At 64.2% G+C, this 55,628-nt stretch carries 55 protein-coding genes, 1 tRNA gene, 1 pseudogene and 1 riboswitch (2 of these 58 running past the window's edge); of the genes and pseudogenes, 24 read left to right on the plus strand and 33 right to left on the minus strand.

What is annotated here, in order from left to right; all coding sequences use genetic code 11:
* From A4R29_RS16965 to A4R29_RS17035, 15 genes are all read right to left on the minus strand, one after another.
* Positions 1-530: the 5' portion of an NADH-quinone oxidoreductase subunit M gene (locus tag A4R29_RS16965; protein ID WP_024501357.1), read on the minus strand. 976 nt of this gene lie to the left of the window's left edge; the window shows 530 of its 1,506 coding nt (coding positions 1-530); its start codon is at positions 528-530; its stop codon lies beyond the left edge, outside the window.
* Positions 530-2,503 (minus strand): NADH-quinone oxidoreductase subunit L, encoded by a 1,974-nt coding sequence (gene nuoL / locus A4R29_RS16970; protein WP_063172415.1) that lies wholly within the window; start codon positions 2,501-2,503, stop codon positions 530-532. The genes A4R29_RS16965 and nuoL overlap by 1 nt, the downstream gene beginning before the upstream one ends.
* A 10-nt stretch (positions 2,504-2,513) precedes the next feature.
* On the minus strand, positions 2,514-2,822 hold the full coding sequence (gene nuoK, locus A4R29_RS16975; RefSeq protein ID WP_010910101.1) for an NADH-quinone oxidoreductase subunit NuoK: 309 nt from the start codon (positions 2,820-2,822) through the stop codon (positions 2,514-2,516).
* A gap of 1 nt (position 2,823) precedes the next feature.
* Entirely contained in the window at positions 2,824-3,444 is a 621-nt protein-coding gene (locus A4R29_RS16980) for an NADH-quinone oxidoreductase subunit J (protein ID WP_063172416.1), read from the minus strand.
* Positions 3,445-3,566: 122 nt separating this feature from the next.
* Complete coding sequence (gene nuoI / locus A4R29_RS16985) at positions 3,567-4,058, minus strand: NADH-quinone oxidoreductase subunit NuoI (RefSeq protein WP_013531098.1); 492 nt, start codon at positions 4,056-4,058, stop codon at positions 3,567-3,569.
* Complete coding sequence (gene nuoH, locus A4R29_RS16990; RefSeq protein WP_013531097.1) at positions 4,058-5,101, minus strand: NADH-quinone oxidoreductase subunit NuoH; 1,044 nt, start codon at positions 5,099-5,101, stop codon at positions 4,058-4,060. The genes nuoI and nuoH overlap by 1 nt, the downstream gene beginning before the upstream one ends.
* Positions 5,102-5,103: 2 nt before the next feature.
* Positions 5,104-7,185, minus strand: a complete 2,082-nt coding sequence (gene nuoG / locus A4R29_RS16995; protein ID WP_063172417.1) for an NADH-quinone oxidoreductase subunit NuoG — start codon at positions 7,183-7,185, stop codon at positions 5,104-5,106.
* Positions 7,186-7,258: 73 nt separating this feature from the next.
* Positions 7,259-7,948, minus strand: a complete 690-nt coding sequence (locus A4R29_RS17000; protein WP_063172418.1) for an NADH-ubiquinone dehydrogenase — start codon at positions 7,946-7,948, stop codon at positions 7,259-7,261.
* 70 nt (positions 7,949-8,018) lie between these two features.
* The gene (gene nuoF, locus A4R29_RS17005) at positions 8,019-9,323 is read right to left on the minus strand and encodes an NADH-quinone oxidoreductase subunit NuoF (protein WP_063172419.1); all 1,305 of its coding nucleotides are present in this window, start codon (positions 9,321-9,323) and stop codon (positions 8,019-8,021) included.
* A 10-nt stretch (positions 9,324-9,333) separates the two neighbouring features.
* The gene (locus A4R29_RS17010; protein WP_063172420.1) at positions 9,334-10,614 is read right to left on the minus strand and encodes an NADH-quinone oxidoreductase subunit E; all 1,281 of its coding nucleotides are present in this window, start codon (positions 10,612-10,614) and stop codon (positions 9,334-9,336) included.
* Entirely contained in the window at positions 10,615-11,805 is a 1,191-nt protein-coding gene (locus A4R29_RS17015) for an NADH-quinone oxidoreductase subunit D (RefSeq protein ID WP_024501361.1), read from the minus strand.
* Positions 11,806-12,408: an NADH-quinone oxidoreductase subunit C gene (locus tag A4R29_RS17020; protein ID WP_063172421.1), complete on the minus strand. Its 603-nt coding sequence runs from the start codon at positions 12,406-12,408 to the stop codon at positions 11,806-11,808.
* Positions 12,405-12,947 (minus strand): hypothetical protein, encoded by a 543-nt coding sequence (locus A4R29_RS17025; RefSeq protein WP_063172422.1) that lies wholly within the window; start codon positions 12,945-12,947, stop codon positions 12,405-12,407. Before A4R29_RS17025 ends, A4R29_RS17020 begins: the two co-directional genes overlap by 4 nt.
* 5 nt (positions 12,948-12,952) lie before the next feature.
* Positions 12,953-13,534, minus strand: a complete 582-nt coding sequence (locus tag A4R29_RS17030) for a NuoB/complex I 20 kDa subunit family protein (protein WP_013531090.1) — start codon at positions 13,532-13,534, stop codon at positions 12,953-12,955.
* Positions 13,525-13,890 carry an NADH-quinone oxidoreductase subunit A gene (locus tag A4R29_RS17035; protein WP_010910112.1) on the minus strand — a complete coding sequence of 122 codons (366 nt, stop codon included), beginning with the start codon at positions 13,888-13,890 and terminating at the stop codon, positions 13,525-13,527. Before A4R29_RS17035 ends, A4R29_RS17030 begins: the two co-directional genes overlap by 10 nt.
* A 331-nt stretch (positions 13,891-14,221) precedes the next feature.
* On the opposite strand from A4R29_RS17035, the gene A4R29_RS17040 reads away from it, so the two are divergent.
* From A4R29_RS17040 to A4R29_RS17075, 8 genes are all read left to right on the plus strand, one after another.
* Positions 14,222-15,421, plus strand: coding sequence for a winged helix-turn-helix domain-containing protein (locus tag A4R29_RS17040; RefSeq protein ID WP_063172423.1), 1,200 nt, complete (start codon positions 14,222-14,224; stop codon positions 15,419-15,421).
* A 30-nt stretch (positions 15,422-15,451) separates the two neighbouring features.
* A riboswitch (cobalamin riboswitch) is annotated at positions 15,452-15,655 on the plus strand.
* A gap of 39 nt (positions 15,656-15,694) precedes the next feature.
* A complete protein-coding gene (locus tag A4R29_RS17045) occupies positions 15,695-16,123 on the plus strand; it encodes a DUF1636 family protein (protein WP_013531088.1) in 429 nt (142 codons plus the stop codon).
* 2 nt (positions 16,124-16,125) lie between these two features.
* On the plus strand, positions 16,126-17,163 hold the full coding sequence (gene cobW / locus A4R29_RS17050) for a cobalamin biosynthesis protein CobW (protein WP_063172424.1): 1,038 nt from the start codon (positions 16,126-16,128) through the stop codon (positions 17,161-17,163).
* A gap of 18 nt (positions 17,164-17,181) precedes the next feature.
* Entirely contained in the window at positions 17,182-20,544 is a 3,363-nt protein-coding gene (gene cobN, locus A4R29_RS17055; protein ID WP_063172425.1) for a cobaltochelatase subunit CobN, read from the plus strand.
* On the plus strand, positions 20,541-22,034 hold the full coding sequence (gene cobG, locus A4R29_RS17060) for a precorrin-3B synthase (protein WP_063172426.1): 1,494 nt from the start codon (positions 20,541-20,543) through the stop codon (positions 22,032-22,034). The genes cobN and cobG overlap by 4 nt, the downstream gene beginning before the upstream one ends.
* Before the next feature lie 2 nt (positions 22,035-22,036).
* Entirely contained in the window at positions 22,037-22,669 is a 633-nt protein-coding gene (locus A4R29_RS17065) for a precorrin-8X methylmutase (RefSeq protein WP_063172427.1), read from the plus strand.
* Positions 22,666-23,424 (plus strand): precorrin-2 C(20)-methyltransferase, encoded by a 759-nt coding sequence (locus tag A4R29_RS17070; RefSeq protein WP_063172428.1) that lies wholly within the window; start codon positions 22,666-22,668, stop codon positions 23,422-23,424. The genes A4R29_RS17065 and A4R29_RS17070 overlap by 4 nt, the downstream gene beginning before the upstream one ends.
* Positions 23,421-24,185, plus strand: a complete 765-nt coding sequence (locus A4R29_RS17075; RefSeq protein ID WP_024501370.1) for a precorrin-3B C(17)-methyltransferase — start codon at positions 23,421-23,423, stop codon at positions 24,183-24,185. Before A4R29_RS17070 ends, A4R29_RS17075 begins: the two co-directional genes overlap by 4 nt.
* Here A4R29_RS17075 and A4R29_RS17080 read toward each other — a convergent pair.
* Positions 24,149-24,925, minus strand: a complete 777-nt coding sequence (locus A4R29_RS17080) for a cobalt-precorrin-6A reductase (protein WP_024501371.1) — start codon at positions 24,923-24,925, stop codon at positions 24,149-24,151. The two genes, A4R29_RS17075 and A4R29_RS17080, sit on opposite strands and share 37 nt — an antisense overlap.
* Position 24,926: 1 nt before the next feature.
* On the opposite strand from A4R29_RS17080, the gene A4R29_RS17085 reads away from it, so the two are divergent.
* From A4R29_RS17085 to A4R29_RS17120, 8 genes are all read left to right on the plus strand, one after another.
* Positions 24,927-26,156 (plus strand): bifunctional cobalt-precorrin-7 (C(5))-methyltransferase/cobalt-precorrin-6B (C(15))-methyltransferase, encoded by a 1,230-nt coding sequence (locus A4R29_RS17085; RefSeq protein ID WP_024501372.1) that lies wholly within the window; start codon positions 24,927-24,929, stop codon positions 26,154-26,156.
* Positions 26,153-26,539 (plus strand): cobalamin biosynthesis protein, encoded by a 387-nt coding sequence (locus A4R29_RS17090; RefSeq protein ID WP_063173713.1) that lies wholly within the window; start codon positions 26,153-26,155, stop codon positions 26,537-26,539. The genes A4R29_RS17085 and A4R29_RS17090 overlap by 4 nt, the downstream gene beginning before the upstream one ends.
* Positions 26,536-27,300 (plus strand): precorrin-4 C(11)-methyltransferase, encoded by a 765-nt coding sequence (gene cobM / locus A4R29_RS17095; protein ID WP_024501374.1) that lies wholly within the window; start codon positions 26,536-26,538, stop codon positions 27,298-27,300. Before A4R29_RS17090 ends, cobM begins: the two co-directional genes overlap by 4 nt.
* Complete coding sequence (gene cobA, locus A4R29_RS17100) at positions 27,297-28,115, plus strand: uroporphyrinogen-III C-methyltransferase (protein ID WP_024501375.1); 819 nt, start codon at positions 27,297-27,299, stop codon at positions 28,113-28,115. Before cobM ends, cobA begins: the two co-directional genes overlap by 4 nt.
* Positions 28,112-29,425: a cobyrinic acid a,c-diamide synthase CobB gene (locus A4R29_RS17105; RefSeq protein WP_024501376.1), complete on the plus strand. Its 1,314-nt coding sequence runs from the start codon at positions 28,112-28,114 to the stop codon at positions 29,423-29,425. Before cobA ends, A4R29_RS17105 begins: the two co-directional genes overlap by 4 nt.
* 3 nt (positions 29,426-29,428) lie before the next feature.
* Positions 29,429-30,205 carry an adenosylcobinamide-GDP ribazoletransferase gene (gene cobS, locus A4R29_RS17110; RefSeq protein WP_024501377.1) on the plus strand — a complete coding sequence of 259 codons (777 nt, stop codon included), beginning with the start codon at positions 29,429-29,431 and terminating at the stop codon, positions 30,203-30,205.
* 52 nt (positions 30,206-30,257) lie between these two features.
* A complete protein-coding gene (gene cobT / locus A4R29_RS17115) occupies positions 30,258-31,268 on the plus strand; it encodes a nicotinate-nucleotide--dimethylbenzimidazole phosphoribosyltransferase (protein WP_063172429.1) in 1,011 nt (336 codons plus the stop codon).
* An 89-nt stretch (positions 31,269-31,357) separates the two neighbouring features.
* A complete protein-coding gene (locus A4R29_RS17120; protein ID WP_063172430.1) occupies positions 31,358-31,618 on the plus strand; it encodes a hypothetical protein in 261 nt (86 codons plus the stop codon).
* A 112-nt stretch (positions 31,619-31,730) separates the two neighbouring features.
* Here the strand turns inward: A4R29_RS17120 and A4R29_RS17125 are convergent.
* Both A4R29_RS17125 and A4R29_RS17130 read right to left on the minus strand, forming a co-directional pair.
* Positions 31,731-31,806, minus strand: a tRNA-Lys gene (locus A4R29_RS17125).
* Between the two features lie 106 nt (positions 31,807-31,912).
* A complete protein-coding gene (locus tag A4R29_RS17130) occupies positions 31,913-32,821 on the minus strand; it encodes a PhzF family phenazine biosynthesis protein (RefSeq protein WP_027160563.1) in 909 nt (302 codons plus the stop codon).
* Positions 32,822-32,922: 101 nt separating this feature from the next.
* On the opposite strand from A4R29_RS17130, the gene A4R29_RS17135 reads away from it, so the two are divergent.
* From A4R29_RS17135 to A4R29_RS17150, 4 genes are all read left to right on the plus strand, one after another.
* On the plus strand, positions 32,923-34,215 hold the full coding sequence (locus A4R29_RS17135; RefSeq protein WP_063172431.1) for an efflux RND transporter periplasmic adaptor subunit: 1,293 nt from the start codon (positions 32,923-32,925) through the stop codon (positions 34,213-34,215).
* A 4-nt stretch (positions 34,216-34,219) separates the two neighbouring features.
* Positions 34,220-34,930: an ABC transporter ATP-binding protein gene (locus A4R29_RS17140; protein ID WP_063172432.1), complete on the plus strand. Its 711-nt coding sequence runs from the start codon at positions 34,220-34,222 to the stop codon at positions 34,928-34,930.
* Entirely contained in the window at positions 34,927-36,144 is a 1,218-nt protein-coding gene (locus A4R29_RS17145; RefSeq protein WP_063168255.1) for an ABC transporter permease, read from the plus strand. Before A4R29_RS17140 ends, A4R29_RS17145 begins: the two co-directional genes overlap by 4 nt.
* A gap of 133 nt (positions 36,145-36,277) precedes the next feature.
* Positions 36,278-36,520: a hypothetical protein gene (locus tag A4R29_RS17150; protein WP_063172433.1), complete on the plus strand. Its 243-nt coding sequence runs from the start codon at positions 36,278-36,280 to the stop codon at positions 36,518-36,520.
* On the opposite strand, the gene A4R29_RS17155 is transcribed toward A4R29_RS17150, so the two are convergent.
* A complete protein-coding gene (locus tag A4R29_RS17155; protein ID WP_063172434.1) occupies positions 36,517-37,233 on the minus strand; it encodes a hypothetical protein in 717 nt (238 codons plus the stop codon). The genes A4R29_RS17150 and A4R29_RS17155 overlap by 4 nt on opposite strands.
* A 3-nt stretch (positions 37,234-37,236) precedes the next feature.
* Positions 37,237-38,349, minus strand: a complete 1,113-nt coding sequence (locus tag A4R29_RS17160) for an endonuclease/exonuclease/phosphatase family protein (protein ID WP_013531067.1) — start codon at positions 38,347-38,349, stop codon at positions 37,237-37,239.
* A 189-nt stretch (positions 38,350-38,538) separates the two neighbouring features.
* On the opposite strand from A4R29_RS17160, the gene A4R29_RS17165 reads away from it, so the two are divergent.
* Positions 38,539-39,105: a BA14K family protein gene (locus tag A4R29_RS17165; protein ID WP_013531066.1), complete on the plus strand. Its 567-nt coding sequence runs from the start codon at positions 38,539-38,541 to the stop codon at positions 39,103-39,105.
* Positions 39,106-39,212: 107 nt separating this feature from the next.
* On the opposite strand, the gene ilvC is transcribed toward A4R29_RS17165, so the two are convergent.
* The 3 genes from ilvC to A4R29_RS17180 all read right to left on the minus strand — a co-directional run bounded on the left by ilvC (position 39,213) and on the right by A4R29_RS17180 (position 41,623).
* Positions 39,213-40,232 carry a ketol-acid reductoisomerase gene (gene ilvC / locus A4R29_RS17170; protein ID WP_013531065.1) on the minus strand — a complete coding sequence of 340 codons (1,020 nt, stop codon included), beginning with the start codon at positions 40,230-40,232 and terminating at the stop codon, positions 39,213-39,215.
* 101 nt (positions 40,233-40,333) lie between these two features.
* Positions 40,334-41,047: a TetR/AcrR family transcriptional regulator gene (locus tag A4R29_RS17175; RefSeq protein ID WP_244506834.1), complete on the minus strand. Its 714-nt coding sequence runs from the start codon at positions 41,045-41,047 to the stop codon at positions 40,334-40,336.
* 117 nt (positions 41,048-41,164) lie between these two features.
* Entirely contained in the window at positions 41,165-41,623 is a 459-nt protein-coding gene (locus A4R29_RS17180; RefSeq protein WP_063172435.1) for a MarR family winged helix-turn-helix transcriptional regulator, read from the minus strand.
* 99 nt (positions 41,624-41,722) lie between these two features.
* Between A4R29_RS17180 and A4R29_RS17185 the strand changes: the two genes are divergently transcribed.
* A complete protein-coding gene (locus A4R29_RS17185; RefSeq protein ID WP_027160572.1) occupies positions 41,723-42,469 on the plus strand; it encodes a glutathione S-transferase family protein in 747 nt (248 codons plus the stop codon).
* Here the strand turns inward: A4R29_RS17185 and A4R29_RS17190 are convergent.
* Both A4R29_RS17190 and A4R29_RS17195 read right to left on the minus strand, forming a co-directional pair.
* Complete coding sequence (locus tag A4R29_RS17190) at positions 42,417-43,712, minus strand: FAD-dependent oxidoreductase (protein ID WP_082827431.1); 1,296 nt, start codon at positions 43,710-43,712, stop codon at positions 42,417-42,419. The genes A4R29_RS17185 and A4R29_RS17190 overlap by 53 nt on opposite strands.
* Before the next feature lie 44 nt (positions 43,713-43,756).
* Positions 43,757-44,167 (minus strand): winged helix-turn-helix transcriptional regulator, encoded by a 411-nt coding sequence (locus A4R29_RS17195; RefSeq protein ID WP_013531060.1) that lies wholly within the window; start codon positions 44,165-44,167, stop codon positions 43,757-43,759.
* Between the two features lie 135 nt (positions 44,168-44,302).
* Here A4R29_RS17195 and A4R29_RS17200 point away from each other — a divergent pair, with 135 nt between their 5' ends.
* Positions 44,303-45,196, plus strand: coding sequence for an SDR family oxidoreductase (locus A4R29_RS17200; RefSeq protein ID WP_063172436.1), 894 nt, complete (start codon positions 44,303-44,305; stop codon positions 45,194-45,196).
* Positions 45,197-45,265: 69 nt separating this feature from the next.
* Here the strand turns inward: A4R29_RS17200 and A4R29_RS17205 are convergent, their stop codons facing one another.
* The gene (locus tag A4R29_RS17205) at positions 45,266-47,185 is read right to left on the minus strand and encodes a potassium transporter Kup (RefSeq protein ID WP_013531058.1); all 1,920 of its coding nucleotides are present in this window, start codon (positions 47,183-47,185) and stop codon (positions 45,266-45,268) included.
* Positions 47,186-47,288: 103 nt separating this feature from the next.
* On the minus strand, positions 47,289-48,029 hold the full coding sequence (locus tag A4R29_RS17210; RefSeq protein WP_027160575.1) for a pyridoxine 5'-phosphate synthase: 741 nt from the start codon (positions 48,027-48,029) through the stop codon (positions 47,289-47,291).
* On the opposite strand from A4R29_RS17210, the gene A4R29_RS17215 reads away from it, so the two are divergent.
* A complete protein-coding gene (locus A4R29_RS17215; protein ID WP_338039674.1) occupies positions 48,028-48,585 on the plus strand; it encodes a SpoIIAA family protein in 558 nt (185 codons plus the stop codon). The two genes, A4R29_RS17210 and A4R29_RS17215, sit on opposite strands and share 2 nt — an antisense overlap.
* Here the strand turns inward: A4R29_RS17215 and A4R29_RS17220 are convergent.
* The 6 genes and pseudogenes from A4R29_RS17220 to A4R29_RS17245 form a co-directional block, all read right to left on the minus strand.
* The gene (locus A4R29_RS17220) at positions 48,578-49,705 is read right to left on the minus strand and encodes an ATP-dependent DNA helicase (RefSeq protein ID WP_024501392.1); all 1,128 of its coding nucleotides are present in this window, start codon (positions 49,703-49,705) and stop codon (positions 48,578-48,580) included. The genes A4R29_RS17215 and A4R29_RS17220 overlap by 8 nt on opposite strands.
* 152 nt (positions 49,706-49,857) lie before the next feature.
* A pseudogene (locus A4R29_RS17225) lies at positions 49,858-50,754 on the minus strand (translation factor GTPase family protein); the annotation flags it as partial.
* A gap of 115 nt (positions 50,755-50,869) precedes the next feature.
* Positions 50,870-51,220: a nitrile hydratase accessory protein gene (locus A4R29_RS17230; protein WP_027160577.1), complete on the minus strand. Its 351-nt coding sequence runs from the start codon at positions 51,218-51,220 to the stop codon at positions 50,870-50,872.
* Complete coding sequence (gene nthB, locus A4R29_RS17235; RefSeq protein ID WP_027160578.1) at positions 51,207-51,866, minus strand: nitrile hydratase subunit beta; 660 nt, start codon at positions 51,864-51,866, stop codon at positions 51,207-51,209. Before nthB ends, A4R29_RS17230 begins: the two co-directional genes overlap by 14 nt.
* On the minus strand, positions 51,863-52,486 hold the full coding sequence (nthA, locus tag A4R29_RS17240) for a nitrile hydratase subunit alpha (RefSeq protein ID WP_063172438.1): 624 nt from the start codon (positions 52,484-52,486) through the stop codon (positions 51,863-51,865). The genes nthB and nthA overlap by 4 nt, the downstream gene beginning before the upstream one ends.
* Before the next feature lie 80 nt (positions 52,487-52,566).
* Positions 52,567-55,628, minus strand: the 3' portion of a protein-coding gene (locus A4R29_RS17245) for an efflux RND transporter permease subunit (RefSeq protein ID WP_027160580.1). Its footprint extends 100 nt past the window's final position; 3,062 of the gene's 3,162 nt are visible here — the last part of the coding sequence; the start codon falls outside the window, past its right edge — the gene reads right to left on this strand; the stop codon is at positions 52,567-52,569.

The raw sequence follows: 55,628 nt of genomic DNA on the forward strand, positions 1-55,628 counted from the left end.
GAACCGGCGAGCGTGTAGAGGAAGAACTTGAACGAGGCGTAGACGCGCCGCTTGCCGCCCCAGACGCCGATGATGATGAACATCGGGATCAGGCCGGCTTCGAAGAAGACGTAGAACAGCACGATGTCCAGCGCGCAGAACACGCCGATCATCAGCGTTTCGAGCAGCAGGAAGGCAATCATGTAGGCCTTGACGCGCTTCTCGATCGATTCCCACGAGGCCAGGATGCAGAGCGGCATCAGGAAGGTCGTCAGGATGACGAACAGCATCGAGATGCCGTCGACGCCCATATGGTAGGAAATGCCGGAATCGAGCCAGGCGACCTTCTCGACGAACTGGAAGCCGGACTGCGAATTGTCGAATCCGGTCCAGATGAACAGCGAGATGATGAACGTGAAAGTCGTCGTCAACAGCGCGATGGCGCGGATGTTGCGGCGTGCATTTTCGCTGTCGTCATTGATGAACAGGATAAGCAGCACACCAACCAGCGGCAGGAAGGTGACCAGCGAGAGGATTGGCCAGGCGGTCATCAGAGCATCATCCAGGTGACGAGTGCGGCAACGCCGATCAGCATGGCGAAGGCGTAGTGGTAGAGATAGCCGGTCTGCAGCTTGACGACGCGGTTGGTGACATCGACGACGCGCGCCGAAATACCGTCGGGGCCGAGGCCGTCGATGACGGTGCCGTCGCCGGTCTTCCACAGGAAGTGGCCGAGGCGCTTGGCGGGCCGCACGAACAGGAAGTCGTAGAGCTCGTCGAAATACCACTTGTTGAGCAGGAAGGCGTAGAGCCCGCGATGCTGCGCGGCCAGGTTGACCGGCATTTCCGGCGAGCGGATGTAGAATTTCCAGGCCAGCGCGAAGCCGATCAGCATGGCGATAAAGGGCGACAGTTCGACCCACAGCGGCAATTCGTGGATGTCGTGCAGGATGTGATTGTCAGGCAGTGTGAACAGCGATGCCTTCCAGAACTCGGCATAGCCCTCGCCGATGAAGACGTTGTGGAAGATGACGCCGGCAAACAGCGCACCCGCGGCCAGGATGAACAGCGGCACCAGCATCACCGGCGGCGATTCATGGACATGGTGCATCACCTCATGGCTCGCCCGCGGCTTGCCGTGGAAGGTCATGAAGATCAGCCGCCAGGAGTAGAAGGAGGTGAAACAGGCGGCGATGACCAAAAGCACGAAGGCCATGCCGGCAACCGAATTGTGGCCGGCAAAGGCGCTCTCGATGATGGCGTCCTTGGAAAAGAAGCCGGCGGTGCCGATGACCGTCACCGGAATGCCGACGCCGGTCAGCGCCAGCGTGCCGATCACCATCATCCAGTAGGTGGTCGGGATCAGTTTCCTGAGGCCGCCCATATTGCGCATGTCCTGCTCGTCGGACACGGCGTGGATGACCGAGCCCGAGCCGAGGAACAGCAGCGCCTTGAAGAAGGCATGCGTGAACAGGTGGAAGATCGCCGCGCCATAGGCGCCGACGCCGAGCGCCACGAACATGTAACCGAGCTGCGAGCAGGTCGAATAGGCGATGACGCGCTTGATGTCGTTCTGGACGAGACCGACGGTGGCCGCGAAGAAGGCCGTGAAGGCACCGATGAAGGTCACGACCGTCAGCGCCGAATGCGACAGTTCGAACAGCGGCGACAACCGCGCCAGCATGAACACGCCCGCCGTCACCATGGTGGCGGCATGGATCAGGGCCGAAACCGGCGTCGGGCCTTCCATGGCGTCCGGCAGCCAGGTGTGCAGCGGCACTTGCGCCGACTTGCCCATGGCGCCCATGAACAGGAGCAGGCAGACGATCGTCATGGCCGCCTGCTTGTCCAGCGCATGGCCAAGGAAAGTCAGCACCGCGGCACCCTGCGGTGCACCTTCGGCCGGGATGAACGTCGCCGCATTGGCGAAGATAGTGCCCAGATTGACCGAGCCGAACAGCACGAACACGCCGAAGATGCCGAGCGCGAAGCCGAAATCGCCGACGCGGTTGACGACAAAGGCCTTGATTGCCGCGGCATTGGCCGACGGCTTCTTGTACCAGAAGCCGATCAGCAGATAGGACGCCAGCCCCACCCCTTCCCAGCCGAAAAACATCTGCACGAGGTTGTCCGCCGTCACCAGCATCAGCATGGCGAAGGTGAACAGCGACAGATAAGCGAAGAAGCGCGGCCGGTTCGGATCGTGGTGCATGTAGCCGATCGAATAGATGTGGACCAGCGCCGACACGGTGTTGACCACCACCAGCATGACCACCGTCAGCGTGTCGATCCGGAGCGCCCAGGACGCTTCCAGCCCACCCGACTGTATCCAGCGCAGCACGGGCACGGTGAACACCTCGCCATGGCCGAAACCGACGGTGAAGAACGCGACCCACGACAGCACGGCCGCGATCACCAGGAAACCCGAGGTGATGTATTCGGACGCCTTGGCGCCGAGCGACGTGCCGAACAGGCCGACGATCAGGAAGCCGAGCAGGGGAAGGAAGACGATGGCCTGATACATGGTGGTTCCGTCAACCCTTCATCATGTTCACGTCTTCGACCGCGATCGAGCCGCGGTTGCGGAAGAAGACGACGAGAATGGCAAGTCCGATGGCGGCTTCGGCCGCCGCGACCGTCAGCACGAACAGCGCGAACACCTGGCCGACCAGATCGCCCAGTGCTGCCGAAAAGGCGACGAAATTGATGTTGACCGCCAGCAGGATCAGCTCGACCGACATCAGGATGACGATGACGTTCTTGCGGTTCAGGAAGATGCCGAACACGCCGAGCGTGAACAGAACAGCCGATACGGTCAGATAATGTGCGATGCCGACAACCATCTCAGAGTCCCTCGCCTGTCTTGACCTTGCGGATTTCCATGCCGGTCGCCGGTGTGCGGCCGACCTGGGCTGCGATCGACTGCCGCTTGACGCCTGGCTTGTGGCGCAGCGTCAGCACGATGGCGCCGATCATGGCGACCAGCAGCACGAGGCCCGAAATCTGGAAATAGTAGAGGTAGTCGGTATAGAGGATGTCGCCGAGCGCGGCGGTATTGGTCCGCGCGGCAAGATCCGGAATGGGCTTGGAGACCGTCGAAGCGAGCTGCGGCGCGAAGGTGTAGCCGCCGAGAACCACGATCAGCTCCGCCGCCAGGATCAGCCCGACCAGCGCGCCGATCGGCGCATATTGCAGGGCGCCGCTCTTCAGTTCGGCGAAATCGACGTCGAGCATCATGACGACGAACAGGAACAGAACCATCACCGCGCCGACATAGACGACGAGCAGGATCATCGCCAGGAACTCGGCGCCGGTCAGCATGAACAGGCCGGCGGCGTTGAAGAAGGTCAGGATCAGGAACAGCACCGAATGCACGGGGTTGCGCGACGAAATGACCATGAACGCCGATGCCACCGCGACAAAGGCGAAGAGGTAGAAAAAGGCCGCCTCTAGTCCACTCAACATTGGGGATCCCCCGGGTTCCTGTACAAACAGGACAACCGTCCTGTTTCGATGTTTGCCGCCTCAGGCCGCAAGTTTCGTTGTGTCCTTAGACGAGGCCCCTCGCCCCGTCCATGCGTCAAATATCAGCGGTAGGGCGAGTCCAGCGAGATGTTGCGCGCCAGCTCGCGCTCCCACCGGTCGCCATTCGCCAACAGTCTGTCCTTGTCGTAGTAGAGTTCCTCGCGCGTCTCCGTCGCGAACTCGAAATTCGGCCCCTCGACAATGGCGTCGACCGGGCAGGCTTCCTGGCAGAAGCCGCAATAGATGCACTTCACCATGTCGATGTCGTAGCGCACCGTGCGGCGGGTGCCGTCGTTGCGGCGCGGGCCGGCCTCGATGGTGATGGCCTGCGCCGGGCAGATCGCCTCGCACAATTTGCAGGCGATGCAGCGTTCCTCGCCATTGGGATAGCGGCGCAACGCATGCTCGCCGCGGAAGCGCGGGCTGGTTGGCCCCTTCTCGTGCGGATAGTTGATCGTCTCCTTCGGCGCGAAGAACTGGCGCATCGACAGGAAGAAGGCGCTGACGAAATCCTGCAGCAGCAGCGATTTGGCGGCTTGGGAAAGAGCGGACATCACGCAAACCCCGTGATCTTGAGGAAGGCCGCGGTGGCGACCACCATGAACAGCGAGATCGGCAGGAACACTTTCCAGCCAAGCCGCATCAATTGGTCGTAGCGGTAGCGCGGCACGAAGGCCTTCACCATGGAGATGCCGAAGAACACGAAGCAGACTTTCAGCACGAACCAGATGACGCCCGGCACCCAGGTGAACGGCGCGAAGTCGAACGGAGGCAGCCAGCCGCCGAGGAACAGGATGGTGGCCAGCGCGCACATCAGCACGATGGCGACATACTCGCCGAGGAAGAACAAAAGGAACGGGGTCGACGAATATTCGACCATGTGGCCGGCGACCAGTTCCGATTCGGCTTCGACCAGATCGAAGGGCGGGCGGTTCGTCTCGGCCAGCGCCGAGATGAAGAAGATGATGAACATCGGGAACAGCGCCAGCCAGTTCCAGTCGAGGAAGGTGTTGGGCAGGCCAAGCCGCGTACCAATTCCATCATGCTGCGACAGCACGATATCGGTGAGGTTGAGCGAGCCGGCGGTGAGCAGAACGGTGACGATGACGAAGCCGATCGAGACTTCGTAGGACACCATCTGCGCGGCCGAGCGCAGCGCGCCGAGGAACGGATATTTCGAGTTCGACGCCCAGCCGCCCATGATCACGCCGTAGACCTCGAGCGAGGAGATGGCGAAGACATAGAGGATGCCGACATTGACGTTGGCGATTGCCCAGCCGTGGCTGACCGGGATGACCGCCCAGGCCGAGATCGCCAGCACGGCCGACACCAGCGGCGCCAAAAGAAACACGCCCTTGTTGGCGCCGGACGGGATGACCGGCTCCTTGAAGACGAACTTCAACAGATCGGCGAAAGCCTGCAGCGTGCCCCAGGGGCCGACGACGTTCGGGCCACGGCGCAATTGCACCGCCGCCCAGATCTTGCGGTCGGCGTAGAGGATGTAGGCGACGAAGATCAAAAGAACGACGATCAGCACGACTGACTTCAACAGGATCAGCAGCGCCGGCAGCACGTAGAAGGAGAAGAAAGTGTCCATGCTTATTCCGCCGCCTGCTTGAAGCCGCTCTTGGCCAGTGCCGAGCATTCCGCCATCACGGCCGATGCCCGCGCGATCGGGTTGGTCAGGTAGAAATCCTTCACCGGCGAGGTGAAGGTGCCCTTGTTCAGCCGTCCGCCGAGCTTCGCCACCTCGGCGATATCCTCGGCGTTGCCGGCCGCGACCTGGTCGATACGGGCCAGATGCGGGTATTCGCCATAAAGCTTGGCGCGCAGCTGCGGCAGCGAATCGAACGGCAGTTTCTTGCCCAGCACATCCGACAGCGCCCGCAGGATCGCCCAGTCCTCGCGCGCCTCGCCCGGCGCGAAGCCGGCGCGGTTGGTCTGCTGCACCCGCCCTTCGGTGTTGACATAGGTGGCCGATTTTTCCGTGTAGGCGGCCGCCGGCAGGATGACATTGGCGCGGTGCGCGCCTTGGTCGCCATGCGTGCCGATATAGACGACGAAGGCGCCGCCGGTCTTGGCCATGTCGATCTCGTCGGCGCCGAGCAGGAACAAGAGCTCCATTTCGCCCAGCATGCCGGCAACGTTTCTGCCGCCCTCGCCCGGTACGAAGCCGAGATCGAGACCGCCGACGCGCCCGGCCGCATTGTGCAGCACGGCAAAGCCGTTCCAGTCTGCGCGAGCAGCGTTGACGGCGGCCGCGAGCTTGGCCGCCTGGCCGAGCACGGCCGCGCCATCGGCACGCGCCAGCGCGCCCTGTCCCACGATGATCAGCGGGTGTGTCGCCTTCTTCAGCGTCTGGAAGAACTTGCCGTTTCCGTCAGCCAAATCCTTCAGCGAATCCGGCCCGGCGCCCAGCTGTTCGTAATCGTAGCGGGTATCGCCGACATCGCCGATGACGCCGACCGGCAGATTGCCGGTCCGCCAGCGCTTGCGGATGCGAGCATTGAGCACCGAGGCTTCATAACGTGGGTTGGCGCCGATGATCAGCACCGCATCGGCCTGCTCGATGCCTTCGATGGTCGGGTTGAAGATGTAGCTCGCACGGCCGAGCGCCGGGTCGAGTGCGGCGCCATCCTGGCGGCAATCGGTGTTCTTCGAGCCGAGCGAAGCCATCAGCAGCTTGAGCGCATAGGTTTCTTCGACAGCGGCGAGATCGCCCGATATGGCGCCGATCTTTTCGGGCGCCGTCTTCGACACCGCATCCTTGATCGCGGCGAAGGCCTCGGCCCAGCTGGCGGCAACCAGCCTGCCCTCCTTGCGCACATAGGGGCGGTCGAGACGCTGCGTGCGCAGGCCGTCCCAGATGAAGCGGGTCTTGTCGGAGATCCACTCCTCGTTCACCGCCTCGTTGACGCGCGGCAGGATGCGCATCACTTCGCGGCCCCGGCTATCGACGCGGATCGCCGAGCCGACCGCATCCATCACGTCGATGGATTCGGTCTTGGTCAGCTCCCACGGCCGCGCCTGGAAGGCGAATGGCTTCGAGGTCAGCGCGCCGACCGGGCAAAGGTCGATGACATTGCCCTGCAGCTCCGAGGTCATCGCCTGTTCGAGATAGGTGGTGATCTCGGCATCCTCGCCACGGCCGATCAGGCCCAGTTCGGAAATGCCGGCGACTTCGGTGGTGAAGCGGACGCAGCGCGTGCAGTGGATGCAGCGGTTCATCACCGTCTTCACCAGCGGTCCGATGTATTTGTCTTCGACCGCGCGCTTGTTCTCGTGATAGCGCGAGGAATCGACGCCGAAGGCCATCGCCTGGTCCTGCAGGTCGCATTCGCCGCCCTGGTCGCAGATCGGGCAATCCAGCGGATGGTTGATCAGCAGGAACTCCATCACGCCTTCCCTGGCCTTCTTGACCATCGGCGTGTTGGTGAAGATTTCCGGTGCCTCGCCATTCGGGCCGGGACGCAGGTCGCGCACGTTCATGGCGCAGGAGGCCTGCGGCTTGGGCGGCCCGCCCTTCACCTCGATCAGGCACATGCGGCAATTGCCGGCGATCGACAGCCGCTCATGGAAGCAGAAGCGCGGCACTTCCGCGCCAGCGTCTTCCGCCGCCTGCAGCAGCGTGTAGTGGTCGGGTACAGTGATCTCTTTCCCGTCGACCTTGAGCTTTGCCATTCGCCTCAAACCCCTGCGGAGTTCCCGCAATCTCTTTTTCCGGACGCGGTCGAGACCACGTCGGGCACTTCATTCACTTCTTGACGGCGAGCGCCGCCGCTTGAGCTGTCCAATCGTCGCGGCCGATGCGGCCGCCGAGCGACAGATAGTCCTCGACCCAGGCAACCTCTTGCGGCGTCCATGCCGCGATCTGGGCATACGTCCAGATGCCGAGGCCGTTGAGAACCTTTTCCAGCTTGGGCCCGATGCCCGATATCGCCTTGAGATCCGCCGGTTTCGCCGGCTTCTCCACGGCCTTGGGCTGCCTGAAATCCTCGGGCAACAGCGCATCGCCGACGCCGCTTGTTGCTGGAGCGGCGTTTGCGGCCGGCACGGCAGTTGCGGCTTCCTTGGCGGCAATATCGGTGACCTCCCTGGCGAAGGACTGCGCCTCGGCGATCATGGTTTTCGCGGTTGCCCGTGCCTTGGTGGAGGAAGGACTCGGTTCATCGAACTGCGCGACGCGCGCCTCGAAATCATCGACGATCGGCTGCAACAGCCGCTGCGAGGCTTCTGCCGCGCCTGAAAACGCGCCCAGCCAGACGCCGAAAGCATGATTGGCAAGCCCGAGGCCAAGCGCCGACATCGCCGCCGCACCCGCCACAGGATGCACGAAAAGGTTGACGGCACTGGCCATCTCCTTCGGCATCATCCTGGTCAAGTCCTGGTTCATCTGCTCGATCTGGTCCAAATTGGGCATCAGCGGGTTCGAATACGGCGCCATAGAGTTCTCCTGGTCGTTTCGTCGTTCGCCCCGCCCTTCGCTGCGGACTTTCGTCCGCGTAAACGTTCTTCTATTCCGCCGCCACCATCACAGGCTCGGCCCGGTGCGCATTGCGCGAAAACTCGTCGATGCGCCGCTCCACTTCGCCGCGGAAATGCCGCATCAGGCCCTGGATCGGCCATGCCGCCGCGTCGCCCAGCGCGCAGATCGTATGGCCTTCGATCTGCTTGGTGACGTCGAGCAGCATATCGATCTCGCGCTTCTGCGCCTCGCCGCGCACCAGCCGTTCCATCACCCGCCACATCCAGCCGGTGCCTTCGCGGCATGGCGTGCACTGGCCGCAGCTCTCGTGCTTGTAGAAGTAGGAAAGCCGCGCGATCGCCTTCACGACATCGGTCGACTTGTCCATGACGATGACAGCCGCGGTTCCAAGGCCGGATTTGAGATCGCGCAGCGCGTCGAAATCCATCGCCGCGTCGATGATCTGCTCGGCCGGCACCAACGGCACCGAAGCGCCGCCCGGTATGACCGCCAAAAGATTGTCCCAGCCGCCGCGAATGCCGCCGCAATGCGTCTCGATCAGTTCGCGGAACGGGATCGACATCGCCTCTTCGACCGTGCACGGATTGTTGACGTGGCCGGAGATGCAGAACAGCTTGGTGCCGACATTGTTCGGCCGGCCGAAGGACGAGAACCAGGCCGCGCCGCGGCGCAGGATGGTCGGCGCAACCGCGATCGATTCGACATTGTTGACCGTGGTCGGGCAGCCATAGAGGCCGACATTGGCCGGGAATGGCGGCTTCAGCCGCGGCTGGCCCTTCTTGCCTTCGAGGCTTTCGAGGAGCGCTGTCTCCTCGCCGCAGATATAGGCGCCGGCGCCGTGGTGCATGTAGATGTCGAAATCGTAGCCGGACGTGTTGTTCTTGCCGATCAGCTTGGCCTCATAGGCCTCCTCGATCGCGCGCTGCAGCGCCTCGCGCTCGCGGATGAACTCGCCGCGCACATAGATGTAGGCGGCAACCGCACCCATGGCGAAACCGGCAAGCAGCGCGCCCTCGACCAGCGTGTGCGGGTCGTTGCGCAGGATGTCGCGGTCCTTGCAGGTGCCGGGCTCGGATTCGTCGGCGTTGATCACGAGATAGCTCGGCCGGCCATCGCTCTGCTTGGGCATGAACGACCATTTGAGGCCGGTCGGGAAGCCGGCGCCGCCACGGCCGCGCAGGCCCGACGCCTTCATCTCGTTGACGATCCACTCGCGGCCCTTGGCGACGATGCCGGGCGTGTTATCCCAGGCGCCGCGCGCCATCGCGCCGGCCAAGGACTTGTCGAACAGGCCGTAGATATTGGTGAAGATGCGGTCTTTATCCCCGAGCATTTTTCGTCCCTCAGACCGGCTTCTTGCCGAAGACGCGGATGTATTCGGCGACGCCACCCTTGGCGAGCGCCTTGGCCTGCTTGACCCAGTCGTCGCGATCGATGCGGCCCTGGAAAGAGAGATAGCCATCCACCCACTCGCGTTCGGCCTTCTTCCACGACGCGACCTGCGCGAAGGTAAAGATGCCCAGCGTATGCAGGATGCCCTCGATCTTGGGGCCGACGCCGGAGATCAGTTTGAGGTCATCGACCTGTGCCGGCCTGTCGATGCCGGCCGGGCGGTTCTTGTCCCCGAGCGACGGTTTGGCCGGCTTGGCGGCCGGTACCTTGACCTCTGGCGCCTTGAAGGCGGAGGCCGGCTCGGCCTTGGTGATGGGGCCACTGCGCTGCTTGGAAACCTGCTCGACTTTGGAGTCTGCCTTGTTGGCATTGGCGGCCGAATGCAGTGGAGCGGCAACACTCGCCGCCTTTTCAACCGCCGGCGCGACCTTGGTTTTTGAAGGCGTCTTCAACGCCGGGCTGGTTTCAGGGGCGTCGGTCTTCGGCTTGCTGGTGTTGGACGGTGCGACAGGGGCCGCGGCCGGCGCCGGCACCGGCGCTGCGACGATCGCGTCAGGTGCCGCCCTGGCGGCCTTGGCCGCCTCCCTGGCTTCCCTGTCGCGGGTCGACTTGAGGATCGCCTTTTCGCTCTTCAGCGTGGTGAGGCCGGAGGCCGGCTCCGAGCCGGTGCGGCCATTCTGCGGCCCCGGTTCCACCGCAGCACCCTTGCCGGCGTCATAGAGATCGATGATTTCAGCCAGGCGTTCCGGCGTCAGATCCTCGAACGTGTCCTTGAAGATCATCACCATCGGCGCGTTGACGCAGGCACCGAGGCATTCCACCTCTTCCCAAGACAAGGTTCCCTTGTCGTTGGTGTGGAACTGGTCGTGATGGATTTTGGAGCGGCAGACATCCATCAGCGCTTCCGAACCGCGCAGCATGCAGGGCGTGGTGCCGCAGACCTGGATGTGCGCACGCGTGCCGACCGGATTCAACTGGTACTGCGTGTAGAAGGTCGCGACTTCCAGCCCGCGGATGCGCGGCATGCCGAGCATGTCGGAGATCGTCTCGATCGCCGCTTTCGTCACCCAGCCTTCCTGCTCCTGTGCTATCATCAGAAGCGGGATGATGGCCGACTGTTCACGGCCCTTCGGGTACTTCTTGATCCATTGCTTCGCAGCCGCGGCATTCGCCCGGTTGAAGACGAAGGATGCTGGCTGGACGCTGGCTTCTGCGAGACGGCGGACTGACATTTAGCGATCGACCTCACCAAACACGATGTCGAGGGAGCCGAGAACGGCGGTGACGTCGGCCAGCATGTGGCCGCGGCAGAGGAAATCCATCGCCTGCAGATGCGCGAAACCCGGCGCGCGCAGCTTGCAGCGGTAGGGCTTGTTGGAGCCGTCGGAGACCAGATAGACGCCGAATTCGCCCTTCGGCGCCTCGACGGCGGCGTAAACCTCGCCGGCCGGCACGCGATAACCCTCGGTGTAGAGCTTGAAGTGATGGATCAGCGCTTCCATCGAGCGCTTCATCGCCTGGCGCTTGGGCGGCACCACCTTGCCATCGAGGTTCGACACCGGGCCGGTGCTCTCCTTGCCGAGCAAAAGGTCGACGCACTGGCGCATGATCTTCGCCGACTGGCGCATTTCTTCCATGCGTACGAGGTAGCGGTCGAAGCAGTCGCCGTTCTTGCCGATCGGAATGTCGAAATCCATCTCCGAATAGCATTCATAGGGTTGCGACTTGCGCAGATCCCAGGCTGCACCCGAGCCACGCACCATCACGCCCGAAAAACCCCAGGCCCAGGCATCCGCCAGCGAGACGATGCCGATATCGACATTGCGCTGCTTGAAGATGCGGTTGCCGGTCAGCAGCCGGTCGAGGTCGTCGATCGACTTCAGGAACGGGTCGATCCACTTGCCGATGTCCTCGACCAGTTGACGCGGCAGGTCCTGATGGACGCCGCCGGGCCGAAAATAAGCGGCATGCATGCGCGAACCGGAGGCGCGCTCATAGAACACCATCAGCTTTTCGCGTTCGACGAAGCCCCACAGCGGCGGCGTCAGCGCACCGACGTCCATCGCCTGCGTCGTCACATTGAGGATATGCGACATGATGCGGCCGATCTCGCTGTAGAGAACGCGGATCACCTGGCCGCGCTTCGGCACCTCGATGCCGAGCAGACGCTCGGCGGCCAGCGCAAAGGCATGTTCCTGGTTCATCGGCGCGCAATAGTCGAGCCGGTCGAGATAGGGCACCGCCTGCAGGTAGGTTTTGGCTTCGATCAGCTTTTCGGTACCGCGATGCAGCAGTCCGATATGCGGATCGACGCGGTCGACGACTTCGCCGTCCAGCTCCAGCACAAGGCGCAAAACGCCGTGCGCCGCCGGGTGTTGTGGGCCGAAATTGATGTTGAAGTTGCGGACGGAGGTTTCAGCCATTTACTGCTTTGCCTTCTCGTCACCCGGCAGCACGTAATCCGTACCTTCCCACGGGGACAGAAAATCGAAATTGCGGAATTCCTGCTTGAGCTCGACCGGCTCATAGATAACGCGCTTGGCCTCGTCGTCGTAGCGCACCTCGACGAAGCCGGTCAGCGGGAAATCCTTGCGCAAGGGATGGCCTTCGAAGCCATAGTCGGTCAGCAGGCGGCGCAGGTCGGGATGGCCGGAGAACAAAACGCCGTAGAGATCGTAGGTCTCGCGCTCGAACCAGTCGGCGCCGGGATAGACGCCGGTGATCGACGGCACCATGGTTTCCTCGTCGGCCTGCACCTTGACGCGGACGCGCACATTCTGCTTCGGCGACAACAGGTGATAGACGACGTCGAAACGCTTGGCCCGCGACGGATAGTCGGCGCCGCAGACATCGATGATCGAGATGAACTGGCAGCGCGCATCGTCGCGCAGGAAGGTCATCACCTCGACCAGATCGCGCGGCTCGACATGGACGGTGAGCTCGCCATAGGCAAGCACCGCTTCACTGAAGCGGCCAGGCAGCTTCTCGCCGAGATAGGTCGACAGTTCGCTCAGGGATGCGGTCATGACAACCTCGCCAACCAGCCTATAACATTGCGCGAGTACACTGGATCTTTCTCACCGAACCAAGCGCACTCTCTGGCAGTGTCAAGGGCCAAAAAAACCTGACATTCATTGTCGTCGCCTGGCTCCCCAAAAAACAACTTTCCGACAAGCGGCCGGGCTTCAAGATTTGCCGGGTCGCCATTCAGCGCAACGCACTCCACAAACAATTTTTCGCTTGCCGCGCCGTTGGCGGACGAGCCCTCGCAGGAAACCTTGGCCGACATTTCTGCAACCAGATTTTTAGTTCGATCACCGAGCGACCGCAGTCTCACGTCACCATAATAAAAAACAGATCGAGGGTCGCCTGTGAGCTTGGCCTCCCAGTCATTCAATAAGATGTCGATACCGAGACCAGCATCCCCAAATTTTGTATCAGTTAAGAACTCGGAAGAATAAAACCGCTTCCCCGATTCGTATACGTCAAATCGTTGATCCAAGGTTTTGAACGTTAACCCCAGCCAAGGCTCAGGGTTGCCATAAATAATCTGCTCTTTACCCATGACGACTACCGTTCGATCGTGCCGGTGCGGCGGATCTTCTTCTGCAGGAGAAGAATGCCGTAGAGCAGCGCTTCGGCGCTCGGCGGACAGCCGGGCACATAGATGTCGACCGGCACGATGCGGTCGCAGCCGCGCACCACCGAATAGGAATAGTGGTAATAGCCGCCGCCATTGGCGCAGGAGCCCATCGAGATGACGTAGCGCGGCTCCGGCATCTGGTCGTAGACCTTGCGCAGCGCCGGCGCCATCTTGTTGGTCAGCGTGCCGGCGACGATCATGATGTCGGACTGGCGCGGAGACGCGCGTGGCGCGACACCGAACCGCTCCGAATCATAGCGCGGCATCGAGGTGTGGATCATCTCGACCGCGCAGCAGGCGAGGCCGAACGTCATGAACATCAGCGACCCGCTGCGCGCCCAGGTGATGAGCGCCTCGGTCGAAGTGACCAGAAAGCCCTTGTCGGCCAACTCGTTGTTGATCTCGAGGAAGAAGGGATCGTCCTCCCCCACCGGCCTGCCGGTGTTGGGATCGATGATGCCCTTGGGCTTCGGCGCGACGAGGGTGCCTGAACTGTCGTTCAATCCCATTCCAGCGCTCCTTTTTTCCATTCATAGGCAAAGCCGATGGTCAGCACCGCCAAAAAAACCATCATCGACCAGAAACCGAGCATGCCGATCTTCGAAAACGACACCGCCCACGGAAACAGGAAGGCTACTTCCAGGTCGAAGATGATGAACAGGATCGACACCAGGTAGAAACGGATGTCGAACTTCATGCGGGCGTCGTCGAACGAGTTGAAACCGCACTCGTAGGCGGAAAGCTTTTCGGGATCGGGATTGCGGTAGGCCACCAGGAAGGGCGCGGCCAGCAGCGCCAGGCCGACAACCAGCGCCACGCCTATGAACAGGACGATGGGCAGGTATGAGCTCAAGAGTGCGTTCATGCTCGGCTTTCCGTTGGCGCCAATCCACGTTGATTACAGCACCGGACCCTAATGCGGAAGCGTGACAGTTTAACCGCTGAACCGTTTTAAGGGCCTATGCTGCAACGCGGCGAGGGTTAGCGCAGCACTTCCAGCGAAGCAAGTCAAACCTTGTTCAAAACATCGACCTGGACGGCATATCGCGGCAAACTGGTCCGATCCGCTCCTGTTTGATTTCCTTCGCTTTTTACTCCACTTTTCTCTCTTGACATGGATGCCGCCAAAACCCTGCTAGCATGGGTTGGAATCAACCATTCGACCCTCGGTCAAAACACGTCAAAGTGATACCTGCATGAAGGAAAAGATCTCGCTCCCGATGGCCCGGCGCATCGCCCTTGCCGCCCAAGGATTCCTCGATCCTCGCCCGACCGGCACGCCCGACCGCCGGCATTTTGCCCGCACGCTCTCCCGCACCGGCCTGTTGCAGATCGATTCCGTCAGCGCGGTGGTGCGCGCTCATTATATGCCGCTCTATTCGCGCCTTGGCCCCTACCCGCTCGCTCTGCTCGACAACGCGGCTGTGACGCGCAAGCGCATGGTTTTCGAATATTGGGCGCACGAGGCCTCCTTCCTGCCGGTCGAGACATACCCGCTGATGCGCTGGCGCATGCAGCGCGCCGAGCGGGGCGAGGAAATGTATCTGGGTCTCGCCAAATGGGGCCGCGAGCACGCCGCCTACATCGAAGAGATCTACCGCGAGGTCGCCGAGCGCGGCCCGATCGCCGCTTCCGCGCTGGAGGGCCAGAAAGGTTCGGGCGGCTGGTGGGGCTGGAGCCATGCCAAACACGCCTTCGAATGGCTGTTCTGGGCCGGCCGCATCACCACGGCGCACCGCCGCGGTTTCGAGCGCTTCTATGACCTGCCCGAGCGCGTGCTGCCGCAGGCGATCCTCGATCTGCCGGTGCCGACGCCTGAGGACGCGCACCGCGAATTGCTGCGCATTTCCGCCCGCGCCCACGGCGTGGCGACTTCAAGCGATTTGCGCGATTATTTCCGCCTGTCGCCGGCCGATATGAAAGGCCGGTTGGAGGAACTGGTTGAAACGGGCGAGTTGCTGCCGGTGCGTGTCGAAGGCTGGGACAAGCCGGCCTATCTTCACCGGGACGCCCGTCTGCCGCGCAAAGTCGAGGCCCGCGCCTTGCTGGCACCCTTCGATCCGGTCGTCTTCGAGCGCTCGCGCACCGAGCGGCTGTTCGATTTCCATTACCGCATCGAGATCTACACACCGGCCGACAAGCGGCAGTATGGCTATTATGTCCTGCCGTTCCTGCTCGGCGACAGGATCGTGGCACGCGTCGACCTCAAGGCCGATCGCCCGGCCAGCATACTGCGGGTCCATGCGGCCTATGCCGAGCCCGGTGCGCCGCCTGAAACCGCTGCGGAGCTGTTCGAGGAATTGAAGCAGATGCAAGGTTGGCTCGGGCTCGAACGCATCGAAGTGACGCCTGCCGGGGATTTGGGGCCGGCGCTGGCCGACATAGCCGTGTCGTAAGCTCGCGTTGACACCGCCGCCCGCAAAAGCCTAAATCCGGTTCCAGATGGTCCCTTGCCCGCAACGGCAAGGGCTAAGAGGGAATGCGGTGCGGGGCAAAATCCCAAATCCGCGGCTGTCCCCGCAACTGTAAGCGAAGAGCCAAGGCCGAAAACCACTGGGAATTCCCGGGAAGGCGGCTACCCAAGGCGATGACTCGCGAGCCAGGAGACCTGCCGTCTGCGACTGTAGAATCCGATCGCCCGGCGGGTTTCCGGGCAAGGAGCCCGATCTTTGGACCACGACAGCAGTTTTTCGGCTGGCACAGCGGATATTTCGTCCGGCCATGATGATGCCTTGGCCGGCGTCACCATCATCGTCTGCGGCTCCTGCCGCAATGAGACCGGCTCCGACGCTCATCCCCGCGCCGGCGAGTTGCTGACGGACGACACGCGCCGCGCCGCCGCTGGCGACGATATCCGCATCCGCAGCGTCGAATGCCTTGGCAATTGCAAGCGGCGCCTCAGCGCCGCGATCCTGCGCGACGGCTGCTGGAGCTATGTCTTCGGCGACCTGACCGCGACCAGCGGCGCCGACCTCGTGACAGGCGCAAAGCTCTTCGCCACCTCGAAAGATGGCCTGATCCCGTGGCGTGGCCGCCCCGATAGCCTCAAGCGCGGCCTCGTGGCCCGCATTCCACCCATCGACATGCTGAAGGATTGACCATGACCACTTCCGTATCCCGCGTTCCCTGCACCGTCGTCACTGGCTTCCTCGGCGCCGGCAAGACGACGCTGGTCCGCCATCTCCTGGAAAACGCCGGCGGCAAGCGCATCGCCATCATCGTCAACGAATTCGGCGACATCGGCATCGATGGCGAGATCCTCAAGGGATGCGGTATCGACACCTGCCCCGAGGAAAACATCGTCGAACTGGCCAATGGCTGTATCTGCTGCACTGTCGCCGATGATTTCGTCCCGGCGCTCGACCAAATCCTGTCGCTGACGCCGAGGGTCGACCATATCCTGATCGAAACCTCGGGCCTGGCACTGCCCAAGCCGCTGGTCCAGGCCTTTCAGTGGCCCAGCGTGAAAAGCCGGGTGACCGTCGATGGCGTCATCGCCGTGGTCGACGGACCGGCATTGGCCGAAGGCCGCGTCGCCAACGACATGGAGGCCCTCCAGGCGCAGCGCGCCGGGGACGAGACGCTCGACCACGACGATCCGGTGGAAGAAGTGTTCGAGGACCAGATCGCCTGCGCCGACCTGATCATCCTGTCGAAGAGCGACCTGATGGACGCCGCCGGCACCGCCCGCGCCAATGCCATCGTTGGCGAACACTCCGCCCGCGCAGTGAAGATTGTGCCGACCTCGCATGGCAAGGTCGATCCCTCCGTGCTGCTCGGGCTCGGTCTCGCCGTCGAGGACGACATCGAAAACCGCAAGTCCCATCATGACGGCGCATTCGACCACGAGCATGACGACTTCGACACGTTCATCGTCGACATTGCCTCGATCGCCAATCCGGACGAGCTGGCAAAGCGCGTCGCCACCGTCGCCGAAGAAGAGAACGTGCTGCGCGTAAAAGGCTTCGTCGAGGTCGGCGGCAAGCCGATGCGGCTCTTGCTGCAGGCCGTCGGGCCGCGCGTCAATCATTACTATGACCGCGCCTGGACCGCGCAGGACGACCGCCGCTCGCGCCTCGTCGTCATCGGCCTGAAAGGGCTGAACCGCCCGGCGATCGAGCGTATACTCGCCGGCTGATTTCGGACACGGATTGCGATGCACATCCTAACCACGACATCCGCCTCGCTCGACGACCTCGCCGAGCCGGTCGATCTGCGGCAGACGCCGGCGGATATCGTGGCGCTGTCCTTCACCGACAGCGACCTCGCCGGACTGGCGGCAGCCTGGAAGGCCGATGCCAACCGCCTGCCCTCGATGCGGCTGGCCGCACTGCGCGACCTGCGCCATCCCATGTCCGTCGACCTCTGGGTCGACAGCGTCGCCCGCCATGCCAAGATCATCCTCGTGCGCATCCTCGGCGGCTACGACTGGTGGCGCTACGGCTGCGACCAGCTTGCCTCGACCGCCCGCGAACGCGGCATAAAACTGGCGCTGCTGCCCGGCGAATGCCGCGACGAGGATCTGCGCCTGATCGAAGCCTCGACGCTGCCGCGCGAGGAGTTGGACGGCCTGCTCGACTATTTCCGCGAGGGCGGCCCGGCGAATATGAGCGCACTGGTGCGGAAATTGGCGCGGCTGGCGGGGTCGGATGCGGAAGTTATCGGCCCGGTGGTGGTGCCGAAAGCTGGTTTTTACGTGCCTGGATGTGGAGTTGTGGAGAAGCGGGACTTATCGAATGCTGGCGCTTACAACGTCAACGCTCCTATCATCCCCATCCTGTTCTATCGCTCGATGCTGCTGGCCGCCGATGTCGCGCCCATCGATGCGCTTGTTGAAGCGCTGCGGCAGCGCGGCATCGACCCAGTCCCGATCTTCGTCTCCAGCCTCAAGGACCCAACCTCCCTCGCCTTCGTGGAAACAGCACTGACGGCGCTGAAGCCCGCCGCCATCATCACCGCGACCGCTTTCGCCTCAGGCGCCGAACCCGGCATCGAAACGCTATTCGACCGCGCCGGCGTGCCTGTCTTCCAGGTCATCGTCGCCACCACCCGCCGCGACATCTGGCAAAACAACCAGCGTGGCCTGGCACCCGCCGACCTCGCCATGCATGTCGTGCTGCCCGAACTCGACGGCCGCGTCCTCGCCGGCGCCATTTCCTTCAAGGGCGAGACCGAGACCGATCCCGCACTCGGCCACCGCGCCTTCGCCAACCGGCCGGAACCGGATCGCGTGGCGCAGGTCGCTGACCGCGTCGCGGCCTTCATCAAGTTGCAGGAGACACCCCGCGCCGGGCGCAAGCTGGCGATCCTGATCCCGGATTACCCTAGCGCTCCTGGTCGAACCGGCTATGCCGTCGGCCTCGACGTGCCGTCCAGCGTGCTCGCCATGCTGCATGACCTGAAGGAGCAGGGCTATGTGATTGAGGGGATTCCGCAGACGCCGCGTGGGTTGCTGGATTTGCTGGAAGCCAGCGATACTGGATTGGCCTTAGATAACTACATTGCCTTCTCGACGGAGTTGCCGACTGCGGCAATCGCTGCGGTCGAAGCTGCTTGGGGCAAAGCGGAAGACGAAACAGGTTTGCGCGGAAGCTTCCCCTTCCGCGCCGCCACCTTCGGCAACATCACCGTCGCCCTCGCCCCCGACCGCGGCCGCTCCGTCGACCGCCGCGCCGACTACCACGACCCGACGCTGCCCCCGCGCCATGCGCTGATCGCCTTCGGCCTCTGGCTGCGCAAGTCGCTCGGCGTCCACGCGCTGGTCCATGTCGGCGCCCATGGCACGCTTGAATGGCTGCCGGGCAAAACCGTTGCTCTGTCGGAAAACTGCTTTCCGGAGATCGTCACCGGTCCCCTGCCCGTCATCTATCCCTTCATCGTCTCCAACCCGGGCGAAGCGGCGCAGGCCAAGCGGCGCATTGCCGCCGTCACTCTTGGCCATTTGCCGCCACCGCTGACCGGCGCCGGGCTGGACGAAAACCAGCACAAGCTCGAGCGGCTGGTCGACGAATATGCGCAGGCCGACGGGCTCGACCGTCGCCGCCGTGACCGACTGGCGAAACTGATCGTCGACACCGCGCAAAAAACCGGTCTCGCCTCCGAAGCCGGCGTTGCGAGAACCGACGCGCCCGACGAGGCGCTGCGCCGCATCGACGCCTGGCTTTGTGACCTCAAGGATTTTGCCATCAAGGACGGGCTGCATATCTATGGCCGCGCTCCGGAGGATGAGCCCGACGCCATGCGCCGCCAGAGCGCTGAAGCCGAGAAGGCGGCGCTGCTTGCCGCGCTCGATGGCGGCCACGTCAAGGCCGGTCCGGCGGGCGCGCCTGCGCGCGGCCGCTCGGACGTCTTGCCCACCGGCCGCAATTTGTTCACCTCGGACCCGCGCACCATGCCGACGCCGACCGCCTATGATTTGGGCAGGGCAGCGGCGGAGGAAGTCGTGCGCGGCTACATGCAGTCGCATGGCGACTGGCCACGCTCGCTGGTCATCGATCTCTGGGGCTCGGCATCGCTGCGCACCGGCGGCGAGGAGATCGCTCAAGGCCTGGCGCTGATGGGCTGCCGGCCGCAATGGGATTTGGCCACCGGCCGCATCACCGGCATCGAAGTGCTGCCGCCGGCCATGCTGGGCCGTCCGCGCGTCGATGTCACCTGGCGCATATCCGGCCTGTTCCGCGACATGTTCCCGACCCAGATCGCGCTGATCGATGCCGCAGCCAACGCGGTTGCCGCGCGCGACGAGGAGGATTCGGAAAACCCACTCGCGGCCAAGACCCGCGCCGACGGCAAGATCAGCCCGCGCATTTTCGGCACCTCGCCGGGCACATACGGCGCCGGCGTCGAGGATCTCATGTCCTCCGGCGACTGGAGCGCGCGCGACGAAATCGGCCGCGCCTATCTCGACGCTACATCGCACGCCTATGGCGGCGCCGGGGGCGAAGGCATCTCCGCGCCCGGCGCCTTCGAGGGCCGCATCGCCGAAGCCGATCTTCTCGTCCACACCGGCGACGACCCCGGCCGCGACATCCTCGAGGGCTCCGCCGATGTGGCCTTCATCGGCGGCTTTTCCGCAGCCGTTGCGGCGCTCGGCAGGAATGCCGACGTCATCGTGCTCGACACCACGGACCCGCAAAAGCCGAAGCCACGCTCGATCAGTGAGGCCGTAGCGCGCGTCGTGCGTGCCCGCGCCGTCAATCCACGCTTCATATCAGGCCAGATGCGCCACGGCCCGCGCGGCGCCTCGGAATTCGCCGAAACCGTCGACCGGCTGATTGGCTTCGCCGAAACCACGCACGCCATTTCGGGAACGCTGATCGAGGCGGTGCATGACGCCTATGTCGGCGATCCCATGGTCCGCGCCTTCATCCTGCGCGAAAACCCCGCCGCCGCAAAAATCATCGCCGAGCGTTTCCTGTCGGCGCGCCGGCGCGGCCTCTGGCATCCCCTGCGCAATTCCATCGACGACGATTTGACGGCCCTGATTGCCGAGGCAGAAGCACTTGGGGTGGCGGCATGAGCGCCTTCTCGCGCCGCGGCGCCTGTCCGGCTTTGTCGGCGCCGATGCAAACCGGCGACGGCCTGCTGGTGCGGCTCAACCCGGTCGCTGGGGGGATATCGCCAGAGTCGTTGATCGGACTAGCCGAATCCGCTTTGCGGCACGGCAATGGCATCATGGAAGTCTCCGCGCGCGGCAGTTTGCAGATACGCGGCCTGACGGCGCAAAGTGCTGCGCTGCTGGCGGCGGAGGTCGATGCGCTTGATATCGCGGTTCGCACCGGCGTGCCGGTCGAGACCGGGCCGCTGGCCGGCATTGATCCGCAAGAGATTGCCGATCCCCGGCCGCTGGCTGAACGTATCAGGGCTGCGATCGAAGAAGCTGGGCTCGTACAACGCCTAGGGCCGAAGGTGTCGGTCGTTGTGGACGGCTGCGGGCAACTCACCATGGATGCGGTCACGGCCGACGTGCGGCTTGCTGCGACGCGCACCGATGCGGGAGTTCGGTGGCGGGTGTCTGTCGCGGGTGACGGGCAGAATGCGAGGCCGCTGGCGTTTGCCGATCAAGGTGCGGCGCGCGATATTGCCGTTGCAGCTCTAAGGATGGTTGCAGAGAAAGGCCGCGAGGCCCACGCAAGGGATTTATCGGAGAGGCAATTAGTGTCTCTGGCGGGTTGGCTATGCTCGACGAGTTTGCGCGAGGCGCCCCGATCTGTCCTGCCGGACATCTCCCCCTCAGGGGGGGAGATTGGCAGCTTCGACGCCGGCTTTTCCTTAACAACACCGGAGATTGGCGAAACCATCGGTGACGGCGTAATCTCCCCCCTAGAGGGGGAGATGTCCGGCAGGGCAAAGGGGGGCGCCTCGCGCAAACCTATCGGCCTTTTCCCCTTAGCCGGCCACGCCACCGCCCTCGGCATCGCCCTGCCCTACGGCAGCATGCCGGCCGACAAGCTCATCAGCCTCGCCCAACACGCCCTCGCCCTCGGCACGTCAGAAATCCGCCTCGCCCCCGGTCGCGCCCTGCTCTTCCTCGGTCAACCAACCGCCGCCAACCACCCCCTCCAGCACACCGCCGCCACCCTCGGCTTCGTCATCGCCCCCACCGACCCGCGCACGCGCATTGCCGCTTGCCCGGGCATGCCGGCCTGCGCCTCCGGCCGCATCGCCACACGCGACATCGCCGAGACGATAGCCGCTGAAACAGCCGACATCCTCGACTTCACCCTTCACATTTCCGGCTGTGCCAAAGGCTGCGCCCACCCCGGTCCGGCAGCGCTGACGATCGTCGGCGGCGAAAATGGAGCCGGACTTGTCGTGAACGCGACGGCAAAGGCCCTTCCTGCCGGCTACAGGCCGGGCTATGACGCCGCGCGCGGCATCGGCCGCGTCGCGGCGATGATCCGCAGCACACGATATCAAGGTGAAACCGCCGCCGCTTGCCTGACAAGGCTCGGGCCGGCCGGTATCGCCGAGGCCTACCGACAGGCCCAAACTGAAAAACGGAAATGAGCATGGCCGCCTACGACTACATCCATGACGGCACGGCGATCTACGAGCGCTCCTTCGCCATCATCCGCGCCGAGGCCGATCTGTCGCGCTTCTCCGAAGCCGAGGCCGATGTCGCCATTCGCATGATCCATGCCTGCGGCCAGGTCGAAGCTTCAAATCATTTTGTGTTCTCCAAGGATTTCGTTGCCGCCGCCCGCACCGCTTTGGCGGCCGGCGCGCCGATCTTCTGCGACGCGGAAATGGTCTCGCATGGCGTCACCCGCGCCAGGCTGCCGGCGGGCAACGAGGTGATCTGCACCTTGCGCGACCCGCGTACGCACGAAATTGCCGGGCAACTCGGCAACACCCGTTCGGCGGCCGCCATCGACCTCTGGGGCGAGCGCATGGCCGGCTCTGTGGTTGCCATCGGCAATGCGCCGACCGCGCTATTCTATCTCCTGGAAAAACTGCGCGATGGCGCACCGAAGCCGGCGGCCATCATCGGCATGCCGGTCGGCTTCGTCGGTGCGGCCGAATCCAAGGATGCGCTGGCCGAGAATTCCTACGGCGTTCCCTACGCCATCGTGCGTGGCCGGCTTGGCGGCAGTGCCATGACCGCCGCCGCGCTCAATTCATTGGCGAGGCCTGGCCTGTGAACGCCTTTCTCAAAGGCCGCCTCGTTGGCGTCGGCACCGGTCCTGGCGACCCCGAACTGCTGACCCTAAAAGCCGCCCGCATCCTGGCCGAGGCCGATGTCGTGGCCTATTTCGCCAAGCGCGGCAACAACAGCAACGCCCGTGCCATCGTCGAAGCGCAGTTCCGGCCCGAAATGACGGAATTGCCGCTGCTCTATCCCGTCACAACCGAAATCGCCAGGGATCACGACGACTACCGCTCGCAGATCACGGCTTTCTACGAGGAGTCGGCCGAGAAGGTCGCCGAGCACCTCGAAGCCGGCAGAATGGTTGCGGTGCTGTCAGAGGGCGACCCGCTGTTCTACGGCTCTTACATGCATCTGCATGTGCGCCTCGCCCATCGTTTTCCGACCGAAGTCATCCCCGGCGTCACCGCCATGTCCGGCTGCTGGTCGCAGACCGGTATTCCGATCGTCCAGGGCGACGACGTGCTCACCGTGCTGCCGGGCACGATGAGCGAATTCGAGCTCACCCGCCGGCTGGCCGACACCGATGCCGCCGTCATCATGAAGGTTGGCCGCAACCTGCCCAAGATCAGGCGGGCGCTGGAGGCTACGGCCAAGCTGTCGCGCGCCGTCTATGTCGAGCGCGGCACCATGGCCGGCAGCGTCTCGATGAAGCTTGCCGACAAAAAGGACGACAAGGCACCCTACTTCGCCATCGTGCTGGTCGCCGGCTGGTCCGGTCGCCCCGGCGCCGTGGGAGCACAGGCATGAGTGGCCGTCTCACCGTCATCGGCCTTGGGCCCGGCAATGCCGATCAGGTCACCCCGGAGGCCAGCCGCGCTGTCGCCGAGGCGAAATTCTTTTACGGCTACAAACCCTATCTCGACCGGCTGGACCTGCGCCCGGACCAGACCCGCGTCGCTTCCGACAACCGCGAGGAACTCGCCCGCTCCAAGGACGCATTGAGCAAGGCCGCAGAGGGCCATGACGTCGCCGTGGTCTCCGGCGGCGATCCCGGCGTGTTCGCCATGGCGGCGGCCGTCTGCGAGGCGATCGAGGCCGGTCCGGTCGAATGGCGCGCGGTCGATGTCGCCGTGGTGCCCGGCATCACCGCCATGCTGGCGGTTGCCGCCCGCATCGGGGCGCCGCTCGGCCATGATTTCTGCGCCATCTCGCTCTCCGACAATCTAAAGCCATGGGAATTGATCGAACTGCGCCTGCTGGCGGCGGCCGGTGCCGGCTTCGTCATCGCGCTTTACAACCCGATCAGCAAGGCCCGCCCCTGGCAACTCGGCCGCGCCTTCGAGTGCCTGACCGCCATCCTGCCGGGCACCACGCCGGTAATCTTCGGCCGCGCCGCCGGTCGCCCGGACGAGCGTATCGAGGTCTACCTGCTGGCCGATGTCGAGGCTGAAAAGGCGGACATGGCGACCTGCATCATCATCGGCTCGCCGGAAACCAGGATTATCAAGCGCACGGAGAAGCCGGCGCTGGTCTACACGCCGCGCTCGTCCACGGGACGGACAAAATGATCGACCCCAAATCGATCGACAATGGCGGCCAGCGCTTCGACGGTTTCAGCCGAGGGCACGTCCGGCAGATCAGGCCTGCGGATCATGACCACCTCGATGCCAAGCGCCCGAGCCGAGGCGATCTTGCCAAAGGTCGCCTCGCCGCCGCTGTTCTTGGACACCACGACATCGATGCGGTGCCTTTCGAGCAGCGCGCGTTCCTCCGCGTCGCGAAACGGGCCACGGGCCAACAGATATTCGGCGTCGGGCACGGCCAGCTTCGGCTCGACCGGATCGACACTGCGAATGAGATAGTGGTGCTGGGGCGCTGCTTCGAAAGCCGCAACCTCTTGCCGGCCCAGTGCCAGAAAAACGCGGCGCGGCGCCGGTCCAAGCGCTTGCGCGGCATCGCCGACCGTACCGACCAACGTCCAGCGGTCGCCTTCGACAGGCTCCCAGCCGGGACGCCGCAGGGCAAGGATCGGCACGCCGGCCATGCGCGCGGCTTGTGCGGCATTGGCGGAGATTTGCGCCGCATAGGGATGCGTGGCGTCGATCAGCAGATCGGTGGCCGTTTCCGTGAGGTAAGCGGCCAGCCCGTCGGCGCCGCCAAAGCCTCCGCTTCGCACCGGCACGCCTTGCGCGACCGGGCTTTCGGTGCGGCCGGCCAGCGACAGCGTGACCGAGGCACGCGCCGCCAGTTTTCCGGCCAGTTGCCGCGCTTCGGTGGTGCCGCCGAGGATCAGGATACGGTGGGTCATTATGCCTGCTGAGCGTCAATCGCGAGCCGCCTGGCTGACAGTCGTCGGCATCGGCGAGGACGGTTTAGCGGGTCTCGGCGACGAGGCCAAGCAGCGGATTGCCCAGGCTGAGATCATCTTCGGCGGCAAGCGGCACCTCGCCCTTGTCGCTTCCTTCGCCAAGGGCGAGGCGCGCCCATGGCCGATTCCGTTCGATGCCGAGATGGCTGACGTGCTAGCGCTCGCCGGCAGGCGCGTCTGCGTGCTCGCCTCCGGCGATCCCTTCTTCCACGGCGTCGGCGCCACGCTCGCCCGCAAGGTCAAGGCGCAGGAGATGCATGTTATCCCCGCGCCTTCAGCCGTTTCACTGGCGGCCGCCCGGCTCGGCTGGGCGCTGCAGGATATCGAAACCGTCTCGCTGCACGGCCGGCCGCTCGACCTGATCCGGCCGCTGCTGCAGCCAGGCGCGCGCATCCTGGCGCTGACCTCGGATGCAGAGGCCCCCGCGGCGATTGCCCGCCTGCTCGCGGAACTCGACTTCGGCGCATCGCGGCTGACGATCCTGGAGGCGTTGGGTGGGCCAAGCGAGACCCAGCGCTCGGTCCGCGCCGATGCCTTCGACCTCGAAAACCTCAATCCGCTCAACGTGCTGGCGGTCGAAGTTGAATCCGGTCCGGACGCGCGCGTGCTGCCGCTCACATCAGGCCTTGCCGATCACCTGTTCGACCATGACGGCCAGATCACCAAGCGCGAAATCCGCGCGATCACCCTGTCGGCGCTGGCGCCGCGGCGCGGCGAGTTGCTGTGGGACATCGGCGCCGGCTCCGGTTCCATCGGCATAGAATGGATGCTGGCCCACCCTTCCATGCGCACTTTTGCCATCGAGGCCGATCCGGTGCGCGCTGCCCGTATTGGTCGCAACGCCGCCGCCTGTGGCGTTCCCGGCCTTGTCGTGGTCGAAGGCAGCGCGCCGAAGGCGCTTGCCAGACTGGACACGCCAGACGCGATCTTCATCGGCGGTGGCGGCAGCGATGCCGGTGTCTTGAACGCTGCCATCAAGGCCCTGCACACTGGCGGCCGTCTCGTCGCCAACGCGGTGACGCTGGAGATGGAAGCCCTGCTTCTTGCCCAGCATACGAAGCTCGGCGGCGATCTCACGCGTATAAACATCTCCCGGGCCTCGCCGGTCGGCTCGATGCAGGCCTGGCGGCCGGCTATGCCAGTGACGCAATGGAGCTGGATGAAGCCATGATGGTCGCAGGCATAGGCTGCCGAAAGGGCGTGGGCGTCGAAGAGGTGCTTGCGGCGATCGAAACGGCGCTGGAGGCGCATGGGTTGGCGATCACGGCGCTGTCGGCACTGGCGACTGCCGCGTTCAAGAAGGATGAAGAAGCGATCGCCGCCGCTGGCCGCACGCTGAGTCTTCCCGTCATCGTCGTCGACGACTCAGCACTTCAAGCTGCCTCGTCGGATACGCCCAGCCATTCCGATCTCTCGCAGGATGTTGCCGGCACACCATCGGTCTCCGAGGCGTCCGCCCTCGCCGTCGCCGGCACAGGCGCAAAACTGCTTGGCCCCCGCACGGTGCTCGGCCCGGTCACCTGTGCCATCGCCATCAGCGGAGATGCGCCATGACCGTTCATTTCATCGGCGCCGGTCCAGGTGCGGCCGACCTCATCACGCTGCGCGGCGCAAGGCTTTTGGCAAACTGCCCGGTTTGCCTGCATGCCGGCTCGATCGTCGCGCCCGAATTGCTGCAGCACTGCGCGCCGGGGACAAAGCTGGTCGACACCGCGCCGATGTCGCTCGACGAGATCGAGGCCGCCTATCTCGAGGCGCACAAATCAGGCCAGGATGTCGCCCGGCTGCATTCCGGTGACCTGTCGGTATGGAGCGCGGTCGCCGAGCAGATCCGCCGGCTGGAAAAGCACGGCATCCCTTATACGCTGACGCCGGGCGTCCCCTCCTTCGCCGCCGCCGCCGCAGCATTGCGCCGCGAGCTGACCATTCCCGAAGTGGCGCAAAGCCTGGTGCTGACCCGCATTTCCGGCCGCGCGTCAAAAATGCCGCCCGGCGAAACGCTGGCCGGCTTCGGCCGCACCGGCGCCACGCTCGCTATTCATCTTGCCATCCACGCCATCGATCGCGTCGTCGCCGAACTGACGCCGCACTATGGCGGCGATTGCCCGGTGGCGGTCGTCTTCCGCGCTTCCTGGCCGGACGAGCGCGTGCTGACCGGCACGCTGGCGACCATCGAGGCACAGCTCGCCGCCGATCCGATGGAGCGCACGGCGATCATCTTCGTCGGCCGCTCGCTGGCGGCGCGAGGTTTTGGCGAGAGTTCATTATACGACGCCCATTATCAGCGGCGTTTTCGCGGACGGGACGGATTGTGAGCGGCAGCACCAAAAACACCGGCGAAAACGCCACGCTCGAAAAAGCCTTGTCCCGGCTGAACTTCAAGCCGCGCCAACTGGAGCCGGGCCATGTCTGGCTTGCCGGCGCCGGCCCCGGCGACCCCGGCTGCCTGACGCTCGAAGTGCTGGCGGCTTTGGCCGAGGCGGATGCGCTGGTCTACGACGCACTGGTGTCCCCTGACATTGTCGCAGTTGCGGAGAATGCCGAGCTTTTCTTTGCAGGCAAGCGCGGCGGCAAACCGTCGATGAAACAGGACGACATCACCGCCCTGCTGGTCCGGCTCGCACGCGAAGGCCGCCGCGTCGTCAGGCTGAAGGGCGGCGATCCCTATATTTTCGGCCGTGGCGGCGAAGAAGCTCTGGCGCTGGCGCGGGAAAGTATCCCGTTCCGCGTCCTGCCCGGCCTGACCTCGGGCCTCAGTGCGCTGGCCGCGACCGGCATCCCCGCCACCATGCGCGGCATCAACAAGGCGGTGATCCTGGCCACCGGCCACGCCGCCGGCACCGATGACGATCTCGACTGGGCAGCGATCGCCCGCACCGGCCAGCCTGTCGTCGTCTATATGGGCATGGCCAATCTGCCCTTGATCGCCGCAGCACTGCTCGATGGCGGGCTGGCGCCGTCGACACCGGCCGCAGTGATCGTCGCCGCGACGACGCCGCAGGAGCGAACCGTCGTCGCCACGCTCGCCACCATTGCCGAGGAAGCGGCGGCCGCCGGTCTGGCCTCGCCGGCGCTGATCGTCGTTGGCGGCATCGTTGCCATGCGCGCGGCCCTGGCGGGGCAAGCATGACGGCCCGCGCCATCATCATCGGCGCGCCGCGCTCCGGCTCCGGCAAGACCAGCGTCACCATCGGCATCCTGCGGGCGCTGACCCGGCGCGGGCTGAAGGTGCGCGGCGCCAAATCCGGCCCCGACTATATCGACCCCGGCTTCCACACCGCCGCCACGGGCCTCTCCGGTGTCAATCTGGACAGCTGGGCGATGCCGCCATCGCTGCTCAACGCGCTTGCCGCGCAAGCCGCCGATGACACCGATTTCGTCATCCTGGAAAGCGCCATGGGCCTGTTCGACGGGATACCCGCGGCTCCCGGCCGAACCGGCTCGGCGGCCGACCTGGCGCGGCTCTATGGCCTGCCGGTGCTGCTGGTGCTCGACGTCTCCGGCCAGTCGACCACGGCGGCGGCTGTCGCCAAGGGTTTTGCCACCTATGATCCTGACGTGCGCATGGCCGGTGTCGCGCTCAATCGGCTGGGCAGCGAGCGGCACCGCAAGCTGTGCAGCGAGGCCATCGAGGCGATCGGCCTGCCGGTCGTCGGCGCCATCCTGCGCGATCCCACTCTGAACCTGCCCGAGCGGCATCTCGGCCTTGTCCAGGCTGGCGAATATGACGACCTGATGGCGCATCTCGACCGGCTGGCCGACATGGCGGAAAAGTCGCTCGATCTCGATGCGATCATGGCCCTGGCGACGCCCCTCACCCCCGCGCCCGGCGGTTTCGACGACGCGCTGGCGCCGCCCGGCCAACGCATCGCGCTGGCCGAGGATGCCGCCTTCACCTTCCTCTATCCGCATGTCGCCGCCTACTGGCGCAAGGCGGGTGCGGAAATCGTCCCGTTCTCGCCGCTCGTCGACGAAGCGCCCGACGGGACCTGCGACGTTTGCTGGCTGCCGGGCGGCTATCCCGAGCTTCACGCCGGCAAGCTCGCCGCCGCCGCGACTTTCCGCGCCGGCATGGCGCGTTTCGCCGCGACGAAGCCCATCCATGGCGAGTGCGGTGGCTTCATGGTGCTCGGCGAAGCTCTGGAGGACGCGTCGGGCGAAACGCATGCGATGCTCGGCCTGCTCGGCCACGCCACCAGCTTCGCCAGGCGCAAGATGAACCTCGGCTACCGCGAGGCGCGGCTGCGTGCCGATTGTCCGCTGGGTGCACAGGGCGCGCTGATCCGTGGCCACGAATTCCACTATGCGCAGATGACGGCCACCGGCAATGACGAGCCGCTGGCCGACCTTGCCGACGGCCAGGGCAATCCGATCGGCGCCTCGGGCTACCGGCGCGGCCATGTCAGCGGCACCTTCTTCCATGCGATTGCGAGGGGCTAGAGCATGAAATTCGGGAATCTGGCCCTCTCACCACGACAGGTCGTCGACGACATCGCGCTCTGCCTGGTCTTCTTCACCAGGCTGCCGCTGCCCGTCTTCGATTTTCGCGGCCGCAGCCTTGCCGCGGCGATCTGGGCCGCCCCCATCGCCGGTCTCGTCGTCGGCCTGATCGGCGCCATCGTTTTTGCCACGGCGGAACGGTTCGGCCTTGCCATGGGGCCGGCGGCCGCACTTGCCCTTGTGGCAACCCTGCTCACCACCGGCTGCCTGCATGAGGACGGCCTGTCCGACGTCGCCGACGGTTTTGGCGGCGGCAAATCGCGCGGCCGCAAACTTGAGATCATGCGCGACAGCCGCATCGGCGCCTATGGTGCGGCGGCGCTGGCTCTGTCGCTGCTGGTCCGCTGGAGCGCGCTGTCGGAGTTCGTCGATCCCACACAGGCCCTGTTTGCCCTCCTGGCCGCACACGCGGCCTCGCGCGGCCTGCTTGGCGCCTTCATGCATCTCTTGCCTCCAGCGCGCGTCGACGGCCTCTCGGTCGACGCCGGCACCGTCTCGCAGGAAACCGCCATGGCCGGCGCCTTGCTCGGCGCGATCCCGCTTCTCTTGCTCGGGCTGGGCGGCGCCGTCTTCGCGCTGATCCTGCTTGGCCTGCTGTTTGCCGCGTTCCGCGCCCTTTGCTTCAACCAGATCGAGGGCCAGACCGGCGACACGATCGGCGCCTTGCAGCAGGCAAGCGAGATCGCGGTGCTGCTCGTCGCTTCCGTAGCGCTTTCCTGATCCCTTTGGCCTGATCCCCATGGCCTGATTCCTTTTCGGAGACTTTGCCCCCATGCCCTTCAAATCCCTACGTGAATTGCGCGCCGCCTGCCTCGACCTGCCGTCTGGCAGCGATGCCGCGGCCAATGCGGTCGCACGCCGCCAGGACACGCTGACCAAGCCGCAAGGCAGCCTCGGCCGGCTCGAGACCATCGCCGCGTGGCTGGCGCGCTGGCAGGGCCGCGACATGCCGAAACTCGACCACGTGAAGGTTTTCGTCTTCGCCGGCAACCATGGCGTCACCGCGCAAGGCGTGTCGGCCTATCCCTCGGAAGTCACCGTGCAGATGGTGGCGAACTTCGCCGGCGGTGGTGCCGCCATCAACCAGCTTGCCCGCATGGCCGGCGCCGAACTCGACGTCATTCCGCTCGATCTCGACCATCCGACCGGCGACTTCACCCAAGGTCCGGCAATGGACGAAGCGCCCTTTCTGGCGGCGGTCTCGGCCGGCTATGATGCGGTGACGAATGATCTGGACCTTATCTGCTTCGGCGAAATGGGTATCGGCAACACGACGCCGGCAGCGGCCGTTTCAGCAGCCCTGTTCGGCGGCGGCGCGGAAAAGTGGACAGGGCGCGGCACCGGCGTCGATGACGCCGGCTTGAAGCGCAAGGTGGTCGCCATCGAAGCCGGCCTGAAGCGCCATGCCGCAGCCCTCGCCGACCCGCTTGCTATCGCTGCCGTGCTCGGCGGACGCGAACTGGCCGCCATCTTCGGCGCCACGCTGGCTGCCCGCCATCTGGGCATACCCGTGCTGCTCGACGGCTTCGTCTGCACCGCCGCCGCAGCCCCGCTGGCGAAGCTGCATCCGACCGGCCTCGCCCACACCATCGCAGCCCATGTCTCCGCTGAGTCAGGCCATCGCGGCCTGCTCGAAGCGCTCGGCCTGCCGCCGCTGCTCGATCTCGGCATGCGGCTCGGCGAAGGCTCCGGCGCCTGCCTGGCCGTCAACATCGTGCGCTCGGCGCTGGAGTGCCATGCCCGCATGGCGAGTTTTGCCGAGGCTGGCGTTTCGGAGAAGTAGTTATTCATTCCCCGTATCGGCCGACAAAGATGCCGTTGTCACGACAAAGGAGGCATCTTGCCGTAACGGCGATTCTCAAATAGATTTTTGTGGATGAAGAAATTTCATCCTGCCGCAGCTGCGGTGTTATCGCCGGGGCGGTCGCTGTTGTGTTCCGTCACAGCAGCTATTCAAGTCATGGCCCGATCGACACCGGCATTTTCGTTGTCTTCCTGGTCTTCTTCTGGTGGCCCATCAGCGATTTCTCCGGGGGAAAAGACGGAATTGGCGCCAGCGATGCTGCAGCCGGGGAAAAGAGCCTTGCTCTTCGATTCGGCCGGTTTCTGACCCGCATTTTCCAACGCGGCTGAATCGCCACAAGATCCGGATAGCGCGGTTAAAGAATCACAGTCAGACAGCCTGCCCGAGACGCGCCAAACGCGTCTCGCTTTCAGGGTCTTTCCACCAACTCTTCTAGGAATTTGGTGGGTGCGCACAGGATTGAACTGTGGACCCGCTGATTAAGAGTCAGCTGCTCTACCAACTGAGCTACGCACCCACTCGGCCGGCAAAAACCGGCGTTGGCGGGCATATAGCCGCCACCATCGGTCCTGTCCAGCCCTGCCGGAATCATTTCCCGACAAATCGACCGAGCATGCGTTCGATCAAACGAACAGCTTGCCCTCCGCCACCTTGATTGCGTTGCCGCCGATGCGCGCCGAGGCCAGTTTTCCGCCTTGCACGGTCAGTTCGAGGCGGATGCGCGATGGCCGGCCCATCTCCAGCCCCTGCTCGATCCACAGCTGTGAAATGCCATCGGTCGGCGCGTCGAAATGCATGATGGCGCCGGCAAAGGCGGCTGCCGCCGAGCCGGTCGCCGGGTCCTCGTAGGAAGGCGTGCCAGGCACGATCATGCGCACATGGAAGGCGCTTTCGTGGTTCACCGTTTCGCGGCAGTAGACATAGGGGCTGGCGAAGGCCCACTCGCTCTTGCGCGGCGCCAGTTCCGACCATGCCTGGTTGTCCAGCCGGATGCGACCCGCCGCCTCGAGATTGGCAACCGGGATGGTGACGTAGGGCACGCCCGCCGACCAGAACGCGACGCGGTGATTCTCGAAGCCGATCTCATGCGGCGTCAACCCAAGCGCGGCACCGATCGCCTCCGGATCGGCATCGAGCTTCAGCGGCTCCGGCAGCTTCGCCAGATCGAACTCGGCAAAAGTGTTGCCGTCATGCTTGCTGACGGCGCACCGCACCGGACCGATGTTTTCCTCCAGCACGAAGATGCCGGCGCCGCCCTCCTCCGCAAGTTCGGCCAGCGCGATCGCGGCGCCGACCGTCGGATGGCCGGCGAACGGCATTTCATAGTCGGGCGTGAAGATGCGGATGCGGTTTTTGTGCTTGGGATTGTCCGGCGGCAAGACGAACACCGATTCGGACAGGTTGAATTCGCGCGCGATGGCCTGCATCGCGGCCGTGTCCAATCCCTTGCTATCGAGCACGACGGCCAAAGGATTGCCGGCCAGTCGCTCGGTCGTAAACACATCGTAAAGCAAGTAATTCCGGGTTTTCATTCCTGCCTCAATCCCAACATGGGCGAAATTTAATTTGATATTTGAACCGGTAAGCCTGATCTGTGCACAGATAGGGACATTGCGCATTATAGGGGTCCAGCGTGGACCAGATTGTCAATCTGCCAAAGACGGAATCGGATTCCGCCATCGAGACGGCGCTTGGGCTCGACCAGACAGGCCGGCGCAGATCGCGCCGTCGTGGGTGGCTCTATGCGCTGCTGGCGCTGATCGTGCTCGCCGCCGGGCTTGGCGTCTATCAATGGTATGCCGGCTCGCCGGCCAGGATTGACTACACCACAGTGCCTGCCGCCAAGGCCGACCTCACCGTCGCGGTGTCGGCGACCGGCACGCTGCAGCCACTCACCCAGGTCGATATTTCAAGCGAACTGTCCGGCATCATCCGCTCGGTCTCGGCCGAGGAGAACCAGCAGGTCAAGAAGGGTGACGTGCTGGCGACACTCGACACGGTGAAACTCGAAGTCCAGATCGAGCGTGCCGAAGCTTCGGCCAAGGCCGCCGCCGCCAATGTCGAGGACGCCACGGTTACGCTGGCGGAAAACGAGAAGGCGCTGGTGCGCGCCGCCGAACTGACCAGGCGCGGCATGGCGACCGACCAGTCGCTTGAAGCGGCAACCGCCACGCGCGACCGTTCCAAGGCAGCTCTCGACAGTGCGCAGGCCAACCTCGCCATCGCCCAGGCCGACCTCAAGGCGCAGCAGACCGACCTTGCCAAGAGCACCATCTATGCGCCGATCGACGGCATCGTTTTGACGCGCTCGGTCGATCCCGGCCAGACGGTCGCCTCCTCGCTGCAGGCGCCGGTGCTGTTCATCATCGCCGCCGATCTCAGGAACATGGAACTGGTGGCGGCGGTCGACGAGGCCGACATCGGTGCGGTCAAATCCGGCCAGCATGCCCGCTTCACCGTCGATGCCTTCCCCGAGCGGCCGTTCGATGCCGAGATCCGCGACATCTCCTATGCCTCGGTCACCACCGACGGCGTCGTCACCTACAATGCGCGGCTCGAGGTCGACAACAACGAGCTGCTGCTGCGGCCCGGCATGACCGCCACCGTTTCGGTCGTCACCAAGCAGGCCAAGGACGTGCTCACCGTGCCGGCCACCGCCTTCCGCTTTCGTCCTGCCCAGCAGGCCGCACGCGGCTGGAGCCTCAGCGACCTGTTCACCGGCCGCATGGGCCGCCCCGGCGGCAACCGCCAGCGCCAGGCCGCGACAGCGCCCACCGACGGCTCGCGCACGCTCTACGTGCTGGAGAACGGGCGTCCGCACCCGGTCAACGTCAAGATCGGCTCCACCGACGGCGAACTGACCGAGATCATTTCGGGCCTCGACGAAGGCGCACAGGTCATCACCGCGTCGCAGCAGCGGAGCTGATGCCGTGGCCGCCGGTGCTGCCCTCATCACCTTCGACAAGGTCTGGAAGAGCTATGGCCAGGGCGAGGCCAAGGTGCATGCGTTGGCCGGCGTCGATCTTGCCATCCGGCGTGGCGAATTCGTCGCCATCATGGGGCCGTCCGGCTCCGGCAAGTCGACGGCGATGAACATCATCGGCTGCCTCGACACGCCGACGGCCGGAACCTATTCCTTCATGGGCATCGACGCCGGCCTCGACCGCAACCGCCGCGCCATGCTGCGCAACCTCTATGTCGGCTTCGTCTTCCAGGGTTACAATCTGCTGGCCCGCACCACGGCGGCCGAAAATGTCGAACTGCCGCTGATCTATCGCGGCGTGGCCGCCCGCGAGCGCCGCGACCTTGCCATGCAGGCCCTGGCGGAGGTCGGCCTTGTCGGCCGCGAGCACCACACGCCGGCCGAACTGTCCGGCGGCCAGCAGCAGCGCGTGGCGATCGCGCGCGCCATCGTCACGCGCCCGACGCTGCTCGTCGCCGACGAGCCGACCGGCAACCTCGACACCGCCCGCACGCACGAGATCATGGAGTTGCTGACGCGGCTCAACAAGGAGCTTGGCCTGACCATCGCCATGGTCACCCACGAGGCCGACGTCGCCGACTATGCCGAACGCACCATCCGCTTCCTCGACGGCCACGTCGCCTCCGATTCCAGGAAGCTGGAGATCGCACAGCCATGATCTGGGAAACCGTCCGCCTGTCGCTGCGCTCGATCCGCCGCAACGTGCTGCGCTCGTTCCTGACCTTGCTCGGCATCGTCATCGGCGTTGCCGCCGTCATTGCCATGCTCACCATCGGCTCGGGCACCACGCAGAAGGTCAAGGCCGACATCTCCAAGCTCGGCAGCAATCTGCTGGTCGTCCGCTCCGGTCGCCCGGCCGGTCCCGGTGGCCCGGGCGGGCTCGACCAGGTGGTGCGTCCGCTGGCCGAAAAGGAGCTGGCGGCGCTGGTTGCGCATCTGACTGGCGCCCGCGCCATTTCGCCGGCTTCGCAAAAGCAGGTCCGGGTCATCTTCGGCACCGAGAGCCTGACCTCGGGCGTCACCGGCACCGACAGCGCCTATCTCGATGCGCGCGACTGGAAACTGGTGTCGGGCCGCCCGTTCAGCGATTCCGAAACCCGCTCGGGCACCGGCGTGTGCCTGATCGGCGAGACGGTGCGCCAACAATTCTTCGGCGCTGGCGATCCCGAGGGCGAGATCATCCGCGTCAACCGCACCTCCTGCAAGATCATCGGCCTGCTCGAGCCCAAGGGCTATACCGGCTTCGGTCAGGATCAGGACAATGTCGTGCTGATGCCGCTGCACGCCTACCAGCGCCGCATCGCCGGCAACCGCGACATCGACAACATCTACATCGCCGCCGATGACCGCACGCCGACCAGCGAGCTGCAGCCGCGCGTCGAGGACATTCTGCGCGACGCCAGACGCATCACGCCCGATCGTGAAAGCGATTTCGCCATCCGCGACATGACCCAGATCGCCGACGCCATGGCCAGCGCCACCACCACCATGACCGGCATGCTGGGCGCCGTCGCCGGCGTCAGCCTGCTGGTCGGCGGCATCGGCATCATGAACATCATGCTGGTGTCGGTCACCGAACGCACCCGCGAGATCGGCATCAGGCTCGCCATCGGCGCGCATGAAAAGCACATCCTGATCCAGTTCCTGGTCGAGGCGACGGTGCTGTCGCTGCTCGGCGGCATTATCGGCATCCTGATCGGGCTGGCGCTGGCCGGGCTCGCCGCGGTGACGCTGACCATCCCGTTTGCGCCGAGCCCGGCGGTGATCCTGCTCGCCGTCGGCTTTTCCGCGCTGATCGGCATGGTGTTCGGCTTCTTCCCGGCGCTGCGCGGCGCCAGGCTCGATCCGATCGACGCGCTAAGGCACGAGTAGGGCAACCGGCCGAAACGCGGCCGGCGCTCCGACGGGTTTTTGCACAGTCTTCGACATTTCCACCCAGCCCCGCCACTGTCGTCGCGCCGTTCATGATGCTAGGGCAATTCACCCTTGGGTGGAGAAATAGCCAATGAGCAAGAAGGTGCGACTGATCCTGGCGATGGTCGTCATCGAGGCCTTCCTTGCAGGCATCTGGTGGTATCTCGCCCGCTTCGGCATGGCCAATCCCGATCGCGTCACAGCCGATTTTCAGGCAGTCGTCGGCCAGACCATGGGAATGGCGATGGGCGGTTTGCTGGGCATCGGCTTCATCCTGTTCCTCGTCGCCGCCCGCAACGATCGCAACGCGGCACAGAACAAGACGCGCCCTTAACTCCCGTTTGCGAAATGCCACTCGATCAGCGGCTTCATGTGCGGTGACAGGCCGACCGGCAGGTCGGCGGCATGGCGGATGATCACTGGCCCGTCGATCTCCGGCTCGGTTTCGGTGGCGACGAAGGCTGAGATGCGCTGGGCGATCTCGTCGGCGGGCGCCGCCGCGTGGTAGCGGCGGAAGATCACCGTGCCACTGTTGGTCGACATGGCATGGTAGCGCTTGCCGCGTTCAGCACCTGACAGGTCGAGCCCAGTTTCCTCGCGCACCTCACGCATCATGTTGAAGTCGACATCGACCAGGCCATCGCGAAAATCGACCGGCTCGAATGAGCCGGCGGCAAAATAGACGCGGCCGGCGTTGACCGTGTGCGGACCCATGCGGATCGCCACCAGCGCATTGTCGGCAGCCACCAGCATGGCATGGGCATAGGCATGCTCGGCGCCCGAATTCTCGCGCCGTTTCCGCCACAGCATGAACGTCGAGTAGTTGACCGCATGGCAGCGGCCGATGAGACGGCTGTCGCGGTAGGCGAGTTGTGACAGCAGCACCACCATGCCGTCGAACAGCGCCGGATTGGCAGCGATTTCGTGCTGCCAGTTCTCGGCGATCGCCTCTGCATTGTCCCTTGCGAACGGGTGCGGACCGGGATCGAGCCGGACGTCGATGGCGTCGACCGGCAGGATGACGTTGCGTGGCAGGTCGAAACTCATGCGTCAGGTCATGTCCAGCGTGATCGCCACCGGGCAATGGTCCGACGCCTTCGGCCGGTCCCAGCCGGCACGCGGAAAGCGGTCGACCTCCTGCCCCGGCGGAAAAATGGTGCGCCAGGGCTGGCCGTTGCGGATGATGTCGGGAACAGCCGTCGCGTTGCTGGCGGCGAGCCCCTTCGACAGCAGGATGTAGTCGAGCTGGCACAGATGCCGCTCTTCCGGTCCGCGCGTGTGGTAGAAACTCCAGCGGTTCATCTCCGGCCGCCGCTCGACGACGTTTTCGCAGAAGCCGCCGGCCGTCAGCACGTTGATGCAGGACAGGGCTTCGTCGACCACCTCGAAGCGATAGCCGTCGATCGCATCGCCGGCCACCTTCACACGCTGGCGGTAATCGTTCATGTCGCCGCAGATTGCCCAGCGTTTGTCGGCGGCATAGTCCTTGCCGAAGCGCTCCTCGATGATGCGCCGCACGGCCTGCGCCTCCGCGATGCGCACCGGCATCGTCGCCTCGCGCCCGTCGAGCCCGTTGCGCGGCGAACCCATCGACTTGAAATGCACGAGATAGAGCGTCAGCGGCACGCCGCCCACGGTGACGTCGATCTCCAGGCAGTCGCGCCGGAAAATGCGCTCATTGGCCTGATTGCCCAGTGCCTCGAGTTCCGGCGTGTGCAGCCCGAACTGCTCGTAGGTGACATAGGCGTGGCTGGTCATGCGCACGAATTCGATCGGCTGGCCCTGGGCGGTCTCATTGCGCATCATCACGGCAACGTCGATGCCGCGTGAATCATTGCCCGATGTGGTGTATTTCTGCCGGTAGCCCTGCCCCACCATCTTGAACAGATAGCCATATTCGAAGGCCTTCAGCGCCTCGATGTTGTCGACCTCCTGCATGCAGATGATGTCGGCCCGGGTGGCAGCGATTGCCAGCGCCGTCAGCTGGCGCGTGTCGTCGGATTGGGCGATGGCGCGGGCCTGCTCCAGCATCCTGTATTCCGCCTCGCTCTGGATATCGAACAGCGCCAGCGTTCGATCCTCGTTGAGCTGGTTGCGATAGCCGGAATAATCGAACCTGTTCATCAGGTTCTCGACATTGAAGGTGGCAAGGCGCAGCGACATGCCATGACCTTTGCCCGCAAGTGCTTCGGAAAACAAGCGCGCAGGATCACCATCTGAGATCGATTGGTCTTGGGCGCGTTCGCGTCATGGTTGACGGAACCTTTCCGTTCATCCGCCGTTCAGATGCAAACATCCATTGTTGCCCCATTCCTCGGGTGGGCGTGGGGCCTGTAACTCTTGGAGAGTGCAATGAATTCGCTCTTTTCTTCCACGGTCAAATCGGGGCTGCTAGCCCTGGGTATCCTCTCCGGCGTCACGGCACCGTCCGCCGCCGGCCCGATCATGCAACCGGACCTGTCGATTCCCACCAGCACCGCGGCGCCGAATGTCACGCCGGTCCGCGACAGCTGGGCGGGCGGCAACAACAACCGTCAGTTCAACAACGACAATTGGAGATGGCGCCGGTCGGGCAATTGGGACGGCGGCCGTCGGCACTGGCACGGCGGCGGCGGTCACTGGAATGGTGGAGACAACTGGCGTTGGCGCCATGGTCGCCATCACTATCGCGGCGGCCGTTACTACGATGATGGCGCGAGTGCCGCGATCCTGGGCCTTGGCCTGGGGCTTGGCCTCGGCAGCATGTACAACAACTACGACTACTATGACCGGCCGGCGCCGCGCCGCTACTACCGCGCGGGACGGCTTTCGAGCGCCCATGTCCAATGGTGCTACAACCGCTACCGGTCGTACCGGGCCTACGACAACACGTTCCAGCCCTACAACGGCCCGCGCCAGCAGTGCTACTCACCCTATTGATGGGCTGGCCCTGTAGCTGAGCTGACCGACAGAATGAAAAAACGGCGCCACGTGGCGCCGTTTCTTGTTCATGGAAGCTGCTGTTTTCGAGCGCTTGTGGATTTCGCTCAGTTCTTCGCCTTGTCGACCAGCTTGTTCTTGGAAATCCACGGCATCATCGCGCGCAGCTTGGCGCCGACTTCCTCGATCTGGTGGCTGTCATTGTTGCGGCGGATGCCCTTGAAGCGGGACATGCCGGCGCGGTACTCCTGCATCCACTCCGAGGTGAATTTGCCGGTCTGGATGTCCTTCAGCACGCGCTTCATCTCGGCCTTGGTCTCGGCGGTGATGATGCGCGGACCCGAGACATATTCGCCCCATTCGGCGGTGTTCGAAATCGAGTAGTTCATGTTGGCGATGCCGCCTTCATAGATCAGGTCGACGATCAGCTTGACCTCGTGCAGGCACTCGAAATAGGCCATCTCAGGCGCGTAGCCGGCTTCCACCAGCGTCTCGAAACCGGCCCGGATCAGCTCGACCAGGCCGCCGCAGAGCACGACCTGCTCGCCGAACAGATCGGTCTCGCATTCCTCGCGGAAATTGGTCTCGATGATACCCGAACGGCCGCCGCCGACGCCGCAGGCGTAGGACAGAGCGAGATCGAGCGCATTGCCCGAGGCATCCTGGTTGACGGCGACCAGGCACGGCACGCCGCCGCCCTTCTGGTATTCGCCGCGCACCGTGTGGCCGGGGCCCTTCGGCGCGATCATGACGACGTCGACCGTCGACTTCGGCTCGATCAGGCCGAAATGCACGTTGAGGCCGTGCGCGAAAGCGATCGCGGCACCATCGCGGATGTTCGGCGCGATCTCGTTCTTGTAGATGTCGGCCTGCAGTTCGTCCGGCGTTGCCATCATCATCAGGTCGGCCCATTTGGCCGCGTCCGCCACGCTCATCACCTTGAGACCGTCGGCCTCGACCTTCTTGGCGGTTGCCGAGCCGGCCTTGAGGCCGATTGCGATCTCCTTGGCGCCGGAATCCTTGAGGTTGAGCGCATGCGCCCTGCCCTGGCTGCCATAGCCGATGATGGCGACCTTCTTGCCCTTGATCAGATTGAGATCGGCATCACGATCGTAATAGACGCGCATTTTGTCTTCCTTCTCGTTTATAAACTCAGAGCATGATGCCGAAAAGTGTGAAGCGGTTTTCGGACGACATCATGCTCTATCTTCTTGATTTAGAGACGGATTCAGATTTCAGGTCGACTTGACCTGAAATCATCCGGCTCTAGGGCCTTGCGGCCGGTTGTTGCTCCATGAAGAGCGAGAAACTGCTGCGTCGCCCGCGCGGCATCGCCGCCGATCGCCGCCTCAGTCAATTCCAGCCGGTCGCCGAGCAGCAGACGGATCTGCACATCGCGGGCGACCAGCCCGAAAAAGGTGCGGAACGCCGTCTCGGCATCCGCGAAATCCAAAAGCCCGGTCCGTCGGCCGGCCTCGAGCACCGGCTTCAGCCGCTTGGCCAATGCGAAGCGGCCGTTCTCCAGCACCACGGCGCCGAGATTGTCCTTGCCGGAGCCCGCATGGCTGACCGCCACCCGATTGAGCGCGATCGACGTGTCGCTGGAAATCACCTTGAGCCAATCCGAGGCGAAGCGCTCGAGGCTCGCGGTCAGCGAGGCAAGATCGAGCCCCTTGCGGTCGACCGGTGCCACCCGCACTTTAGAGGCCTGCCATTGCACCGTCGCCGTCAGCAGCCCGTCGCGGTCGCCGAACCATTTGTAGAGCGTTTCCTTGGAACAGCTGGCGCGGCGCGCCACGGCGGTCATGGTCAGCTGGTCGCCCTCTTCGACCAGCAGCCGCAACGCCGCGTCGAGCACGGCCTTCTGCCGCTTTGTCAGCGCTTCGCTGGTGTCGATGTCAGGCACGATGTGCAACACGCTCTTCTCTCGAAAGGTCGGCATTCCCGATAAGCCGTACCGTACGTTACGGTTCTGCATATTGCGCGATCCGAGGCCGTGCGCAAGAGGACGAGAGCAAAATATCTGCAAAATGGACAGGCGCTGGCGCGACAGGCTCGCTTAATCGCTGGCTGGCGGATGGCGCAACCGTCCAAGCAGTGCCGAGACCATGGTCAGCTCATCTGCCGACAGTTTGGCGCCAATCAGTTCGGCGATCGAGCGTCCGTACACAGCCCACATCTGGCGGCGTGTCTCTCGCCCCTTGGCCGCGATGCGGATGGTCTGGCCACGGCCGTCATCGGCCACCGGCAGTTTCTCGACGAGCCCATCGGCCTCGAGCCGGGCCAGCAGGCGCGAAATGTTGTATTGCGCGAACAGCGTGCGCTCGATGAGCTGGAACGGCCGCAACCCGCCCTCGCCCGCCTCGGCAAGCTCATGCAACACGTCGTACCAGGCAAGCGGCGGCAGACCGACGGCCTTCAATGCCTCTTCGGCGCTCTCCATCAACTGGCGCGATACGCGCATCAGGCGAGCCCAAGCCTTGATGGCTTCGGGCGAAGGCGTGGCTTTCTCGGTCATGGCGCACCTTAGACGATAGATGCAATTGCATCAAGCTTGACGATCAATGCATATGCATCTACATAGATGCAATTGCATTAATCAGGGAAAGCCAATCCGATGAAACACGAAATCTGCAAACGCGCCGACAAGCTCATTCTCGTCAGCCATCACCTCTGCCCCTATGTGCAACGCGCCGCGATTTCGCTCACCGAAAAGGGCGTGCCGTTCGAGCGCGTCGATATCGACCTCGCCAACAAGCCGGACTGGTTCAAGGCGATCTCGCCGCTCGGCAAGGTGCCGCTGCTGCGCGTGCAGCGAAATGGCGAGGAAACGGTGATCTTCGAATCGGCCGTCATCCTCGAATTCCTCGAAGAGACGCAAGCCAACCCCCTCCACCCTGCCGATCCCTATGCCCGCGCCCGGCATCGCGCCTGGATCGAGTTCGGTTCGGCAACCCTCAATGCCATCGGCCGGTTCTATTCAACATCGACCGAGGCCGGCTTCCTTGACGAATCCAGCGCGCTGTCCGCCATGTTCGACCGTCTCGAAGCCGAGCTGGCGGACGAGCCTGGCGGCCCCTGGTTCGCCAGCAAGCACTTCTCGCTGGTCGACGCCGTTTACGGTCCGGTCTTCCGCTATCTCGATGTCTTCGACCGGATCGGTGATTTCGGCATTCTTGACCGTAAGCCCCTCGTCCGCGCCTGGCGCCAGGCTTTGAGTGAACGCCCGTCGATCAGGCAAGCCGTGGCGCCGGATTACCCACAGCGCCTGCATACCTTCCTGCGGGCAAAGGGATCGTACCTTTCGAGCCTCATTGGCCAAAACGATCCGGCCACCGCGCTTCGACCAGTCCTATCCGCTTGAACGGATCGATTACGGTGCCGGCCACCATCGAGGCGAGAAACTGCGGCGCCGGCGGGATTTTTGCCACCGTCGCCACCAGCCTGTCGCGGATGAAGGGCAGCGCCACCGAATCCGACTGGTAGAACGGCGTGAACGCCAGCGACAGCGCCTGGAAGATGCGGACATGCCAGCGCCGCGCCCTCGCATAGGCTTCAAGTGCCGCTTCGACACTGTCCGTCCGCGCCAGCGCATGGCTGAGCGCCGCGGCGTCGAGCAGCGCCATATTGGCCCCTTGCCCGAGCTGCGGGCTGGTCGAGTGCGCCGCGTCGCCGATGATGGCCACCCGCCGCCCAACCGGCCGCTTCATCGTGTGGTGGCCATAGCGCGCCAGCGAGAGCTGGTCGAAACTGTCGATCTGGCTGACATACGCCTCGCTCTGCGGCCACAGCCGGATCACCCTGTCCTTCCAGGCATCCAGGCCCCGGACGCGCACCTCATCGGCGTCCGACGGCTTCAGGCTCCAGAAGAAGGCCGCCATCTTTTCAGCGCCCGGCTGCGGCCGGCCGATCGGCAGCACGCCGATCATCACGCTCGCTCTGTCGTAGCGTTGCAGCAGCGCGCGCTCATCGAAACCGTCGCCGCGCCAGCCAAGCGAGGCCCAGAACGCGCCATAGGTGAGCGGTCGTGGCTCGCCTGCAGCGCTTGCGCCGCGCAGTTTCGAGCGCGAACCGCTGGCGTCGATGACGAGGTCGAACGGCCCCGTCCTTCGTCCGTTGCCGCAGATCAGCGTCGTCCGTTCGCCCGTCTCCAAGGCCTCGATCTCGACGCCGGTTTCGATGGCGATCGCTTTGCGTTGGGCGGCGCGGAAGAGCACGCCGAACAAGGCCGCCCGGTGCACCGCCAGCCCGAAGCGGCCACCGCGCTGCGCATCGTAGCGGACATCGAGCACGGTACGGCCTGTGGTGGCATCGGCGCCATGCAGGCGGTCGATGCGGCTGCCCAGCGCCAGCATGTCGTCGAGCAGGCCAAGATCGGCCAGCACCGTCAGCCCTGTCGGCTGCAGGATCAGCCCGGAGCCGACCGGCTTCGGCTCATCGAAGCGTTCAAAGACCGTGACCCGATGCCCGGCGCGCTTGAGATAGAGCGCCATGGCCAGTCCCGCCGGCCCGGCGCCTGCTATTGCGATGTCGTAGGAAATGCCAATGCCCCCAAAGCCGAACTGGCCGGGACAATCCTTCAGCAGCCCGGCGAAATCAAGCCGCACCCTGGGGCTTTAGCGGTCGTTCAAGCCAGGGCCTTGGCGGCCGTTCAAGCCTGGGACGCATCAAAATCGGCGCGCGCTGCGCGCACCGCATCATGGTTGAGTTCGGCCCACAGAATCAATTGATGAAAGGCGCCGAACATAGAGCGCCCGAGATCGGTCAGGCTGTATTCAACGCTTGGTGGTTTGGTCGGGAACACCTCACGATGCACATAGCCATCGCGCTGAAGATCGTACAGCGTCTGGGTCAGCATGCGCTGCGAAATGTCGGGCACAAGGCGCCGCAACTCGCCGAAGCGATAGGGTTTTTCAGCCAGCGCCATCATCAGCAGCGACCTCCATTTGCCGCTCACCCCCTGGATGACCTCGCGAACCGGACAATTGGCAATATTACCGCCGCCTGAGATGGCCTTGTAGACCTCCAACTTCGACTTCAGATTGATGACCTTGCCGTCCATGGCTGGTTCCCTGCGTGTGCCTACCTCCCGAAAAACTGCCTTCTTTACGGCACCAGGTCAATTCCTATTTTAGTGCTGGTCTCTTTTTGAGACTGCCACTCGAACCGCCTTAGCGGCGCAATGTCAGGACCTTCCATGAGCGAAACCCTTCTCGTCACCGGCGCTTCCGGCCAGCTCGGCCGCGGCGTCATCCAATATCTCCTGGACAAGCACAAAGTTCCACCGGCAAACATCATCGCCGCCACACGCAATCCGGAAAGCGTGGCCGATCTGGCGTTGCGCGGCGTCGTTGTCAGGGCCGCCGACTTCAACGACGCGGCGTCGCTGGAAACCGCATTCAAAGGCGCCGACAAGGTGCTGATCATTTCGACCGGCGATCTCGATCTCAAAAGCGGCAGGCGCCTGAAGCAGCACGAAAATGCCGTCGCCGCGGCCAAAAATGCCGGCATTTCGCATCTGCTCTACACCTCGATGCCCAATCCGGAGCCGGTATCGCCGGTCCTGTTTGCCGATGACCACTACAGCACCGAGCAGGCGATCAAGGCGAGCGGCATCCCCTACACGATCTTCCGCAACGGCTGGTACCAGGAGAACCTGTTCATGGCCCTGCCGCACGCGATCGCCTCGGGAAAATGGTACACGTCGGCCGGCGACGGGCGCATTGCCCACGGTGCGCGCGACGACATGGCAGCGGCGATCGCCGCCAGCCTCGCTGGCGCTTCAAACGAAAGCAAGACCTACACCTTGACCGGTCCGCACGCCTACACCACGGCAGAGATTGCCGCCCTGGTAAGCGAGGTCACCGGCAAGTCGCTCGATGTCGTGCAGGTTCCGGATGAAGCGCTCACCGAAGGGGTAAAGGCATCAGGCGTTCCCGAGGATTTTGCTGAAGTCATCGTGTCCTTCGACGTCAACACGCGCTCCGGCCGCATCGCCATGGTGACGGACTCGGTCGAGACGCTTTCCGGCCGCAAGCCAAAAACGCTGAAGCAGTTCCTCGAGGCGAACAAGGCCGCGCTGGCCGGTTGAAGCGGAGTGACATGGACTGTGCCGCAACCTGCCGTTCGCAGGCCGGCCTCACCTGAATATCGGCATGTCCTAGATGGCCACCTGAGTGCCGATCTCCACCACGCGCCCGGTCGGGATCTGGAAATACTCCGTCGCGTCGGCCGCAGTGCGCGCCAGGCCGATGAACAGCCGGTCCTGCCACACCGGCATGCCGGAATTGGGCGAGGCCTTGAGCGAACGCCGCGACAGGAAGAACGAAGTCGTCATGATGTCGAATTTCCAGCCCTGCTTGCGGCAGATCGCCAGCGCGCGCGGGATGTTGGGCTGCTCCATGTAGCCGAAGGTCAGCGTTACCCGCATGAACAGCTCGTTGACCGTCTCCATTTTGACCCGGTCGCTGTCGGGCACCACCGGCTGCGGCGCGGTCACCACTGAAAGGATGACGTTCTGCTCATGCAGCACCTTGTAGTGCTTCAGGCTGTGCATCAGTGCGGTTGGCGCGCTGAGCGGATCGCTGGTCAGGAACACGGCGGTGCCTGACACCAGCTGCGGCTTCTTCTTCAACAGATTGCCGGCCAGGAAATCGAGCGGGATCTCGTTGCGGCGGGTCTTGTCGAACAGATAGCGGCTGCCGCGCACCCAGGTCCACATGGCCAGCACGATGGTGAAGGCAACGGCCAGCGATGCCCAGCCGCCCTCAAACACCTTGACGATGTTGGAGGCAAAGAAACCGACGTCGATGAAGCCGAACAGCGCCGTCAGCGAGACCGCCAGCCACAGCTTCCATTTCCAGATCCGCGTCATGACCACAAACAACAGCACCGTGGTCACCAGCATGTTGCCGGTCACCGAGATGCCGTAGGCGGATGCCAGCCTGCTGGACTCGCCGAAGCCCACCACCAGCATCATCACCACCAGCGCCAGCAGCAGGTTGACGCGCGGCATGTAGATCTGGCCGGACTGTTTCTCCGACGTATGCAGAATTTCCAGGCGCGGCAGCATGTTGAGCTGCACCGCCTGCCTGGTCAACGAGAAGGCGCCCGAGATCACCGCCTGGCTGGCGATGACCGTGGCGGCGGTCGCCAGCACGACCATCGGGATCAGCGTCCAGCCTTCATTCATTTCGAAGAACGGATGGCCGACGACGCCGTTCTTGGCCAGCACGAAAGCGCCCTGCCCGGCATAATTGAGCAGCAGGCACGGAAACACGACCCACAGCCAGGCGAGCACGATCGGCTTGCGGCCGAAATGGCCGAGATCGGCATAGAGCGCTTCCGCGCCGGTCACGGCGAGGAAGATGGCGCCGATGGTGACGAAAGCGACATCGGGCGAATTGATCAGGAAGGCGACGATGTAGTGCGGGCTGATCGCCCACAGGATTTCCGGATCGGCGATGATGTGGTTGAGGCCGGAAAGGCCGATCGCCAGGAACCACACCGCCGTCACGGGACCGAAGACCAATCCCACGCCGCCCGTGCCGAAACGTTGCACCGCGAACACCATGGCGAGAATGACCAGTGTCAGCGGCACGACATAAGGCTGGAAGGTCGGCGTGACGACGTTCATGCCTTCGACCGCCGACAGCACCGAAATCGCCGGCGTGATGACGGCGTCGCCGAAGAAAAGCGACGCCCCGACGATGCCGATGCCGAGCATCAGCGCCGAGCGCTTGGGGAAACTGCCGCGCGCCAGCGCCATCAGCGACAGCACGCCGCCCTCGCCGCGGTTGTTCGCCCGCAGCACGAACATGATGTATTTGATGGTGACGATGATGGTCAGCGACCAGATGATCAGCGACAAAACGCCCAGGATGTCACCGCGGTCGGCCACTTCTCCGCCGGAAGATGCCACCAGCGCCTCGCGAAAGGCGTAGATCGGGCTGGTGCCGATATCCCCATAGACGACACCGAGCGCGCCCAGCATCAGAACCTTGGTGCTGTGCTGTTCGACTTCCGAATGGCTCGATTGTTCGACGGGTTCTGCCTCACTACCATTATTGGTAAGGGCCATGGACGACACTCCGATAAGCGCGCGGTGCTCTACGCTTGCTGCAATGCAATATCAAGTGCCGTCGCGTAATGGCAGCCATGCCTGCCATGCGAGGCTGCCATTGCTACCACCCGCAGGCCTTGAGGAACCGACCCACCGTGCCGGCCATGCCATACTCCAACGCGTCGGCTGTCAACCCATGTCCGATCGACACTTCGGCCAATGCCGGAATGCGCCTGGCAAGTGCCGGCAGATTGCTGACCACCAGATCGTGCCCGGCATTGACCTGAAGCCCGGCGGCAAGCGCGGCGTCGGCTGTTTTTCCCAGCCTTTCCAGCTCTTTGGCCGCTTTGGCGGAATCTGTGTGATAGCTGCCGTATGGACCCGTATAGAGCTCGATGCGGTCGGCGCCGGTGTCGCATGCGGCCGCCACCCAATCGGGATCCGGATCGGAAAACAGCGACACGCGAAAGCCCCCCTTTTTCAGACGCTTGACGATCGGTGTGAGGAACGCGGCCTGGGTAGCGAAGTTCCAGCCATGGTCCGATGTCGCCTGAGCCGGATCGTCCGGCACCAAAGTCACCTGTTCGGGCTGATGCTTTTCCACAAGCAACAGGAAATCCTCGGTCGGATAGCCTTCGATGTTGAATTCCGCGCGCGGAAACTCGTCGTCGATCAGCGAGCGAATCTCGGGCAGATCGGAGAGTCTTGTGTGCCGCTCGTCGGGGCGTGGATGCACTGTCAGCCCGTGCGCTCCGGCCGCCAGCGCAATGCGGCCGAGGCCGGTGACGCTTGGCCACGGCAGGTCGCGCCGGTTGCGCAGCATGGCGATGGCATTGAGATTGACGGAGAGCTTTGCAGGCATGCGGTTGGCCTCAAAAATCATTCGATGCGCCACCTATAATGGCTTTGGCGGGAACAGTAATGCCTTTGGTGGGAACAGACTGGGGGTTTCGGGTGTTCCAAGCCTGATGAACCAGCCGGGAAAGGTAGCGCCGATGAATTTTCTTGATGAGGTGCCGGCAATCCGCCGTATCGAGACCAGCCGTGACGACCTTTTCGCCATCGATGTCGTCGGGCACGTTTCCGCGGCCGACGGTGAAAATCTTTTCGGATTGCTGGAGGCAGCTTACGCCCTGCATCCGCGCGTCGATGTGCTGGTGCGCCTCGTCGACCACGACGGCGTCGACTGGGCCGACATCGCTGACGAGACCCTGAAGCAGGGCGCCATTCATGCATTGGAACATGTTGACCGTTGCGCGACGATCGGCGAACCGGACTGGAGAGCGGACGCACAACGCTTTCTGCCGTCCTCACCACCCATCGAAATCAGGCATTTCAGGGCGGAGGACGAGGCTGCCGCCTGGCAATGGCTTGCCGCACAGCCTATCGGGGCAACAGCATCCGGCGCCCCTACCTGACGATCGTCAGCCGCTCGGCCGCCCGCGTGATGGCGGTGTAGAGCCAGCGCTGGCGGGTTTCCTTGAAGGCCCAGCTTTCATCGAACAGCACGATCTCGTTCCACTGCGAGCCCTGCGCCTTGTGCACGGTCAGCGCGTAGCCATAGTCGAAATCGTCGAAGCGCTTCTTCTGCTGCCAGGGGATATCGGCATCGGGATCCTCGAACGCCGCCTTGAGCAGCTTGATCTTGGCGACGCCGCGATCCGGATCGTCCTCTTCCGGCGACACCAGAAGGTTGATGCCGGGCTTCACCGTCTCGCGCGACGATGTCATCACCTTCCACAGCGAGCCGTTGAGCAGGCCCTTTGCCGGATCGTTGCGCAGGCAGACCAGCTTGTCGCCGGCTTGCGGATAATCGGCATTGAAGCCCTTGAGCTCGCGCAGCCGCTGATTGTAGCGGCGCCGCGTGCGATTGGTGCCGACCAGCACCTGGTCCGCCCTGAGCACCAGCTCCTGGTTGACGTCTTCCTTGCCGATCACCTGCGCCGTGCCATAGTCGCCACGCATGAATTCCCGGCCCTCGCGCACATCGAGCGCCAGCCGCAGGATCGGGTTGTCGCGCGCCTGCCGGTGGATTTCGGTGAGCAGAAAATCCGGCTCGTGGTCGGTGAAGAAGCCGCCGCCCGAGATCGGCGGCAACTGGCCGGGGTCGCCAAGCACCAGGATCGGCGTGCCGAAACTCATCAGGTCGCGGCCGAGTTGCTCGTCGACCATCGAACATTCGTCGATGACGACCAGCTTGGCCCGCGAGATCGGGCTCTGCCGGTTGAGCGAAAAAGTCGGCGACATCGACGTCTTGCCGGTGATTTCGTCCGACACCGATTCCTCGCCTTTCGGCCGGTAGATCAGCGAATGGATGGTACGCGCATTGACCGCGCCCTTGGAGCGCAGCACCTGCGCCGCCTTGCCGGTGAAGGCGGCGAACTGCACCTGGCCGTCGACATGCTCGGCGAAATAGCGCGCCAGCGTCGTCTTGCCGGTGCCGGCATAGCCGAACAGCCGGAACAGCTGCGGCTGGCCGATTTTCAGCCAGCGGGCGACCGCTTGCAGCGCCTCGTCCTGTTGGGGAGAGAATTCCATCAGCGCGAGAGACCGGATTCGCAAGGGAAAGACAAGACAGCCGCCATCATCATCGATGCGCCGGGACGCTTCAGTGCCGCCGACGGGTCAGGCTATCAGGCACAGACAAGAACGTAAAGGGAACAACCGACCACGTCGGCTGGAAGCGAAATTCAGGCAATGGCCATGGCGGCCCGCGGGTCGCGGTCGTCGGGTGGTAGCGGAACGGGAGCGTATCCGGCATAGCTGACGCTCAACCGTGCCTGCCCGTTCGAACAGGACCGGAGTGCATCCTCCAGCTTGGACATATTTCTAAGCGGCACTGTCGCGTTGACGACGACGACCACGCCGCGGATTTCCCGACTCAGGATCTGGCCACGGCGGCTTTGCAGTTCGGCGATGACGTTGCCGACATGGGTTGCTGAAGTCATTACTTCGACCTTCATGATCGGCTCGAGCAACTGCACGCCGAGGCGTGGCGCGGCTTCGCGAAAGCAGGCGCGGCCGGCGATCTCGAAAGCCAGAGCCGAGGAATCGGTATCGTGAAAAGCGCCATCCATCAGCACCGCCTTGACGCCGATCATCGGGAAGCCCGCAAATGGACCTGAGGACAATATGCTGCGCAGCCCCTTTTCGACGCCCGCAATGTATTCGCCATGAAGCGCACCACCGACGATCCTGGACTCGAACACGGAGTCCGCGCTGTCCGCGTTCGGCTCGAACATGATCTTGACGCCGGCGAACTGACCGGTGCCGCCGGACTGCCTCTTGTGCGTGAAGTCCTGCTTGTGCGTACGGGTGATCGTCTCGCGATAGGCCACTTGTGGAGAACCAATATTCACATCGACCTGGGACTCGCGACGCAGGTGGTCAATGATGATGTCGAGGTGGAGTTCGTCCATGAAGGCGATAATGGTCTGGCCCGATTCCTCGTCTTGCATGACGCGGAAGAAAGCATCCTCGTCCGCCAGCTTCGCCAAGGCGGTACGCAGCCGCTCCTGATCGGCCTTCGATTTCGGCTCGATCGCGATTTGCAGCAAAGGCCAGGGCGCGGCAGGCTTTTCCATCATGGGGATATGGTCGCTGGTGGCCCCAATATTTGCAACTGAGTGCAGGAGCGAAATCCGGACTGAGATAACGGAAGACTAAACTGATCTTTTTGGCCTGGCTGCTCGCAGCCTGCTGTCAGGGTCCAGGATCGTTCTCCAGCAGGATCGGCTTGCCGTGCGGGGTGGCATGCGCGGCGCGTTCCCATGCCTCTGCCATCGCATCGACATCGGACTTGGCGGCCAGACCTTTTGAGGCAAGCAGCTTTTCCAACGCAGCCAGCCAATGTTCGTAATAATCATGGCCGTCCGCTGCGGCGCCCGGTCTCTTCACTTCTGCCGACAGTGCCTGCGCCCACTCGCTCCACGAAAACAGGCCCTTGTCGTGCAGCGCAACCGTCATGGCGAAGGCTTCGGCTTGCCATGGCTCGGCGAAAACAGGCGCATCGGCGCCCGGCGGCAAATCGGCGGGGCCATCACGCCGGCTCAAGATAGCTCTCCCAGGCGTCGATCGACACAACAAGCGTCGGGTCGGCCCCCTCGCCCCAGATCTCCGATCCTTCGAAAACCACGGTGTAGACCCATTGCGGATTTTCGCCGTGTCCATGCGCGTTGCTGTCGGGAAAAACAAAACCGTCGTGCACCGCCTCGATCACGCCGTGCTTGCCGCGTGCGTAGCGCGGCAGCCGCGTGTGGCCGGTCGGGTTGAAGTTCTTGGTCCGCACGGCGTCGCCCGCCTTGAACCGCGCCGCTTGCGCCACCGGCCGGTCGCAAGGGCTGCCCTTGGCCAACACCGCGGGCACGTTTTCCGCCTTCAGCACCCTCTTGGGAGTCGCTGCCGGATCGACTGCCTTGCCCGCTTCGAGATCGCGCTGGCTGACGAAGCCATGGCGCTTCAACAGCACCTCCAGCGCCTTGATCCATATCTCGTAGTAGCTCGATGAATAGTAGACAGCCGGATGCAGCGATTCCCGTGCATGCCGGCTCTCGTCGATGTTCCAGGCGCCCATGGCGCCGGCAGTCAGCGTCACGCCGAGCGCCCGCCTTTCCCAGGCGGCATGGAAGTAAGGTTCGTCCTTTTCCGGCGCGACCGGGCCGAACCCCATCTGTCCGCCGAGATCTTGCGGCCCGTTCATGCCGGCTGCCCCTCTATTCCAGGTCTTTGGGCCAGGCCGGTGCCGATCATCGCGTCACGGCTGACCAGCTCCGCCAGCCGCTCCTCGCTCCAGCCCTCGGTACCCTCGGGCCGCATCGGCACGACGAGATAGCGCAGCTCGGCAGTGGAATCCCAGACGCGGATTTTCTTGTCCGCCGGCAGCGTCAGCCCGAACTCTTCCAGCACGCCGCGCGGATCGATCACCGCGCGCGAACGATAGGGCGGCGCCTTGTACCAGACCGGCGGCAGGCCAAGCACCGACCATGGATAGCAGGAGCACAGCGTGCAGACGACGAGATTATGGGTGTCCTGCGTGTTGAACACCGCCTGCATGTGCTCGCCCTGGCGGCCTGTGTAGCCAAGCGAACCGATCGCCGCCGTCGCATCGCGCTTCAGCCAGTCGGCATAGGCTGGATCGCTCCAGGCTTTCGCCACCACCCTGGCCCCGTTGCGCGGACCGATCTTCGTCTCGTAAGTATCGACGATGACGTCGATCGCCGCCGGATCGATCAGCCCCTTCTGGGCGAGGATCGTCTCCAGCGCGCGCACGCGGGCGGCAAACGGATCGAGTTCGTTGTCGTGGTCATGATCGTGTGACATGGCTACAAACTACGTTTGCAGTGATGCCGCCGCAAGCGCGACGGCTTGGGCCAACGGAACCATGGCGCCAGCTCTACCCCCTATTCGGCGGCCGCCCGCTGCGGCTCGGGCAGCATGTCTTCCCTGGGCTTGAACAGCGAGGGCTGATCCCCCGCTTCGACCGAGCCCGGCTCGCCCTTGCGCTTCGACCAAAGCCCGACCAGCCAGCCCGAGAAATTCTCCATGTAGACATAGATGACCGGCGTCACGAACAGGGTCAGTGCCTGCGAGGCAAGCAGGCCGCCGACAACGGCAACGCCCAGCGGTTGGCGCAGTTCGGCGCTGGCGCCGGTGCCGAGTGCAATCGGGAACGTGCCCATGAGTGCCGCCAGCGTCGTCATCATGATCGGCCTGAAGCGCATCAGGCAGGCCTTGTGGATCGACTCGGTCGCCGACATGCCTTCTCGTCGCAACTCAAGCGCGACATCGACCATCATGATGCCGTTCTTCTTGACGATGCCGATCAGCATCAGGATGCCGATCACCGCGATGACCGACAGATCCATGCCGGCGAAGCGCAGCGCAACGACCGCTCCCAGCACGGCCGACGGCAGGCCGGTGAGGATGGTCAGCGGGTGGATGAAGCTTTCGTAGAGGATGCCGAGCACGATGTAGATGGTCAGGATTGCGCCGCCGACCAGAAAACCCTGGTTGGCCAGCGAATCCTGGAAGGTCTTGGCCGTGCCGGCAAAGGTCGTCGAGATCACCGTCGGCATGCCGATCTGCTCTTTCAGCGCATTGATGCGCGTCACGCTGTCGCCCAGCGCCACGCCCTGCGGCAGATTGTAGGAGATGGTCACGGCTGGAAGCTGGCCGAGCTGGTTGACGGTCAGGGCGCCGGCCGTGCGATCGACGCGGGCGAAGGCGCCGAGCGGAACAAGACTGCCGCTCGCCGTCCTCATCTGGATGGCCAGCATCCGCTCGGGCGACCACTCGATCTTGGGATCGAGCTCGGTGATGACTTCATAGCTGTCGGCCGAACCGAAGATGGTCGAAACCTGGTCGGTGCCGAACCCGCCATAGAGGGCGGAGCGCAACGTGTCGGTATCGATACCGAGTTGGGCGGCCTTGTCGCGATCCACCACCAGCGTCGCCTGCAGCGCATTGTTCTGCAGGTCGCTGGTGACGTCGGTGAAGTTCGCATGGTCGGCCGCCATCGCGTCGTTCAGTTTCTGCGCCCAAATATCGGTGAGGCCGGTATCAAGGCCCTGAACCACGAGCTGGTAGGCGCTTGCCGACGACCGCGAGCCCAGCCTCAAATTCTGCACCGGCTGCATGTAGGTCTCGATGCCCGCCACGCCGGCCAGTTGCTTGCGCAGATCCGCAAGCACCTTCTCGATATCGGGGCGCTGGTCCTTGCCCTTGAGCTGGACGAAGAGCTGCCCCTGGTTGAGCGCGTTGTTGCCGCTGCCCGCCGACCACGCCACATGGTCGACATAGGGCGAATGCGAGAAGACGCTGGCGACCTGCCCTTGCAGCCTGGACATGGCGTCGAACGAGATGTCCTGGCGGGCGATGGTGGTCACCGATATCTGGCCGATATCCTCTTGCGGGAAGAAGCCCTTCGGCGAGATCTGGATCAGCCACACCGACGCTGCCGCGGTGCCGACGAAGACGAGGAACACCAGGAAGGTGTGCCGCAGGCAGAAGCTCAAGACCCTGTCGTAGCCGCGCGTGACGAGGTCCTGCTTGTGACCGGGGCCATGCTTGTCGCGGTCGGCTTTGGTCACCGACAGCAGCCGCGAGCACAGCATCGGCGTCAGCGTCAGCGACACGAACATCGACGCCAGGATGGCGACCGTCACCACCACGGCGAACTCGTTGAAGATGCGCCCGATAACGCCGCCCATCAGCAGCACGGGGATGAAAACCGCCACCAGCGAGATCGAGATCGAGATGATGGTGAAGCCGATTTCGCGCGCGCCCTTCAGCGAGGCGTCGAAGGCCGACAGCCCGTCCTCCTCCATGTGGCGGAAGATGTTTTCAAGCATCACGATGGCGTCGTCGACGACGAGGCCGACCGCCAGCGTCAGGCCCATCAGCGAGATGTTGTCGATGGAAAAGCCGAACAGGAACATCGCGCCGAGCGTGGCGATCAGCGAGATCGGCACCGCCACGGCCGGGATGATTGTCGCCGTCACCCGGCGCAGGAACACGAAGATCACCATGATGACCAGGGCAATGGTGAGCAGCAGCGTGAACTGCACGTCGCTGACCGCCTGCCGGATCGAACTGGAGCGGTCGTTAAGCAACTTGATGTCGGCGGCGGCCGGCATCTGGTCCTTGAAGGACGGCAGCATCGCCTTGACCTTGTCGACGACGTCGACAGTGTTGGCGTCGGGCTGGCGCTGCACGGCCATGATGATCGCGCGCGTACCGTCGTACCAACTTGCGGTCGTGGTCGTCTGCACCGAATCGACCACGCGGGTCACCTCGCCCAGCCGTACCGGGTGACCGTTCTTGGTGGCGATGATGATGTTGGAGAAACCGGCGGCGTCGGTCAGCTGCGTGTTGGCGGTGATGGTGAGCTGCTGCTTGTCGTTCTGGAGCACGCCGAGCGGCGTGTTGCTGTTGGCCGAGGCAACCGCCGCCTGCAGCTGATCGATCGAGATGCCGCGTGCGGCAAGCGCGGTCGGGTCGATCTGGATGCGCACCGCGTATTTCTGCTGGCCGAAGATCGAGACCTGCGCCACGCCGTCAATGGTCGACAGCGACGGCGAGATGACGTTTTCCGCGAACGCATCGAGGTCGGTCAGCGGAACCGTGTCGCTGACCAGCGACATCAAAAGGATCGGCGCGTCGGCCGGATTGACCTTGCGATAGCTCGGCGGCGCCGTCATCTGCGGCGGCAATGATTTCTGCGTGCGCGCGATCGCCGCCTGCACGTCGGCCGCCGCCGCGTCGATGTCGCGGTTGAGCACGAACTGGATGGCGATCGAGGTCTGGCCAAGCGAGTTGGTGGTCGAGATCGAATCGATGCCGGCGATGGTGGCGAACTGCTTGATCAGCGGCGTCGCCACCGATGTCGCCATGGTTTCCGGCGAGGCGCCGGGCAGCGAGGCCGAGACGTTGACCACCGGGAATTCGGCGCTGGGCAGTGCGG

This window comes from Mesorhizobium ciceri biovar biserrulae, from assembly GCF_001618845.1.
In the GTDB taxonomy this organism is placed as follows: Bacteria; Pseudomonadota; Alphaproteobacteria; order Rhizobiales; family Rhizobiaceae; genus Mesorhizobium; species Mesorhizobium ciceri.

Excerpts from the sequence above, each read along its gene's own strand:
- A4R29_RS17015 (WP_024501361.1), bottom strand. The coding sequence starts at position 11,805 with ATGGCTGAAACCTCCGTCCGCAACTTCAACATCAATTTCGGCCCACAA.
- A4R29_RS17185 (WP_027160572.1), top strand. The coding sequence starts at position 41,723 with ATGAAACACGAAATCTGCAAACGCGCCGACAAGCTCATTCTCGTCAGC.
- cobS (WP_024501377.1), top strand. The coding sequence starts at position 29,429 with ATGAAATTCGGGAATCTGGCCCTCTCACCACGACAGGTCGTCGACGAC.
- nthA (WP_063172438.1), bottom strand. The coding sequence starts at position 52,486 with ATGTCACACGATCATGACCACGACAACGAACTCGATCCGTTTGCCGCC.
- nuoK (WP_010910101.1), bottom strand. The coding sequence starts at position 2,822 with ATGGTTGTCGGCATCGCACATTATCTGACCGTATCGGCTGTTCTGTTC.
- nuoL (WP_063172415.1), bottom strand. The coding sequence starts at position 2,503 with ATGTATCAGGCCATCGTCTTCCTTCCCCTGCTCGGCTTCCTGATCGTC.
- nuoI (WP_013531098.1), bottom strand. The coding sequence starts at position 4,058 with ATGTCCGCTCTTTCCCAAGCCGCCAAATCGCTGCTGCTGCAGGATTTC.
- A4R29_RS17035 (WP_010910112.1), bottom strand. The coding sequence starts at position 13,890 with ATGAACGCACTCTTGAGCTCATACCTGCCCATCGTCCTGTTCATAGGC.
- A4R29_RS17200 (WP_063172436.1), top strand. The coding sequence starts at position 44,303 with ATGAGCGAAACCCTTCTCGTCACCGGCGCTTCCGGCCAGCTCGGCCGC.
- A4R29_RS17010 (WP_063172420.1), bottom strand. The coding sequence starts at position 10,614 with ATGTCAGTCCGCCGTCTCGCAGAAGCCAGCGTCCAGCCAGCATCCTTC.
- A4R29_RS17000 (WP_063172418.1), bottom strand. The coding sequence starts at position 7,948 with ATGGCGCCGTATTCGAACCCGCTGATGCCCAATTTGGACCAGATCGAG.
- A4R29_RS17195 (WP_013531060.1), bottom strand. The coding sequence starts at position 44,167 with ATGGACGGCAAGGTCATCAATCTGAAGTCGAAGTTGGAGGTCTACAAG.
- A4R29_RS17155 (WP_063172434.1), bottom strand. The coding sequence starts at position 37,233 with ATGAGTTTCGACCTGCCACGCAACGTCATCCTGCCGGTCGACGCCATC.
- A4R29_RS17220 (WP_024501392.1), bottom strand. The coding sequence starts at position 49,705 with ATGGAATTCTCTCCCCAACAGGACGAGGCGCTGCAAGCGGTCGCCCGC.
- cobW (WP_063172424.1), top strand. The coding sequence starts at position 16,126 with ATGACCACTTCCGTATCCCGCGTTCCCTGCACCGTCGTCACTGGCTTC.
- A4R29_RS17215 (WP_338039674.1), top strand. The coding sequence starts at position 48,028 with ATGCGGTTGGCCTCAAAAATCATTCGATGCGCCACCTATAATGGCTTT.
- A4R29_RS17040 (WP_063172423.1), top strand. The coding sequence starts at position 14,222 with ATGAAGGAAAAGATCTCGCTCCCGATGGCCCGGCGCATCGCCCTTGCC.
- A4R29_RS17020 (WP_063172421.1), bottom strand. The coding sequence starts at position 12,408 with ATGACCGCATCCCTGAGCGAACTGTCGACCTATCTCGGCGAGAAGCTG.
- A4R29_RS17105 (WP_024501376.1), top strand. The coding sequence starts at position 28,112 with ATGACGGCCCGCGCCATCATCATCGGCGCGCCGCGCTCCGGCTCCGGC.
- cobT (WP_063172429.1), top strand. The coding sequence starts at position 30,258 with ATGCCCTTCAAATCCCTACGTGAATTGCGCGCCGCCTGCCTCGACCTG.
- ilvC (WP_013531065.1), bottom strand. The coding sequence starts at position 40,232 with ATGCGCGTCTATTACGATCGTGATGCCGATCTCAATCTGATCAAGGGC.
- cobG (WP_063172426.1), top strand. The coding sequence starts at position 20,541 with ATGAGCGCCTTCTCGCGCCGCGGCGCCTGTCCGGCTTTGTCGGCGCCG.
- A4R29_RS17145 (WP_063168255.1), top strand. The coding sequence starts at position 34,927 with ATGATCTGGGAAACCGTCCGCCTGTCGCTGCGCTCGATCCGCCGCAAC.
- cobM (WP_024501374.1), top strand. The coding sequence starts at position 26,536 with ATGACCGTTCATTTCATCGGCGCCGGTCCAGGTGCGGCCGACCTCATC.
- A4R29_RS17065 (WP_063172427.1), top strand. The coding sequence starts at position 22,037 with ATGGCCGCCTACGACTACATCCATGACGGCACGGCGATCTACGAGCGC.
- A4R29_RS17165 (WP_013531066.1), top strand. The coding sequence starts at position 38,539 with ATGAATTCGCTCTTTTCTTCCACGGTCAAATCGGGGCTGCTAGCCCTG.
- nuoF (WP_063172419.1), bottom strand. The coding sequence starts at position 9,323 with ATGCTCGGGGATAAAGACCGCATCTTCACCAATATCTACGGCCTGTTC.
- A4R29_RS17130 (WP_027160563.1), bottom strand. The coding sequence starts at position 32,821 with ATGAAAACCCGGAATTACTTGCTTTACGATGTGTTTACGACCGAGCGA.
- cobN (WP_063172425.1), top strand. The coding sequence starts at position 17,182 with ATGCACATCCTAACCACGACATCCGCCTCGCTCGACGACCTCGCCGAG.
- A4R29_RS17180 (WP_063172435.1), bottom strand. The coding sequence starts at position 41,623 with ATGACCGAGAAAGCCACGCCTTCGCCCGAAGCCATCAAGGCTTGGGCT.
- nuoH (WP_013531097.1), bottom strand. The coding sequence starts at position 5,101 with ATGGACACTTTCTTCTCCTTCTACGTGCTGCCGGCGCTGCTGATCCTG.
- nthB (WP_027160578.1), bottom strand. The coding sequence starts at position 51,866 with ATGAACGGGCCGCAAGATCTCGGCGGACAGATGGGGTTCGGCCCGGTC.
- A4R29_RS17160 (WP_013531067.1), bottom strand. The coding sequence starts at position 38,349 with ATGTCGCTGCGCCTTGCCACCTTCAATGTCGAGAACCTGATGAACAGG.
- A4R29_RS17090 (WP_063173713.1), top strand. The coding sequence starts at position 26,153 with ATGATGGTCGCAGGCATAGGCTGCCGAAAGGGCGTGGGCGTCGAAGAG.
- A4R29_RS17085 (WP_024501372.1), top strand. The coding sequence starts at position 24,927 with ATGCCTGCTGAGCGTCAATCGCGAGCCGCCTGGCTGACAGTCGTCGGC.
- A4R29_RS17175 (WP_244506834.1), bottom strand. The coding sequence starts at position 41,047 with ATGCCGACCTTTCGAGAGAAGAGCGTGTTGCACATCGTGCCTGACATC.
- A4R29_RS17080 (WP_024501371.1), bottom strand. The coding sequence starts at position 24,925 with ATGACCCACCGTATCCTGATCCTCGGCGGCACCACCGAAGCGCGGCAA.
- nuoG (WP_063172417.1), bottom strand. The coding sequence starts at position 7,185 with ATGGCAAAGCTCAAGGTCGACGGGAAAGAGATCACTGTACCCGACCAC.
- A4R29_RS17075 (WP_024501370.1), top strand. The coding sequence starts at position 23,421 with ATGAGTGGCCGTCTCACCGTCATCGGCCTTGGGCCCGGCAATGCCGAT.
- A4R29_RS16980 (WP_063172416.1), bottom strand. The coding sequence starts at position 3,444 with ATGTTGAGTGGACTAGAGGCGGCCTTTTTCTACCTCTTCGCCTTTGTC.
- A4R29_RS17205 (WP_013531058.1), bottom strand. The coding sequence starts at position 47,185 with ATGGCCCTTACCAATAATGGTAGTGAGGCAGAACCCGTCGAACAATCG.
- A4R29_RS17030 (WP_013531090.1), bottom strand. The coding sequence starts at position 13,534 with ATGGGATTGAACGACAGTTCAGGCACCCTCGTCGCGCCGAAGCCCAAG.
- A4R29_RS17210 (WP_027160575.1), bottom strand. The coding sequence starts at position 48,029 with ATGCCTGCAAAGCTCTCCGTCAATCTCAATGCCATCGCCATGCTGCGC.
- A4R29_RS17150 (WP_063172433.1), top strand. The coding sequence starts at position 36,278 with ATGAGCAAGAAGGTGCGACTGATCCTGGCGATGGTCGTCATCGAGGCC.
- A4R29_RS17025 (WP_063172422.1), bottom strand. The coding sequence starts at position 12,947 with ATGGGTAAAGAGCAGATTATTTATGGCAACCCTGAGCCTTGGCTGGGG.